Annotated in this window: 54 protein-coding genes, 1 pseudogene and 1 riboswitch (2 of these 56 only partly in view); of the genes and pseudogenes, 44 read left to right on the top strand and 11 right to left on the bottom strand. The window is 39.2% G+C overall.

Annotation, left to right across the window (positions count from 1 at the left end; genetic code table 11):
* Positions 1-419, bottom strand: the 5' end (the start) of a protein-coding gene (locus KHA88_RS18300) for a homoserine dehydrogenase (RefSeq protein ID WP_213099615.1). Its footprint begins 883 nt before the window's first position; only the first 419 of its 1302 coding nucleotides appear in the window; the start codon lies at positions 417-419; its stop codon lies off the left edge, out of view.
* A gap of 178 nt (positions 420-597) precedes the next feature.
* On the opposite strand from KHA88_RS18300, the gene KHA88_RS18295 reads away from it, so the two are divergent.
* From KHA88_RS18295 to hisIE, 21 genes are all read left to right on the top strand, one after another.
* Entirely contained in the window at positions 598-1194 is a 597-nt protein-coding gene (locus tag KHA88_RS18295) for a DNA-3-methyladenine glycosylase (protein ID WP_213099616.1), read from the top strand.
* Positions 1195-1678: 484 nt separating this feature from the next.
* A complete protein-coding gene (locus KHA88_RS18290; protein ID WP_213099617.1) occupies positions 1679-4216 on the top strand; it encodes an Ig-like domain-containing protein in 2538 nt (845 codons plus the stop codon).
* Between the two features lie 202 nt (positions 4217-4418).
* Positions 4419-5726: an N-acetylmuramoyl-L-alanine amidase family protein gene (locus KHA88_RS18285; RefSeq protein ID WP_213099618.1), complete on the top strand. Its 1308-nt coding sequence runs from the start codon at positions 4419-4421 to the stop codon at positions 5724-5726.
* 112 nt (positions 5727-5838) lie between these two features.
* Positions 5839-6600, top strand: coding sequence for a hypothetical protein (locus KHA88_RS18280; protein ID WP_213099619.1), 762 nt, complete (start codon positions 5839-5841; stop codon positions 6598-6600).
* A 5-nt stretch (positions 6601-6605) separates the two neighbouring features.
* Positions 6606-6995: a GntR family transcriptional regulator gene (locus KHA88_RS18275; protein WP_213099620.1), complete on the top strand. Its 390-nt coding sequence runs from the start codon at positions 6606-6608 to the stop codon at positions 6993-6995.
* The gene (locus tag KHA88_RS18270) at positions 6976-7689 is read left to right on the top strand and encodes an ABC transporter ATP-binding protein (RefSeq protein WP_213099621.1); all 714 of its coding nucleotides are present in this window, start codon (positions 6976-6978) and stop codon (positions 7687-7689) included. Before KHA88_RS18275 ends, KHA88_RS18270 begins: the two co-directional genes overlap by 20 nt.
* Entirely contained in the window at positions 7686-8603 is a 918-nt protein-coding gene (locus KHA88_RS18265) for an ABC transporter ATP-binding protein (RefSeq protein ID WP_213099622.1), read from the top strand. Before KHA88_RS18270 ends, KHA88_RS18265 begins: the two co-directional genes overlap by 4 nt.
* Positions 8596-9552 (top strand): ABC transporter permease, encoded by a 957-nt coding sequence (locus tag KHA88_RS18260; protein ID WP_213099623.1) that lies wholly within the window; start codon positions 8596-8598, stop codon positions 9550-9552. Before KHA88_RS18265 ends, KHA88_RS18260 begins: the two co-directional genes overlap by 8 nt.
* Before the next feature lie 210 nt (positions 9553-9762).
* Positions 9763-11454 carry a peptide ABC transporter substrate-binding protein gene (locus KHA88_RS18255; RefSeq protein WP_213099624.1) on the top strand — a complete coding sequence of 564 codons (1692 nt, stop codon included), beginning with the start codon at positions 9763-9765 and terminating at the stop codon, positions 11452-11454.
* A gap of 78 nt (positions 11455-11532) precedes the next feature.
* Entirely contained in the window at positions 11533-12462 is a 930-nt protein-coding gene (locus KHA88_RS18250; RefSeq protein ID WP_213099625.1) for an ABC transporter permease, read from the top strand.
* On the top strand, positions 12462-13391 hold the full coding sequence (locus tag KHA88_RS18245) for an ABC transporter permease (RefSeq protein ID WP_213099626.1): 930 nt from the start codon (positions 12462-12464) through the stop codon (positions 13389-13391). Before KHA88_RS18250 ends, KHA88_RS18245 begins: the two co-directional genes overlap by 1 nt.
* A 15-nt stretch (positions 13392-13406) precedes the next feature.
* Entirely contained in the window at positions 13407-14402 is a 996-nt protein-coding gene (locus KHA88_RS18240; RefSeq protein WP_213099627.1) for an ABC transporter ATP-binding protein, read from the top strand.
* Between the two features lie 15 nt (positions 14403-14417).
* Positions 14418-15413, top strand: coding sequence for an ABC transporter ATP-binding protein (locus tag KHA88_RS18235; protein ID WP_213099628.1), 996 nt, complete (start codon positions 14418-14420; stop codon positions 15411-15413).
* 183 nt (positions 15414-15596) lie between these two features.
* Positions 15597-16721 carry an ATP phosphoribosyltransferase regulatory subunit gene (locus KHA88_RS18230; protein WP_213099629.1) on the top strand — a complete coding sequence of 375 codons (1125 nt, stop codon included), beginning with the start codon at positions 15597-15599 and terminating at the stop codon, positions 16719-16721.
* On the top strand, positions 16718-17338 hold the full coding sequence (gene hisG, locus KHA88_RS18225; RefSeq protein WP_213099630.1) for an ATP phosphoribosyltransferase: 621 nt from the start codon (positions 16718-16720) through the stop codon (positions 17336-17338). Before KHA88_RS18230 ends, hisG begins: the two co-directional genes overlap by 4 nt.
* Positions 17335-18618, top strand: coding sequence for a histidinol dehydrogenase (gene hisD, locus KHA88_RS18220; protein ID WP_213099631.1), 1284 nt, complete (start codon positions 17335-17337; stop codon positions 18616-18618). The genes hisG and hisD overlap by 4 nt, the downstream gene beginning before the upstream one ends.
* Positions 18615-19685, top strand: a complete 1071-nt coding sequence (locus KHA88_RS18215; protein WP_213099632.1) for a pyridoxal phosphate-dependent aminotransferase — start codon at positions 18615-18617, stop codon at positions 19683-19685. Before hisD ends, KHA88_RS18215 begins: the two co-directional genes overlap by 4 nt.
* Positions 19669-20256, top strand: a complete 588-nt coding sequence (gene hisB / locus KHA88_RS18210) for an imidazoleglycerol-phosphate dehydratase HisB (protein WP_213099633.1) — start codon at positions 19669-19671, stop codon at positions 20254-20256. Before KHA88_RS18215 ends, hisB begins: the two co-directional genes overlap by 17 nt.
* Positions 20257-20445: 189 nt before the next feature.
* Complete coding sequence (hisA, locus tag KHA88_RS18205; RefSeq protein ID WP_213099634.1) at positions 20446-21150, top strand: 1-(5-phosphoribosyl)-5-[(5-phosphoribosylamino)methylideneamino]imidazole-4-carboxamide isomerase; 705 nt, start codon at positions 20446-20448, stop codon at positions 21148-21150.
* Entirely contained in the window at positions 21147-21908 is a 762-nt protein-coding gene (hisF, locus tag KHA88_RS18200; RefSeq protein WP_213099635.1) for an imidazole glycerol phosphate synthase subunit HisF, read from the top strand. The genes hisA and hisF overlap by 4 nt, the downstream gene beginning before the upstream one ends.
* Positions 21898-22548 carry a bifunctional phosphoribosyl-AMP cyclohydrolase/phosphoribosyl-ATP diphosphatase HisIE gene (hisIE, locus tag KHA88_RS18195; RefSeq protein ID WP_213099636.1) on the top strand — a complete coding sequence of 217 codons (651 nt, stop codon included), beginning with the start codon at positions 21898-21900 and terminating at the stop codon, positions 22546-22548. The genes hisF and hisIE overlap by 11 nt, the downstream gene beginning before the upstream one ends.
* Positions 22549-22606: 58 nt before the next feature.
* Here hisIE and KHA88_RS21065 read toward each other — a convergent pair.
* The 3 genes and pseudogenes from KHA88_RS21065 to KHA88_RS18185 all read right to left on the bottom strand — a co-directional run.
* Positions 22607-22782 (bottom strand): annotated as a pseudogene (locus KHA88_RS21065) (peptide ABC transporter ATP-binding protein); the annotation flags it as partial.
* 60 nt (positions 22783-22842) lie between these two features.
* Positions 22843-23418 carry a GNAT family N-acetyltransferase gene (locus KHA88_RS18190; protein WP_213099637.1) on the bottom strand — a complete coding sequence of 192 codons (576 nt, stop codon included), beginning with the start codon at positions 23416-23418 and terminating at the stop codon, positions 22843-22845.
* Positions 23419-23654: 236 nt separating this feature from the next.
* On the bottom strand, positions 23655-24788 hold the full coding sequence (locus KHA88_RS18185; protein WP_213099638.1) for a zinc-dependent alcohol dehydrogenase: 1134 nt from the start codon (positions 24786-24788) through the stop codon (positions 23655-23657).
* Positions 24789-24955: 167 nt separating this feature from the next.
* Between KHA88_RS18185 and KHA88_RS18180 the strand changes: the two genes are divergently transcribed.
* The 6 genes from KHA88_RS18180 to KHA88_RS18155 all read left to right on the top strand — a co-directional run bounded on the left by KHA88_RS18180 (position 24956) and on the right by KHA88_RS18155 (position 31399).
* Positions 24956-26098: a trans-sulfuration enzyme family protein gene (locus tag KHA88_RS18180; protein ID WP_213099639.1), complete on the top strand. Its 1143-nt coding sequence runs from the start codon at positions 24956-24958 to the stop codon at positions 26096-26098.
* A gap of 113 nt (positions 26099-26211) precedes the next feature.
* Positions 26212-26321, top strand: a riboswitch (SAM riboswitch).
* 133 nt (positions 26322-26454) lie between these two features.
* Positions 26455-27423 carry an aliphatic sulfonate ABC transporter substrate-binding protein gene (locus tag KHA88_RS18175; protein ID WP_213099640.1) on the top strand — a complete coding sequence of 323 codons (969 nt, stop codon included), beginning with the start codon at positions 26455-26457 and terminating at the stop codon, positions 27421-27423.
* A 19-nt stretch (positions 27424-27442) separates the two neighbouring features.
* Positions 27443-28285: an ABC transporter permease gene (locus KHA88_RS18170; protein ID WP_213099641.1), complete on the top strand. Its 843-nt coding sequence runs from the start codon at positions 27443-27445 to the stop codon at positions 28283-28285.
* Positions 28286-28299: 14 nt separating this feature from the next.
* Positions 28300-29031 carry an ABC transporter ATP-binding protein gene (locus tag KHA88_RS18165; protein WP_213099642.1) on the top strand — a complete coding sequence of 244 codons (732 nt, stop codon included), beginning with the start codon at positions 28300-28302 and terminating at the stop codon, positions 29029-29031.
* Positions 29028-30740 (top strand): acetate--CoA ligase, encoded by a 1713-nt coding sequence (gene acsA, locus KHA88_RS18160; protein ID WP_213122624.1) that lies wholly within the window; start codon positions 29028-29030, stop codon positions 30738-30740. Before KHA88_RS18165 ends, acsA begins: the two co-directional genes overlap by 4 nt.
* Before the next feature lie 89 nt (positions 30741-30829).
* The gene (locus tag KHA88_RS18155) at positions 30830-31399 is read left to right on the top strand and encodes a DUF421 domain-containing protein (RefSeq protein ID WP_213099644.1); all 570 of its coding nucleotides are present in this window, start codon (positions 30830-30832) and stop codon (positions 31397-31399) included.
* Between the two features lie 42 nt (positions 31400-31441).
* Here KHA88_RS18155 and KHA88_RS18150 read toward each other — a convergent pair whose 3' ends face one another.
* The 4 genes from KHA88_RS18150 to KHA88_RS18135 form a co-directional block, all read right to left on the bottom strand.
* Positions 31442-32728: an FtsW/RodA/SpoVE family cell cycle protein gene (locus tag KHA88_RS18150; protein ID WP_213099645.1), complete on the bottom strand. Its 1287-nt coding sequence runs from the start codon at positions 32726-32728 to the stop codon at positions 31442-31444.
* Positions 32721-33134, bottom strand: coding sequence for a PadR family transcriptional regulator (locus KHA88_RS18145; protein ID WP_213099646.1), 414 nt, complete (start codon positions 33132-33134; stop codon positions 32721-32723). The genes KHA88_RS18150 and KHA88_RS18145 overlap by 8 nt, the downstream gene beginning before the upstream one ends.
* A 5-nt stretch (positions 33135-33139) precedes the next feature.
* Positions 33140-33673 (bottom strand): sigma-70 family RNA polymerase sigma factor, encoded by a 534-nt coding sequence (locus KHA88_RS18140; RefSeq protein ID WP_213099647.1) that lies wholly within the window; start codon positions 33671-33673, stop codon positions 33140-33142.
* Positions 33674-33905: 232 nt separating this feature from the next.
* The gene (locus KHA88_RS18135; RefSeq protein ID WP_249308739.1) at positions 33906-34802 is read right to left on the bottom strand and encodes an MBL fold metallo-hydrolase; all 897 of its coding nucleotides are present in this window, start codon (positions 34800-34802) and stop codon (positions 33906-33908) included.
* 250 nt (positions 34803-35052) lie between these two features.
* Between KHA88_RS18135 and KHA88_RS18130 the strand changes: the two genes are divergently transcribed.
* The 5 genes from KHA88_RS18130 (at position 35053) to KHA88_RS18110 (ending at position 40584) form a co-directional block, all read left to right on the top strand.
* The gene (locus tag KHA88_RS18130; protein WP_213099649.1) at positions 35053-36516 is read left to right on the top strand and encodes an amidase family protein; all 1464 of its coding nucleotides are present in this window, start codon (positions 35053-35055) and stop codon (positions 36514-36516) included.
* Positions 36517-37045: 529 nt separating this feature from the next.
* A complete protein-coding gene (locus KHA88_RS18125; protein WP_213099650.1) occupies positions 37046-38194 on the top strand; it encodes a DEAD/DEAH box helicase in 1149 nt (382 codons plus the stop codon).
* Between the two features lie 108 nt (positions 38195-38302).
* Positions 38303-39331: an STAS domain-containing protein gene (locus KHA88_RS18120; protein WP_213122623.1), complete on the top strand. Its 1029-nt coding sequence runs from the start codon at positions 38303-38305 to the stop codon at positions 39329-39331.
* A 144-nt stretch (positions 39332-39475) separates the two neighbouring features.
* Positions 39476-39928 (top strand): VOC family protein, encoded by a 453-nt coding sequence (locus tag KHA88_RS18115; RefSeq protein ID WP_213099652.1) that lies wholly within the window; start codon positions 39476-39478, stop codon positions 39926-39928.
* Between the two features lie 14 nt (positions 39929-39942).
* Positions 39943-40584, top strand: coding sequence for a ThuA domain-containing protein (locus tag KHA88_RS18110; protein ID WP_213099653.1), 642 nt, complete (start codon positions 39943-39945; stop codon positions 40582-40584).
* A gap of 16 nt (positions 40585-40600) precedes the next feature.
* On the opposite strand, the gene KHA88_RS18105 is transcribed toward KHA88_RS18110, so the two are convergent.
* The 3 genes from KHA88_RS18105 to KHA88_RS18095 are packed head-to-tail and all read right to left on the bottom strand — an operon-like array spanning position 40601 to position 43298.
* Positions 40601-41461, bottom strand: a complete 861-nt coding sequence (locus KHA88_RS18105) for an endonuclease I family protein (protein ID WP_213099654.1) — start codon at positions 41459-41461, stop codon at positions 40601-40603.
* Between the two features lie 12 nt (positions 41462-41473).
* Complete coding sequence (locus KHA88_RS18100; RefSeq protein ID WP_213099655.1) at positions 41474-43030, bottom strand: ABC-F family ATP-binding cassette domain-containing protein; 1557 nt, start codon at positions 43028-43030, stop codon at positions 41474-41476.
* Between the two features lie 16 nt (positions 43031-43046).
* Positions 43047-43298, bottom strand: coding sequence for a hypothetical protein (locus KHA88_RS18095; RefSeq protein ID WP_213099656.1), 252 nt, complete (start codon positions 43296-43298; stop codon positions 43047-43049).
* Between the two features lie 129 nt (positions 43299-43427).
* Here KHA88_RS18095 and KHA88_RS18090 point away from each other — a divergent pair, with 129 nt between their 5' ends.
* The 12 genes from KHA88_RS18090 to KHA88_RS18040 all read left to right on the top strand — a co-directional run.
* Complete coding sequence (locus KHA88_RS18090) at positions 43428-44675, top strand: GTPase family protein (RefSeq protein WP_213099657.1); 1248 nt, start codon at positions 43428-43430, stop codon at positions 44673-44675.
* Between the two features lie 123 nt (positions 44676-44798).
* Positions 44799-45752 (top strand): Gfo/Idh/MocA family protein, encoded by a 954-nt coding sequence (locus KHA88_RS18085; protein WP_213099658.1) that lies wholly within the window; start codon positions 44799-44801, stop codon positions 45750-45752.
* Positions 45753-46043: 291 nt separating this feature from the next.
* Complete coding sequence (locus tag KHA88_RS21495; protein WP_430413681.1) at positions 46044-46127, top strand: putative holin-like toxin; 84 nt, start codon at positions 46044-46046, stop codon at positions 46125-46127.
* Positions 46128-46478: 351 nt separating this feature from the next.
* On the top strand, positions 46479-47891 hold the full coding sequence (gene pabB / locus KHA88_RS18080; protein ID WP_213099659.1) for an aminodeoxychorismate synthase component I: 1413 nt from the start codon (positions 46479-46481) through the stop codon (positions 47889-47891).
* Complete coding sequence (gene pabA / locus KHA88_RS18075; RefSeq protein WP_213099660.1) at positions 47875-48456, top strand: aminodeoxychorismate/anthranilate synthase component II; 582 nt, start codon at positions 47875-47877, stop codon at positions 48454-48456. The genes pabB and pabA overlap by 17 nt, the downstream gene beginning before the upstream one ends.
* A gap of 2 nt (positions 48457-48458) precedes the next feature.
* Positions 48459-49304 (top strand): aminodeoxychorismate lyase, encoded by an 846-nt coding sequence (pabC, locus tag KHA88_RS18070; RefSeq protein WP_213099661.1) that lies wholly within the window; start codon positions 48459-48461, stop codon positions 49302-49304.
* A gap of 107 nt (positions 49305-49411) precedes the next feature.
* A complete protein-coding gene (gene glcT / locus KHA88_RS18065; RefSeq protein ID WP_213099662.1) occupies positions 49412-50254 on the top strand; it encodes a glucose PTS transporter transcription antiterminator GlcT in 843 nt (280 codons plus the stop codon).
* Between the two features lie 165 nt (positions 50255-50419).
* Positions 50420-52459 (top strand): glucose-specific PTS transporter subunit IIBC, encoded by a 2040-nt coding sequence (ptsG, locus tag KHA88_RS18060; RefSeq protein ID WP_213099663.1) that lies wholly within the window; start codon positions 50420-50422, stop codon positions 52457-52459.
* A 134-nt stretch (positions 52460-52593) separates the two neighbouring features.
* Complete coding sequence (locus KHA88_RS18055; protein ID WP_249308741.1) at positions 52594-54126, top strand: response regulator transcription factor; 1533 nt, start codon at positions 52594-52596, stop codon at positions 54124-54126.
* A 15-nt stretch (positions 54127-54141) separates the two neighbouring features.
* Positions 54142-55905, top strand: a complete 1764-nt coding sequence (locus tag KHA88_RS18050; protein WP_213099664.1) for a sensor histidine kinase — start codon at positions 54142-54144, stop codon at positions 55903-55905.
* A gap of 147 nt (positions 55906-56052) precedes the next feature.
* Complete coding sequence (locus KHA88_RS18045) at positions 56053-57333, top strand: ABC transporter substrate-binding protein (RefSeq protein ID WP_213099665.1); 1281 nt, start codon at positions 56053-56055, stop codon at positions 57331-57333.
* 119 nt (positions 57334-57452) lie between these two features.
* Positions 57453-57671, top strand: the start of a protein-coding gene (locus KHA88_RS18040; RefSeq protein ID WP_346729074.1) for a carbohydrate ABC transporter permease. It continues 657 nt past the right edge of the window; only the first 219 of its 876 coding nucleotides appear in the window; the start codon lies at positions 57453-57455; the stop codon falls past the right edge of the window.

Below are 57671 nucleotides of genomic sequence, written 5' to 3'. Positions count from 1 at the left end.
AAAATAGGAATACCACCGGCAACACTTGCTTCATAAAATAAATCACATTGATTTTCAGTAGCTTTCTTTTGCAGTTCAGGACCATAAAGGGCAATTAAATCTTTATTTGCTGTTACAACATGCTTTTTTGCTTCCAATGCTTGAATGATATGTTCACGGGCTTCTTCAACGCCCCCCATTACTTCAATCACAATATCAATCTCAGGATCTTGCAAAACTTCGTCCGAATTAGTGGTGAGGAAAGTATGCCCAATTTGAATGTCGCGCTCTTTTTCTGCATCTCGTACAAGAACACTTTTCACTCGTACTTCACAACCTACTTGATGGACAAGCTCCTCTTGATGATTATTGATTAGCTGAACAACTCCAGATCCAACCGTTCCCAGCCCCAATAGGCCGATAGATACATAGTTTTTCATTTTGTCCTCACCTCTTATGTCTTTCTGTTAAATACATTTGTTTTTATATAGTAGACATTAAAAGGAAAAAAGTCAAGGATTTTTCTGAAAAAAGATTATTAAGCATAATAGCTGATAATAAGAAGTTCCTTAGGTAAGCTTGAAAAAAGGAAAAAGGTTTAAAGGAGAGAGATTCGACATGTCCGACAACATTCGTATGGAACCTCTTGATGAGGAATTTTTCCAAAAGCCAACACTCGAATTAGCTCATGCCTTGCTAGGATGCCTTCTTATTAAGGAAACCGAAGAAGGAACCACTTCAGGGTTTATTGTTGAAACCGAAGCATATATGGGACCTCATGACCGCGCTGCTCATAGCTTTGGCAACAGAAGAACAAAGCGAACAGAAATCATGTTCGGAAAAGCCGGACTTGTATACACATACGTTATGCATACCCATTGTCTCGTCAATGTGGTAAGTGCAGGCATAGATGAACCAGAAGCAGTGTTGATCAGAGCCATCGAACCTTATACCGGCCTAGACCTCATGCAGCACAGAAGACCCGTCGATCAATTAAAAAACTTAACGAACGGACCAGGCAAATTGACGAAAGCAATGGGGATTACAATGAAAGACTATGGCCGAGCTTTTTTTGAATCTCCTCTTTACATAGCATCTGGGTTTAAACCAGAGGAAATTGCTCAAGGACCCAGAATTGGGATTGCTGGCTCCGGAGAAGCACGTGATTATCCATGGAGATTCTGGGTGAAGGGAAATAAGTTTGTATCAAGATAAATGTTAAATTAAAAACGCCCCTAACTGTGCAGTGGAAGGGTGTTTTTTAAAATAACTAATCAATAAAATTTAAATGGCTCGCATTATCTCCTGAGAGGCCCGCATTTTCCCTGAATGGCTCGCATTTTCCCTTGAGTGGCTCGCATTTTCACGTGAGTGGCTCGCATTTTCTCCTGAGAGGCCCGCATTTTCCCTGAGTGGCTCGTATTTTCACGTGAGTGGCTCGCATTTTCCCTGAGTGGCTCGCATTTTCTCTGAGTGGCTCGCATTTTCACGTGAGTGGCTTGCATTTTCCCTTGAGAGGCTCGTATTTTCCCCTTAAGGCATTAACTGTCACTATCCGAGTGATTTCGTGATAATAGACATTTTTCATGGTGGCTAAAGTCCTGATTTGCAAGAAAATAGGTTTCGAAACAAAGAGAGTTATCAGAATCAACCCTTTATAATTATTTTATAGATAGGATAAAAGTAAAGGGGAGATAAGATGGGGCATTTTAGGAAAGTAATAAGTATTGTTCTTGCCATGCTTTTGATTTTACCTGCACTTGTACATGCCGAAACAAACGCGAAGATGGATGGGATTTCCTCGAGTTTGAAAAAAGATTCAGTGCCGAAGAAGCAAGTTAAGGGAGAAAAAGAGGATTACAAAAATCCTGCTGATTATCCTTTAAAAAAGGATGGTGAGTTTGTTGCACGGTTAACAGATACATATGGGGCGCCTCATGATATCACTTTTGATAGAGTTACAAAATATACAAATGATAAAATGCAACTAAGAATCGTATATGGATCCGACTCTGTAAAGAAGGAGCCCATAGTTACAATAGAATTTTTTAAGGAAAATCGTGGCTCTACGGAATTTGCGGGATATGTTGATTATAATACCAAAGGATACAGTAGTGCTTGGCTTGATTCGTTTATTCCAAAGGCCACATTTAATGATCAGCCTTATCTTTACTTAAGGATAGGTATTTCCAAAACCATAGATGATGATGTCTATTCAGACGTGACCCTATTCAAAGTAAAAAACCCTTTTTACTCTCCTCCCGCCGGAAATAAGTATGCTTTAATTAGCAACGAGTCAGTGATCGCAGGCAAGACTCAGAATACCGGCGCCTTTAAGATTAATAATGATCACTATTCCCTTAATAAGAAGTTGGATGTAGGTGCTTATAAGCTTGATGTCAATAAACCGTTTGATGTAAAGAAAAATGCGGCAAAGAAAATACAAAAAAAGAACTTGTCAAAAAAGACCTCATACAAGGTAGGCGATAATAAATTATTTTGGGTCACTGATTTTACGACTGATCGTGATTATCAAATTAACCCAACGTTGCTCTATACAGGTTCAAAAACAAATGTGTGGGTACACAACAATCAAATTACAAAAGCCGATGCACAAAAATTTGGGAAAGAGTTTGACCAAAAAGTTTATCCAGTAGTAACGGGAAATTTTGCGAATGAATCAGATGTTGATGGTGATGGGAAAATTAATATTCTTTGCTTTGACATTCGGGATGGATTTTCAGGCACCGGCGGATATATCGCTGGTTATTTCTGGGCACGAGATCTCTTTGATACCCCGTATTCAAATATGTCCGAGATTTTTTATATCGATACTTATCCATCAATGGGGTTGGATTCACCGAAAGATGTAAGTGAAGCATATGAAACTCTAGCACATGAGTTTCAGCATATGGTGAATTTTAACCAGAATTATTTTGTGGAGGAAGGCGAGCTAATGGACACTTGGCTCGATGAAGGATTGTCGATGGCAGCAGAACAAATATACTCGGGAAAGATTTTGGCCGATCGAATTGATTATTATAACGAGGCTCGTTCTATTGCGAACGGACATTCCTTATTGTATTGGGATGACTATGGTGACGTTCTATCAAACTATTCCTTAAGCTATCTATTTGGTCAATATGTAAGAGTTCAAGCGGGTCAAGGTAACAAGATTTTCAAGGAAATATTAACAGATAAGGATAATGATTATCGAGCGGTTGAAAATGCCGCTAAGAAATATATTGATCCTAAGATGACATTTGGGAAACTCATGACCAATTTCCGGGGGGCATTGCTTTTAAATCAGAGCAAAGGTTTATATGGTTTTAAAGGTGAGGCCGGCTTTAATGCACTACAGCCAAGGCTCTTCAATGGTTCTTCCGCAAACCTAAAAGGCGGGGGAGCAGTTGTGAAGAGAACCAACGTAGCCGCTATTCCTGCTTCGAAAGGTAATGATATTACTTATACGTTTTTCGATATAGTCTTACCAAAAAAACCGGTCGTAAATGCTGTGAGTGACAAGGATACGGCCGTTAAAGGTACAGCCGAATCAGGTGTAACTGTTTTTGTGAAAGCGGGCTCTGCAAATCTTGGTTCAGCTCCTGTAGCAAGCAAAAAAACATTTTCTGTTCCAATCAAAAAACAAAAGGCAGGGACAAAATTAACAGTTTACGCTGTTGACAAGGCGGGAAATCAGAGCCCGACAGTCACTTTATCAGTTAAGGATAAAACGCCTCCTAGTATGCCGACTGTATCAGTGGTAAGTGATAAAGATAAAAAAGTGACGGGAAAAGCAGAAGCTGGCTCAAAAATAACAGTTAAAGCAGGCAACAAAGTATTGAACACAGCAACTACAGATAAAGCGGGTAAGTACACGGTTACTTTAACATCTATTCAAAAAGCAGGGACAGATCTTTACGTTACGGCAACTGACAAGGCCGGAAATGTAAGTGCGGCAAGAAAAGTAACAGTTATTGATAAAACACCTCCAGGCCTTCCGAAGGTAAAAAAGGTGACAAGCAAATCAACCTCTGTTACAGGAATAGCTGAATCATATTCTACCGTGTATGTGAAAGCTGGAAAAAAAGTTATTGGATCTGGAAAGGCTAGTAAGAATGGAAGTTTTTCAGTAAAAATACAAAGGCAAAAAGCAGGAACGATTCTGCAAGTCTATGCAAAAGATAAAGCCGGAAATATAGGTAAGGCATCGAAAGTAACAGTTAAAAATAAATAACACGAAAAGGCGGGAGCACTCAAGCTTCCGCCTTTTTCATTTTTCCTGGAGATATTGGCAAATGTTTCTAAAGCTTTTACATTGTGGTCCGATATAAATAAAAAGTGTAAAAGTTGATAAGGTTTATCCTTCTAAATCTCTTTCATCGTAATTAAAGAAATGATTAGACTCAACAATTCATATCAAAAAGGGTGGAAACTGAGTGAAAGCTTCATCATTACTGAAAAAACTTCTTTGTCTTGTAATATTATTCTCACTTCTGGCTCCATACGAAAGCCAGACTGTAGACGCTGCGTATACATTTGAAGGAAAAGTAAATGCTACAGTCCTAAACGTCCGTTCTAAAGCAAGCACATCTTCCTCTATTATGGGAAAATTAAAGAAAAATCACATCGTAACCGTTGTGTCACAAACGAAAGACTGGTCAAAAATATCTTATGGGAAAAAGTATGGTTGGGTTTCATCAATTTATTTAACTTCTGTAACATGGACAGGCTATGTGAATGCAACAAGTTTGAACTTGCGGAAATCTCCCAATAACAAGGCAGTGGTGATGGACTCCCTTAAACAAGGCAGTGCTGTAACGGTCAAAGGAAAACATGGTGACTGGCTACAAGTCTATGTCTCTAGTAAAAACAAGACGGGTTGGGTAAGCTCCGCCTATGTCTCTAAGAAAAAAGTGACTGTTACACCTCCGCCGGCTCCGACTAAAAAAGTTACCACAGAACCTGCTAAAACTATAGGTACCTATTATGTAAATGCGTCTGCACTGAATATCCGCCAGAAAGCTTCTACATCAGCTAAGATTATTGGCAAGTTGTCAAATGGATCAAAAGTTGAAATGATTGCAAAAGAGGGCGATTGGGCAAAGATTGGATTAGCTTCTGGAGGAACAGGCTGGGTTTCGTTTGCCTATTTAACTACTAAAAATCCTAAAGCAAATACGTCCGAAACTCCAAAATCTGACTCAGTTCTAAAAGGAAAAGTGATCGTCCTTGATCCAGGCCACGGTGGAAATGACCCAGGTGCATCTGGATCCCTATACCGGGAAAAGAATTTGACCTTATCAACCGTAATAGAGGTAGGTAATCTTCTAGCAAATGCAGGTGCAAAGGTAATCTATACTAGATCAAATGACACCTACATATCTCTAGCACAACGGGTGTTAGTCAGTCAACAAAATAAAGCGGATGCTTTTATTAGTATTCATTTCAATTCTTCAACTAGCTCAAATGTCAGCGGAATCGAAACCTATTATTATTCTAGTAAAGATACCCTACTTGCAAAATCTATTCAGTCCAATTTAATCGTCCAGACGAAGATGAAAGATTTGAGCGCGAAATTTGGTAATTACCATGTGCTGAGAGAAAATAAACAGCCTGCAGTACTAGTCGAATTAGGATTCATATCAAATCCAGTCGAGGAAAAACTGATTGGTACACCTGGATATCAGAAAAATGCTGCACTCGGGATTTATGAAGGAATCAATCAATATTTCCGCGAACGTTAATAAAACGTCATCATGAGATGACGTTTTTTTGATTGGAAATTTCTTCTTGACGGTCAAGTTTGTATTAGTGTATTATTTAAATAGTACACTGATACAAACGGAGGTTATCTTAGTGAAATCATTTATCGGACTTTTGAAAAAGGAGATGCTTATTTCAAGATTTTGGTACATTACTTATTTAATTATTATCTTAGTCGGTTTGACCGGAGGGGCATTTTTTGCAAATCGGGTTGATGAACCAAGCATGATTGGCCCTATGATTATTATGTTCATGCCACTACAATTGTTTTTTTTACCGCTCATGGTTCACTCTTTATTGAAAACTGAAGGAAGAACTCAACTTTGGCTGTATAATCCGCAAAGCAGTGTGAAATTATTGCTAGCCAAAGTTACTACAGCATTGATGTTTCAAATTATCTCCCAAATACTATGGATCTCTTGCGGAAGCATTATGATGAAGTTACTTAACAATCAAAATATAAGTTGGAAAGCAATAATACTTACAAACGTGGGATTACTGTCTGTTGGACTTTATTTAACAATCTGGGTCATTTTCCTTTGGACTATCTATCAATCCTTGGGGAAATTCCCTTCCTTGAGAAAGTTCAGGTGGTTAGCCGTTCTTCTTGTGATTATTGTGTATAACACATTGGAAACGCTGTTCATCAAAATCGGATTTATCCATGATCGAGTGTTTAAATTGACTACGTCAGTTAATACAACCTTGGGGTTCACTTATAAAAATGATACAGGTTGGACGATCATCTATGAGCCAATTCCTGTACCGATTCTACCTATCATATTTTATACAATCCTATCCTTCATTTTATTCATCATCGCAAGTAAACTACTCGACAAAAAAGTGGAGGTGTAACGTGGGTGGCAAAGGAATTCGAAGCATCTAAACCAATATACATGCAAATCGCCGACCAAGTATTTCAACAAATAGTTCGTGGACATTTTAAGCCAGGTGATAAATTACCCTCTGTAAGAGAAATGGCCATTCAAGCTGGGGTCAATCCAAATACCATTCAACGCTCATACACAGAAATGGAAAGGATGGGAGTAGTGGAGACGAAACGCGGGCAGGGAACCTTTGTCATTGAAAGAGAAAGCATCGTGATTGAATTGAAACAGACACTGCAAAAAGAGATTATCGGTCAGTTTGTAAAAAGCATGGAAGAGTTGGGATTATCACAAAAACAAATGATTTCAGGACTAGAAGAATACTTGCGGGAAGGTGATGACCATGGCGATTCGCTTAAATAATGTGACGAAAAAATATGGTTCGGAATTTGCATTGAACAATGTGACGATTGATTTCCAGCCAGGAAAAATCTATGGATTGCTCGGTCCAAATGGAAGTGGGAAATCAACGACGCTGAAGATGATTACTGGACTCGTGTATCCGAATAGCGGCAGTGTGATTGTATTGGGTGAAGAAGTTACTAGACGAATTAGCAGAAAGGTTGCCTATTTAACAGAACTGGATATGTTTTATGATTCTTTTTCTGTAGGAAGAATGATCGCATTTTATGAGTCTCAATTTCCAGACTTCAATCTGGAAAAAGCCAATCAACTTTTAAAAGAAATGAATCTTTCCGAGAACAAAAAAATCAAACAGCTTTCCAAAGGAAATCGGGGCAGATTAAAACTTGTGCTTACTTTGGCTCGTGAAGCTTCCGTTATTTTACTTGATGAGCCATTTTCAGGACTCGATCCCATGGTAAGAGACTCGATTGTGAGAAGCTTACTTACGTATATCGATTTCGAAAAGCAAACAGTCATTATCGCCACCCATGAAATTGATGAGATTGAACCAATCATGGATGAGGTGATTGCTATTTACAAAGGTCATATCATTGGGAAAGAAAATGTGGAACAGCTTCGTGAAGAGGAAGGATGTTCTGTGCTGGAATGGTTTAAATCTACAATGGAAAAAGAGGAGCGTGGAGTATCTTGAAAACAGTTGTGGAATTGAAGAATGTAACGAAAACAATTCGCGGCAAGAAAATTATCGATGATTTAAGTTTTGAAGTAGTTGAAGGTGAGGTATTTGGATTTTTAGGTCCAAATGGTGCAGGGAAAACGACTACGATTAGGATGATCGTTGGACTGATTGGCATTACATCAGGGGAAATTACCATTTGCGGGAAAAATGTTGTGAAGGATTATGAGAACGCAATTAAGCACGTAGGTGCAATCGTGGAAAATCCTGAGTTATATAAATTCTTAACTGGTTATCAAAATCTGGAGCAAGTTGCACGATTAATAAAAGGTGTCACGAAAGAAAAAATCGATGAGATTGTTGAACTCGTTGGATTAAAGGATCGCATTCATGACAAGGTAAAGACGTATTCCCTAGGAATGAGACAGAGATTAGGAATAGCGCAAAGTCTCCTGCATGACCCGAAAATACTTATTTTAGATGAGCCAACAAATGGATTGGACCCAGCTGGTATTAGAGAAATACGCGATTATTTACGCAGTTTGGCAAGGGAAAAGGGCCTTGCAATTATCGTTTCAAGTCACCTGCTTGCTGAAATGGAAATGATGTGTGATCGAATTGCCATTATCCAAAAAGGTAAATTGATCAATGTCCAAAATGTCCGTGATGAAGATGAAACAGATAAGAAAACCTATTTTTGTCATGTGAATAACCGTAAAAAAGCCAAAGAAATTCTTGTAGAGAATGGATTCCAAGCAACGGTTCATGCGGAAGGGATAGAGCTAAACCTAGAAAAGGAAGAAGCACCAGCTGTAATTAAAATTCTCGTTGAAAACCATATTCTGATATACGAAATGAAAGTAATTACGAAATCATTAGAGGATAGATTTTTAGAAATCACGAAAAATGAGGTGGCGGTTAATGCTTAATCTTATACAAAATGAGTGGATAAAAATTTTCAAACAGATGGGTACGTATATTATGATCGGCTTGCTTGTCCTCCTAGTGATTGGGGCAGGTGGGATTACGAAATATGTAGAATCTACCGCTAAGCCAGTGAATGAAAATTGGAAAGAAAAGTTGGCGGCACAAAATCAACAGCTTCAAAAGGACATAGAAGAAATCCCTATGATGGCACCTTCAATGAAAGAGTATACCAGTAAACAAATTGCCATCAATGACTATCGGATTAAGCATGACCTTCCCCCAGATGCTTCCAACACTGTATGGACATTTATTAATGATTCCGCGGAATTAATCAGTTTTGCAGGGCTGTTTGTCATCATTATTGCAGCTGGAATTGTAGCGAATGAATTTAGTTGGGGAACGATTAAAGTTCTTTTAATCAAGCCATTTCATCGCTGGAAAATCTTATTATCAAAATATTTAACAGTGGTTTTATTTATGTTGCTCATGCTTTTCATATTATTTATCAGTGCATCAGCCGTGGGTGCAATTTTGTTTGGAGCCGGGAAAGTATCAAGTAACATTCACCTCGCATACGTAAACGGCATAGTTGAGGAACAAAATCTCTTATTCTATTTAATGAAAACCTATTTATTGAACTCTTTAAGTATCTTTTTACTAGCAACAATGGCATTCATGATTTCGGCGGCTTTTAGAGTGAGCGGATTGGCCATTGGGATTTCTATTTTCCTATTACTAATGGGCTCCACAGTAACAAATCTACTCGCAAGCAAATTTTCATGGGCTAAATATAGTTTATTTGCCAATACGAACTTAATGCAATATATGGACGGAATGCCAATGGTTGAGGGGATGACACTTTCGTTTTCAATTACCGTCATCATTGTGTATTTTCTTATCTTTCACATACTTGCCTTTGTCTTTTTTACAAAGCGTGATATTGCGGCTTAACTAGGCTAATCAAAGACTTTAATACTAGGCAAATAGTGTGGATTATAAAAAATATTTCGAATTTAGGAGAATTATTGAATTTTCCCATAAACTTTTGGTATATTTAATACGTAGCGAAAAACAAATTAATTGTTCGAAGGTATCATAGGATGATAGAGGGCAATTAATTTGTTTGTCGTTGCCAAAAATATAAATAAAGGGGGATTTTGCTTGAAGAAGTCGCAATTTTCTTTATTAGCATTGTTTTTTTCTTTAATGTTGTTGCTTTCAGGCTGCTTTAGCGGTCAAAAAGAGACGACAACAACTCCAGAAAAGAAAGACGACAACAATGCCGGCCAAACAGAGGAAAAAGAAGAAACGCCACCAGCAAAGAAAGTATTGCATCTCAATAACAATGAAGAACCAGGGGCGCTTCACCCGGGACTTGCTCAAGGAACTCATGATTCATGGATTTTGGAGCATGCCTTTGAAGGTTTGACAAAGAAAACTCCTGAGGGAGAAATCGTTGAAGGAATGGCAGAAATGCCCGAAATTAGTGATGACGGACTTACTTGGACATTCCATATAAAAGACGGAATGAAATGGTCGAACGGTGATCCGGTAACAGCTGAAGATTTCGAATACTCATGGAAATATGTTCTTAATCCTGAAAGCGCTTCCGAGTATGCTTATCAACTCTATTATTTAGCGGGAGCAGAGGATTATAACAGTTCAGAAAAAAAGGCCGACTATCCTAAATTGGAAGAAAAAGTGGGCGTAAAAGCAATAGATGAAAAAACGCTTGAAGTAACATTAGTTGAGCCAACACCTTATTTTCTTGATTTGACTTCTTTCTACACATACTATCCAATCAATAAGAAAGTTCAGGAAGCAAACCCAGATTGGGCATTGGAAGCTGACAGCTATGTGTCTAACGGAGCATTCAAGCTGACTGAATGGAAGCACAAAGAAAGCATGAAGCTTGAGAAGAACGAAAACTATTACGATCAAGATAAAATTAAACTAGATGAAGTTCAATTTGTCATTATCGACAATGAAGACACAGCGTGGCAAATGTATCAGGCAGATGAACTAGATTTAGTTTATCCGTTGCCACAAGATGTACAGGGCCAGCTCGTTGATTCAGGAAATGCAGAATTTAACAATGGTCCAGACTTAGCTGTTTATTATTACAATTTAAATAATGATGTTAAACCTTTTAACAATAAGAAAGTCAGAAAAGCTCTTTCTATGGCTGTTGATAGAAAAACAATTACTGAGCACGTAGCTCAAGGTGGGCAGCAGCCTGCTTATTCAATCGTTCCTCCTGGTATCAATGATGTAAGCGGTGACTTCCAAGAAAATACTGGAGAATTGTTTAAAGAAGATTTAGATGAAGCGAAAAAGCTGCTTAAAGAAGGTCTCGCTGAAGAAGGCATGGATAAATTGCCAGAATTCTCAATCCTTTACAATACTTCCGAGGGGCATAAGAAAATTGCGGAAGCTGTCCAAGAAATGTTACGTAAAAATCTTGACGTAAAAGTTGGTCTTGAAAACGTTGAATTCCAAGTAAAGCTTGACCGTGAAAAAGCGGGAGATTACCAAATTTCTCGTGCGGGTTGGTCAGGAGACTATGTTGACCCGATGACATTTATGGATCTATGGGTGACAGATGGTCCATTCAATGATGCTAATTGGAGTAATTCCGATTATGACAAAAATATCAAAATAGCAAAAACATCCATGGATCCAAAAGAGCGAATGGATGCGATGCATAAGGCAGAAGAAATTTTAATGGATGAAATGCCGATTATTCCTATTTATTTCTATACAAAACCATTCATGGTTAAGCCACATGTAAAAGGAATCTTTACACCGATTAACCGTTATCCACAATTTATTTATGCAGATATTGAACAATAATCAAATAGTAGATGATCGAGGTATGCCTAGTTGGCATACCCCGATTTTTCTAAAACGTGGATAGGGGTGAAGAATACGATGTGGAAATATACGTTAAAGCGATTAATGTGGGCTGTGTTAACATTATGGGTCATTATTACAATTACTTTTATTATTATGAAAGTCATTCCTGGCAATCCTTTCGCTAAAGAAGGACCGATGCCGCCGGCAGTTTATAACAACTTGCAGCGACATTATAACTTGGACAAGCCGAATATCGTCCAGTATGGCATGTATTTAAAATCATTGGCACAATTAGACTTTGGTCACTCTATGAAATCTCAATCTCTAACAGTCAATGATTATATTAAAAATGGATTTCCCGTCTCCCTCCATCTCGGACTGCAGGCACTAGTCATTGCCATTACGTTTGGCTTAGTTTTAGGTGTTATCGCAGCATTGAACCGTAATCGATGGCCGGATTATTTTTCAATGGTAGTGGCTATTTTAGGGATTTCTGTTCCTAGTTTTATTCTTGGTACATTTCTCATCCAATATTTTGGCGTTTATTTAAAGGTACTTCCGGTTGCGACATGGAAATCGTGGTCACATACGATTCTCCCTTCCATCTCACTTGCCATGATGCCGCTTGCTTTTATCGCACGCCTCATGAGGTCAAGCATGCTGGAAGTAATGAATCAAGATTATATTTTAACTGCGAAAGCAAAAGGTTTGGCGAGAAATACAATCATCATCAAACATGCAATTCGAAATGCGATCTTGCCGGTGGTAACCGTTCTCGGGATTTTGACAGCGAATCTTGTGACTGGAAGCTTTATTATTGAGCATATTTTTGGCATCCCAGGAATGGGAGAAATGTTTGTAAAGAGCATCTTCAACCGGGATTATACAGTGATTTTGGGATCGACTGTTTTCTATAGCGCAATACTGATCTTTTTGATCTTTATCGTGGATATTGCATATACGTGGATTGATCCTAGAATTAAGGTCACGGGGGAGAGTAGCTAATGGAAAAGCAGATGAAATTAACAGAAGAGATGTTTTTACCCGCTGTTGATAATTTTAAGGAAGCTGAAAAAATTTCTAGGCCGTCTATATCGTATTGGTCGGATGCCTGGCGCCGCTTAAAAACAAATAAGCTTGCGATGTTCGGTCTCATTATGATTATTATTTTAATCGTAATGGCAATTATTGGACCGTATCTAAACGGATACACCTATTATGAGCAGGATTTTGCAAAGAAGAATCTTAAGCCCAATGGTGAACATTGGTTTGGAACTGATACAGCAGGAAGAGATTTGTTTACGCGAGCGTGGTATGGAGCGAGGATTTCTTTATTCATCGGCTTTATGGCAGCGCTCGTTGATTTCTTGGCGGGAGTTTTATACGGTGGCATCTCTGCTATTCGCGGTGGCCGAACGGATAATGTAATGATGAGGATAGCTGAAGTTCTGTATGCCATCCCATATTTGTTAGTAGTCATTTTGGTTTTAATTGCGATGAAAAGAGGAATCATGCCGCTTATCATTGCAATGACGATAACGGGATGGATACCTATGGCTCGGCTCGTGCGAGGGCAAGTGTTGCAGCTGAAGGAACTGGAATATGTTCATGCGGCAACAGCGATGGGTGCTAAAATGGGCTGGGTATTGAGAAAGCATATGGTTCCGAATACGCTTGGACCAATTTTAGTTAATCTAACGCTTACAGTACCGTCAGCGATTTTTGCTGAGGCGACATTAAGTTTCCTTGGCTTAGGTGTACAAGCACCACAGGCGAGTTGGGGAACGCTTGTCAATGACGCTCTTGGAAGTATTCATGTTGGGAATTTCTATCAGTTATTAATACCTTCCATTTTAATTTCAATAACGATGTTGGCATTCAATGTATTCGGAGACGGCTTACGGGATGCCCTCGATCCGAGATTACGGAATTAAGAGAGGGGAATCGATATGGAAAATTTATTAGAAGTGAAAGATTTACACGTATCCTTCCATACGTATGCCGGAGAAGTGAAAGCAGTTCGAGGTGTGGATTTTGTAGTTAAGGAAGGCGAAACAGTTGCCATAGTGGGAGAATCCGGCTGTGGTAAAAGCGTAACAGCTAAATCAATCATGAAGCTTTTGCCATCCCCGCCTGTAAAGTATAAACAAGGTTCAATCAATTTTAGAGGGAAAAATTTACTTGCGACATCTGAGAAAGAAATGCAGCGAATTCGCGGAAATCAAATTAGTATGATTTTCCAAGATCCGATGACATCGCTCAATCCAACAAGTAAAATTGGCAACCAAATTATGGAAGCGCTTTTGCGCCATAATAAGATTGGTAGAAAAGAAGCTTATAAGAAAGCTTTAAATATGCTTGAACTTGTCGGGATTCCGCAGCCGTCTAAACGGATTAATCAATATCCGCATGAATATTCTGGTGGAATGCGGCAAAGGGCGATGATTGCCATGGCCTTGGCTTGCAATCCACGACTATTAATCGCGGATGAACCGACAACAGCACTCGATGTAACGATTCAAGCTCAAATACTAGAATTGATGAAGGATATTCAGCAAAAAACAGGAACTTCCATTATTTTGATTACTCACGACCTCGGGGTCGTTGCAGATATGTGCGACAGAGTAGTGGTTATGTATGCGGGACAAGTCGTTGAGACAGGAACGGTTCAGGAGTTATTTGCTAAACCACAACATCCATATACAAAGGGATTGTTGAAATCTGTTCCGAGGTTGGATATGGATAAAAAACAACCGCTTGCTCCAATCATCGGTACTCCACCTGACTTGTTGGACCCACCGCAAGGTTGTCCATTTTATGCACGATGCGAATATGCCATGCAAGTTTGTAAAAATAATAATCCGGCATTTGAAGAAGTAAGTAATGGTCAATATGCTGCCTGCTGGCTTCATCATCCGATGGCTAAAAAAAGAGTGAGTGTATAGAGGAGGAGGAGACCAATGAAACTAGACCTAGAAGAAAGAAACTCGAATAAAAATAACAGCTCCTTACCTCCCTTGGTACAAGTGAAAAATTTGAAAAAATACTTCTCTGTTGATGATAAAAAATTGAAAGCGGTCGACGGATTAAATTTGGACATATTTCCTGGGGAAACTGTAGGACTTGTTGGGGAAAGTGGTTGCGGAAAGTCAACGGCAGGTAGAACGATTATTCGTTTATACGAACCTACTGAAGGAGAAGTATTATATAACGGAAAGAATATTTATTCCAACAATCAAAAAGAGATGGCAAAACTGCGACGAGATATTCAAATGATCTTTCAGGACCCATACGCTTCCTTGAATCCCCGAATGACAGTGGAGGAGATTATCGGGGAACCTTTCGCTATTCATAGGACACTAAGCGGCAAAAAGAAAAAGGAACGGATTAAAGAATTATTGAAACTCGTAGGTTTGGACCCAGAGCACATAAGCCGTTTCCCGCATGAGTTCAGTGGAGGGCAACGTCAGCGAATCGGGATTGCACGAGCTCTTGCTTTAGATCCGAAATTCATCGTTTGCGATGAACCGATTTCAGCATTAGATGTATCCATTCAAGCGCAGGTTGTAAACTTGCTGAAAGAACTGCAGCAAAGGATGGGTTTGACTTATTTATTCATCGCTCACGACTTATCCATGGTTAAATATATATCTGACCGGATTCTTGTTATGTATCTCGGAAACATGGTAGAACTTACGACCAGCGATAGCTTGTATAATGATCCACTGCATCCTTATACAAAAGCATTGCTTTCGGCGGTTCCGATCCCCGATCCAGAGATTAAACGAGATCGCATAGTTTTAACAGGTGATGTGCCAAGTCCGATTGACCCGCCTAGCGGCTGTGTATTCCGAACACGCTGTCCCGCCGCGATGGAAATTTGTTCCAAAGTAAAACCCGAATGGCAAGAAGTCAAACCTGGCCATTTTACCGCCTGTCATCTCTATACATTGTAAGGGGAGCCCCTGTTGCTCCTCTTTTTTATATTCGACAAAATTCGGGTCGTGCCTGTCACCTGTCGATTTTTCTTTACTTTATATATTGACGGATAATTTACACTTATGGTAAGGTAGTACCAACAAAAAAACACTTTAGTTCGATAGAGTGCTAATGAATTAAAGAATCAGGAAGTGACTATTATGTTTTTGCCAGCTGGAAGCAGAGATGAAAAGGGAATGGCCGTCAGCAGTAGATCTCATGTGATGGAAGAGTTCAGAAAAGTGGCAACGCTCCGTGGATATAAGGAAATTTCGACTCCTGTAGTGGAATATGCTACGACTTTTACAAATAAACATGTCGGAATGAAATTGCAAGAGATGATGAAGTGGTTTAATGCAGAAGGTGAAATTGAAGTTTTGCGTCCTGATTGGACAACTGCAATTGCCCGTGCCCTTTCTACAGAGGAAAAACGTCCGCAAAAATGGGTATACCAAGGATCTGTATTTAAACGAAATATGCCAGGTGTCGAGTATCACCAGGCAGGAGTAGAAATTATTCATCTGCCAGAGTTGATGGGAGAAAGTGAAAGTCTCCTTATGGCACAATCCGTTCTCAAGGAACTGGGAGTGAATAATAGTCTTATAGAACTTGGTCATACAGGAATTTATGAAAGTCTTGCAAATGAGCTTCAATTAACATGTACTGATGCCGAACGATTAAGGCATGCCATGCATGATAAGAAAAAAGATGAAGTTTATCAAATTGCGAAAGATAATGGCAGCAAAGAGACAGCTAGCGAAATGGCTGCACTCGTCGATGCTTTTGGAACAATGGACATTATTACAGAATATGAAGAACGCTGGAAAGATCGAGATAGCATCCTGTCAATATTGCAGCATATAAAAAAATTGGCTCAAATTTTACAGCAATCTGGAAGCGGAGAAATTCTCATAGACCTTGGAAGGGTGAAAAATCTTCCATATTATTCAGGTATCATGTTTAGAGGTTTTTTACCCGAATCAGGTGGTGTTTGTTTTTCAGGCGGGCGTTATGATCGCCTATATGAACAATTTGGAAAAAGTATTTCAGCAGTAGGACTCGCATTTGATATTGAGGTGTTAGCAAACCAGATTAAAGAAAGTGATGAAAGGCAAAGAATATGTATTATCGCTGGAGAAGAATCGCTAGCATATGCTGAACAGCTAAGAGCATCTTTTGAAAATTGTATCGTGGATGTTCAGCCAGAACAAATGGATAAAGGAAACTATACTAAAATTTTGGAAATTAAAACTAGCAACGGAGAGTTTGAGGTGATTGAAAAATGAAACCTGTAATTGCGCTGACAAAAGGAAGATTGGAAAAACAGTTTATGGAATTCTTGCAAGAGCGTGGCTATGATGTCCGTCCATTACTTAACAAGGGAAGGAAATTACAAGTTGAAACGGATGACTTTTTCGCGGTTTTTGCTAAAGGAATCGACGTGGCTACATATGTAGAACATGGAATTGCAGATATCGGTATTGTTGGCGAGGATATTTTATTAGAGTGCCAGCCTGACGTTTTTGATTTATTGCCGCTTCCGTTCGGAAAGTGCCGCTTTGCCATTGCTGGTGATCCAACAGCGGTGAACCCAATGCGTAAACAAAGAATTGCGACAAAGTATCCGAATATCACAACGAAGTATTTCCGTGAACGAGGAAAATCGGTTGATATTCTTAAATTGGAAGGGTCCGTAGAATTAGCGCCGTTATTAGGACTCGCTGATGACATCGTTGATATCGTTGAAACCGGGAGCACATTGAAAGAAAATGGGCTCGTTGTCAAAGAAGAAATGTTTACTCTTTCAGCTCGCTGTATTGCCAACCGTAATTCTTTAAAATTAAAAAAAGCAATTCTTTCTCCGCTGCTTGATTCATTTCGCATTGAGGAGGCGGTAATATGATTCCAACGTTTACGACTGACGAATTTACGGCCACTTATATCTCAAAAAAGTCGAAGAAAAAGCCTTTTGATGACAATGTAATGGAAACTGTTAAAGAAGTGATCGAAAATGTTCGGACGCGAGGCGAAGTTGCATTAAAGGAGTATACAGAGAAATTTGATGGTGGTATTCCGCACAGCTGGCAAGTAACGGAAGAAGAACGTGCAAAAGCGTGGCAAGAAGTTCCAGAGGAAGTCATTGAGGCACTGGAAAGAGCCGCCAAAAATATTAGAAATTTTCATTCGAAGCAATTACAGCAATCTCGAATGATGGAGATGACGGACGACATTATCACTGGTCAACTTTTTCGCCCTTTAGAGCGGGTAGGAATCTATGTCCCGGGTGGAAAAGCCTGTTATCCATCCACAGTTTTAATGAACGCGATTCCGGCAGTTTTGGCAGGAGTAAGTGAAATCGTGATGGCTACACCTTCACGTGGTGGAGGTGCTATCACCCCGATTCTTTCTGTAGCAGCTGATATTGCAGGAGTCCATACTATTTATAAAATGGGCGGTAGCCAAGCGATTGCTGCTTTGGCCTACGGAACGGAGCAAATAGAATCTGTTGATAAAATTGTCGGCCCCGGAAACGCTTATGTTGCTGCGGCAAAATCACTTGTTTTCGGAGATGTCGGCATCGATATGATTGCGGGACCATCTGAAGTGGCAATCATTGCAGATGAAACAGCAGATCCAGTTTTTATCGCAGCTGATTTAATTGCCCAAGCGGAACATGACGAAAAAGCACGTGCGTTTATTTTTTCAACCTCAGAAAAAGTATTAGAAGCTACGCTGGCAGAGGTTAAAAAACAATGCGCTGAGCTCCCTCGAAAAGGAATTGCCGAGGTCTCTCTCATCAATGAAAGTGCTGCAGTAAAGGTAGGTTCGATTGAAGAAGCATTCCGGCTATCAAATGCCTTAGCTCCGGAGCATTTGGAAATTCAATTGGAAAATGCCTTGACGCATTTAAGTAAGGTGAAAAATGCTGGTTCAGTTTTTATCGGAAACTATACACCAGAGGCGGTGGGTGATTATTTCGCAGGACCGAATCACACACTTCCAACATCGGGCACGGCAAGATTTTCATCAGGACTGTCTGTCGACGATTTTATTAAAAAAACAACCTATGTTTATTATTCTGAACAAGCATTACGCAATGCAGCTCCATATATCGAAACCCTTGCTAAAGAAGAGGAATTGGATGGGCATGCACGTGCTGTGAAAGTGAGGCTAATACAATGAGGAAATCCCTTCAAGGCTTATCACCATATAAAGTAAAACCTGAGTTCGATATGATTCGGCTTGATAATAATGAGGCTTTTATGAGTTTACTCTCGTCTGTTGATTTTTCTAAGCTTCAGGACACATTGATTAATCGTTATCCCGCTGAAAGCTCGGAAGCACTTGTCGAAGCGTTTGGGCGTTTTGCTGGTTTTCCACCGGAAAATATTTTACCTGGAAATGGTTCTGATGAATGGATATCGCTTATTTGCCAATATGCACTAGAACCAGGCGATCAAGTACTTGTATTAGATCCGGACTTTTCAATGTATGAAAAAGGCGCTTTGATCATGGGGGCCGAAGTAACGAAGATCTCATTGAATGATGACTTTTCTCTTCCACTTGAGATGGTGAAGGCTGAGATTAGCAACAAGAATCCAAAGTTAATGTTTTTATCCAATCCGAACAATCCGACAGGACAGCTTTATGGAGAGGAAGAGATTGAAGAAGTCATTAGGGCCTTGGAGGAACAAGGCGGGATTCTGGTTCTTGATGAAGCTTATATGGACTTTGCTGGTGAATCACCATTTGCGGGAAAAATATTAGATTACGAGAATTTGATTATTTTGAGAACAGCTTCGAAAGCACTTGGCATGGCAGCTTTGCGGCTCGGTTTTTTAATAGCGAATGACCGGATTATTGAAGGGATCAGCTGTATTAAACCGCCTTACAACGTAAATACGGTGTCTGCCCAAATTGGGGCGGAGCTAATGGGAAAATCGAATTTACTAGATCAGTTTTTATTGCTTCAGTTGGAGCAAATTGCCGAGCTAGAAGAGATTGTGGAGGAATTTGTTGGCAGAGTTGACGGAGCTGTTTTATATCCAAGCAGTACGAACTTTTATTTAATCAAACTTGAAGGTGCTAAGGATCTTACGGATTTCTTGTATGAAAGAAAAATTAAAATCCGGTTATTTACAGATGAAACATTACAGGCAGTCAGAATTTCTGCAGGGACAAAGGAAGAACACGAAAAGCTGCGGGAAGCATTACTTGAATGGAGTGAACAGTATGCGAAGTGCATCTAATCAGAGAGAAACAACAGAAACGAAAATAGAACTGGAAGTCCGGTTGGAAGACCCTTCGGTTGTAGAAATTGCAACAGGTGTTGGCTTTTTTGATCATATGCTAGAAGCTTTTGCTAGACATGGGCGAATCGGTCTAACATTGAAAGTGGACGGCGATCTACATATTGACAGCCACCATACCGTAGAGGATGCGGGGATCGTTCTTGGTAAGGCGGTTCGTGAAGCGTTGGGAGATAAGAAGGGGATTGTCCGTTATGGTTCCTCATATGTACCAATGGATGAAACGCTGGGATTTGCTGCTCTAGATATTAGCGGTAGGCCGTTCCTGCATTTTGAAGGCGAGTTTCAAACGCAATCTCTTGGCAACTTCGACACTGAACTTGTAAAAGAATTCTTTCGTGCCTTTGCGTTTAACGCCGGAATTACGTTGCATGCGCGGATATTGTATGGTGAAAACACCCACCACAAAATCGAAGCACTATTTAAGGCGTTGGGCCGTGCGTTGGCTGAGGCTATTCGTATTGATCCCAATATTGAGGGTGTGAATTCTACCAAAGGTCTGATTGAATAAGACATTGGTTGTGAAGTTGTAAATAACTGTAGTAATAATCGAAGCGTTCATGAGTGCAGTTATCATTGAAATTAGGATAAAACGGGAATCAAGAAGCGTTCATGAGACAGTACCAAGGAATCTAAATCTAAACCGATAACCATAATCGGTAGTAATACAGTAGAGAAATTCTGATCAGGGGGCTGCATAATGAAGATTTTACCAGCGATGGATTTAATAGATGGAAAATGTGTCAGACTTTATCAAGGTGATTTTAATCAAACGACGCAAGTGGGAAGTGATCCTGAGTCACAGCTGAAAAATTTTATAGAAGATGGTGCAGAAATTATCCATATTGTTGATTTGGACGGAGCACGTTCAGGGAATCCTGAGCAACTTGAACTTATTTCCAAACTTTCTCGGTCTTCCACAGCACCTATTCAAGTTGGCGGCGGGATTCGTTCGATTGAAACCGTAAAAGCTTACATTGAAGCGGGTGTAGAAAGAGTGGTTCTTGGTACGGCTGCATTGCAAGATGAAACCTTTTTAAAGCAGGCTTTAGAAAACTATCCAGAAAATATTGTCATTGGCATCGATGCGCGCGATGAAAAGGTTGCTGTCAGTGGATGGGAAACTGAGACAGATGTAGATTATATTGAATTCGCGAAAAAAATGGAACAGCTCGGCGTAAGGAGGATCGTGTTTACCGATATTTCCAAGGACGGTACAATGCAAGGTCCGAATCTTCTGCAACTACAGAAAATCAATGAAGCGGTAAATTGTGAAATTGTAGCATCAGGAGGGATTAGGAATCAAGCTGATCTAGATGCAATCTCTGAAATTGGCATCACTGAAGCTATTGTCGGTAAAGCCATGTACGAAGGCACGATCAAACTGAGAGGTGGCGCTTTATGACAACCAAAAAAATCATTCCTTGCCTAGATGTGAAAGATGGAAAAGTCGTAAAAGGTGTAAATTTCGAAGGGATGCGCGAAATGGGAGATCCTGTTGACATGGCAAAAGCTTACTCCGAAAATGGTGCGGATGAATTGGTTTTTTTAGATATTTCCGCCACAACTGAAGGCCGAGATACTATGGTTGATGTCGTTAAAAAAGTAGCCGAGAAAGTATCTGTCCCTTTTACTGTTGGAGGCGGAATCAAAACGCTGGAAGATATCTCGAGGGTCCTTGAGGCAGGAGCAGATAAAGTTGGAATTAATTCAGCGGCGGTTGTTCGTCCCGAACTAATTGCTGAAGCTGCCGAGAAATTTGGGTCCGAACGTATCGTCGCAGCTGTCGATGCGAAGTTATTTCCTGATGGAACGTGGCGTGTAATGACACGCGGAGGTTTGCACGATTCCGGCCTTGATGCAATCGAATGGTCTAAAAAGCTTGAGGAGCTGGGAGCAGGGGCAATTTTACCGACAAGTGTCGATCGTGATGGTGTGAAGGATGGGTATGATTTAAAACTGACAAAAGCGATTGTCGATGCTGTCAGCATACCTGTTATTGCATCTGGAGGCTGTGGAAACGCGGAGCATATTGTTGAAGTATTCAAAGAAACAAATGCGGCCGCAGCACTCGCGGCATCTATTTTCCACGAAGACATCGTGAGTGTTGGCGAGGTGAAAGCACTTTGCCGAGAGCGGGGAGTTGAAGTCAGTGAAGATTGATTTTTCAAAGGGACTGATTCCAGCGATTATTGTGGATGATCATAATGGGGAAGTTCTTATGCTTGCTTATATGGATGAGACGGCATTCAACAAAACAGTGGAAACGAAGGAAACATGGTTCTATTCCCGTTCCAGAGAAGAATATTGGAATAAAGGGGCGACATCGGGGAATAAACAAATTGTCAAATCGATTCAGCTTGATTGTGATGGCGATTCCCTGTTAATAAGGGTAGATCCACTGGGACCAGCTTGTCATACAGGGGAAAATTCATGTTTCTTTAACTGGATTGAAGGCGAGAAACAAGAGTTGATGACATCAACAATCTACAAAGAACTAATGTCCGAAATTCAAGAGCGGAAAGTAAATCCTGTAGAAGGTTCATACACAAATTATTTATTTGAAAAAGGTACTGATAAAATTGCCAAAAAGTTAATTGAAGAGGCCGGGGAAGTCATTATTGCCGCAAAAAATAGCGATAAAGATGAAATGATTAACGAGTGCAGCGATCTTCTGTATCACTGTCTCGTCCTGTTGACAGATCAAGGCGTGTCGCTTAATCAGGTTGAAGAAGAGCTCCAAAAGCGGTCTAGCAAAAAAGGAAATGCGAAACAAGAAAGACCGGAAATAGAAGACTGGTAAAAACTCAGGTGTTAAGACAAAAAAATAAGCCAAAGCGGCTTATTTTTTTGATCAAAGCTTATAAAACTTTACTCAAAAATTCTTTTGTCCGTTCGTTCTGCGGGTTGGCGAATAATATGTGTGGTTCGTTTTCTTCAACAATTAGCCACATCGATGAAGATGACCCGGTCTCCAAACTCATTCGCGTGTTACAACGACCATTGTAATTCCTTCTTGGGCGAGTTGCTTCATGAGAATAATGCATAGCTGAAAAAAACAGGAGCCAACATTGCTCCTGTTTTTTGATTATAAAACTTATAAATGATCTAATAAATCCTTATTTTCGGTCGGTTCGGTAAAGGTTAAAACCTCTTCAACAGGCTGGTATGATTGGCCATAGAAGTGTTGATCCTTATAGGTGTGGATCATTTTATATGTTTTTTTCATGGCTTCAAAAATCATTTCTTCAGACTCATCATTGGGTGCCCAAAAAAGGATTTCCAGCTCATTAATCTCTTTTGTCGCGAGAGACCTTCTTTGATACCCAATGGAACTCGCATGCTCAAATCCTTCACGTTTATAAAAACGCAGCCTTTTTTCTGAATCACTGTCATCATACTGAATTGGTTCTACTTCAAGTATGATTGGCTTTTCTCTTCTTTTTAATTTTTCTAACAATTTATGACCTAGTCCCTGGCCACGCGCATCTTTGGAAACAAAAAGATAATCAATGAAAACAAAGTTGTCCAGTTCAACATACATTAAAACATGATTAGAACCCTCGTCTTTATGATATATATTTGAACGTTCCTTAAGTAAGCTTTCAAAATGATCTCTCGATTTCATTTCTTCAATCGGGAAATATTGATTTAACTTTTCATACCAATGCATTGACCTACTCCTATACAATTTTTTCGAAATTCTATGATGAGAGTATTTGTTGATTTTTATGCTTTTATACGCTTGTTTTGTTTTCCAGTAATGGCTCATACATCATGATTGCATGGTTTTCAGTTATATATTCATCAGCCTATCTTCTGAATTTTCTATCTCCTAATTATACAATGCGATTAAGAAGATGAATATACGGAAAATAACCTCCCAGAAATCTCTAGGGAGGTCAGTTATCAAGGCTTTAAAACCACTTTAATACAATCATCTTCATGATTATTAAAAATTTTGTAGCCATGGTCCGCTTCATCAAGGGGAATTTTATGTGTAATGATTTCTGTTGGATCGAATTCTTTATTGATGATTTTCTCATAAAGTTCCGGCATGTAATGGACAACTGGCGCCTGTCCCATTTTTAAAGTGATATTACGTGAAAAAAATTCGCCCAGTGGAAAAAGATTATAGTTCGATCCATAGACACCGGTCAATTGGACGGTTCCGTATTTCCTTACTGCTTTCATTGCCATTTCTATGGCACTTAAAGTCCCGCCTTGAAGCTTTAACTTTTGCCCCACTTTTTCAAGAGGCGTTTTTTTCCCATCCATGCCGACGCAGTCAATAATTACATCTGCCCCGCCATTTGTAATTTCTTTCAAATAAAAGCCCATCTCTTCCTGTTTGGAAAAGTCATATATCTCTACTTTATTGGTTTTCTTTGCGTGGTTTAGTCGATACTCCAAATAATCAACGGCAATCACCCTTTTTGCACCCTTCATCCAAGCAAATTTCTGGGTCATGAGACCAACAGGACCGCAACCAAAAACGATGACTGTATCCCCTTTTTTAACCCCCGCATTTTCTACACTCCAGTAAGCGGTTGGGAGGACATCCGACAGGAAAAGCAGTGATTCATCTTCAAGTTCAGTTGATTCAGGTACTACAAATGGGAGAAAGTTTCCGAAAGGTACTTTTAAAAACTCTGCTTGTCCTCCGGGATGATCTCCATACATTTCTGTATAACCAAAATAACCTCCTGTATCTTCAAAAGGATTGGCATGATCACACTGACTTTCCATTTGGTTTTGACAGTAAAAACACATCCCACAAGCAACGGTAAAGGGGATAACAACTCTGTCCCCTTTTTTCACTTTTGTTACATTAGGACCTGTTTCTTCAACAATTCCCATTGGTTCATGACCAATAATATAATCTTCCCGTATCTTCATATTACCTTGATAAAGATGTAAATCCGATCCGCAAATGGCGGTAGAGGTGATTCGGACAATAATGTCATCTTTCTTTTCAAGGGTCGGATCAGCAACATTTTTCACTTCGACTTTTTTCGGGCCTTGATATGTGACTGCTTTCATGCTCACACTCCCTTTATAAATATCCACTAAATAGGATGCCCTTTTTAACGAAGAAAACTCGGTGATATAATGACTCGATTTTGACAACTCCTTGAATTGTGAGTATAATCACAATTATTATAAATTTTCTCTTTTTTTGAATTCATACATAGGAGTGACATGACATAATGAGAGACGTTTCTTTTGAGACAAAAGTAGTCCATCAATCACAAAAAAATAAAAATAATTTCACATCTAAAGCATCGCCAATTCATCAAACATCCTCGTTTTCATTTAAAGATTTGGACGAACTGGAAGGTTATTTCGAAGGAGAAACGCCTTATTTATATTCAAGGTATGGAAATCCAAATACAGACGAACTCGGAGCAGCCGTAGCGGCACTTGAAGGTACGGAATCAGGGGCTGCCTCTTCTTCAGGCATGTCTGCTATTTTAGCTGGAATTCTTGCAGTTGTGAAAAACGGCGATCATATTGTTGCATGCGATGATTTATACGGAGGTACTTACCATCTTCTTGACGAAGAACTTAAAAATTTCGGAATCAATGTTTCTTTTGTTTCTTTCGCAAATGAAGAAGAGGTAAGAGAAGCCATTCAGCCTAATACGAAACTTCTATATACGGAAAGTATTACCAATCCATTTTTAAGAGTGGAGGATATTTCAGGACTGGTCCAACTTGGTCAAGAATTTAATCTCTTCACGATGGTTGATAATACGTTTGCTACTCCTTATCTGATGCAGCCATGCAGAGAGGGGATAGATCTCGTTGTTCATAGTGCAACGAAATATCTCGGCGGGCATAGCGATGTTTCAGCAGGTGTTATCGTTGGAAAGGAAAATCTGATTCAAGCAGCTAAGCAAAAAATCGTTAGCTTGGGCGGAAATTTAAGTCCATTTGAGGCGTGGCTGACTTGCAGAGGAGTAAAAACCCTAGCGTTGCGTATGGAAAAACAATCAAGAAACGCACAAGCTGTAGCAGTAATGCTCAAACAGAATGAGAATATTTCGAAGGTGTATTATCCAGAAGGGGTTTCAGAACGAGGCAATGGCGCGATTGTGACCATCGAACTCTCACAGCAATGTAATATTCGGACGTTTTTTGCTTCCCTTGGTTGGATTAAAATTGTTCCCTCATTAGGTGGAGTCGAGACCACCGTATCATATCCGTATGGTACTTCGCATCGAAATTTACCAGCAGAAGCACAAGAAAAGCTTGGAATAAACGAAAGGGTAGTTCGCCTTTCTATCGGGATTGAAAACGAACAAGATATCGTTGAACAATTTTTCCAAGCAATAGAAAAATCATGTTAAGTTAGCAAAGCGCAGACCCAATTTTATAAATTTTCTAAAAAGCATTTGACATGTTGGAGAAATTATCCTATACTGCTTTACATAGGCAACGCAATAAACAACTAAATGAATATCTCTTATCGAGAGCGGCGGAGGGAATAGGCCCTGTGAAGCCCGGCAACCTGCAAACATTTTGTTTGAAAAGGTGCTAAATCCTACAGATCATGGATCTGGAAGATAAGAGGAGGAATCGTACATACGCCCTCTTCTTAGGAAGGGGGCTTTTTGTTGTTCAATAAGGAAATGTATATAGGGAAATATCCATTATTAAACCAAGTAAACCTATAAAAATAATAAATATATTGGAGGAAGAAAAAATGAAAACATGGATTATCAAAACATTATTATTAGTCATAGCTGTAGTTGCATTAGCGGGATGTTCCAGCAATGCAAGCGGGGAAGAAGGAAAACCAAAAAAAATCACTTTAGACTACGCACATTATTCACCGACAAGCCTTGTGTTAAAAGAAAAAGGTTTTGCAGAGGAATTATTTAAAAAAGAAGGCATTGAAATTGAGTTTGTCCTAAGCCAAGGAAGCAACAAAGCCCTCGAGTTTTTGAACTCTAAAAGTGTGGATTTTGGTTCTGCTGCAGGTGGTGCAGCACTGATGGCGAAAGCAAAAGGGTCACCAATCGAAACAGTTTATATTTTTTCAAAGCCTGAATGGACAGCACTTGTATCGACGGATTCAGCGATTAAAACGGTAAACGATTTAAAAGGGAAAAAGGTGGCAGCGACACTTGGAACTGATCCATATATATTTTTGCTACGAGCTTTAGAAGAGAATGGGCTATCCGGAAAAGATGTTGAAATAATCAACTTGCAGCACGGAGATGGAGCAGCAGCACTTCTTTCAGGAGAAGTAGATGCTTGGGCGGGACTTGATCCCCATATGGCAAAGGTCGAAAATAATTCAGGCGCAAACCTTTTCTTCCGAAATGCTGACTTCAACACATATGGAACATTGAATGTACGATCTGAATTTGCTGAAAAATACCCTGAATACGTTACAAAAGTCATTGAAGTATATGAAAAAGCTCGCCAATGGGCGATTGACAATCCGGAAGAAACTGCAGAAATTTTGGCTAAAGAAGCCCAAATCGATTTGAATGTGGCAAAAATTCAGCTTGAACGTAATGATTTTTCCACATCAAAACCTGGTGATGAGCAAAGAACAGCCATTAAAGCAGCTGGTGATGTTTTAAAGTCAGAAGGAATTTTGGAGACAAAGACTGATATTGAAAAAGTAGTAAACGAATTGATTAATCCCGATTTTTTTAAATAAGTAAAGGACGGTGGCAACGATGAGTGGCAGAAGTGAAACGATTAATGTTCGAATGGAGAAGCCGAAAAGACAGCGTATTTCCAAATTCACATATAAGAAAAATGAAAAGTGGATATTAGGCAGCATCATTCCTCTCTTTCTATTACTCGTATGGGAGATTGCAGGCAGGGCGGGGGTAATCGAAGCACATCTTCTGCCGGCACCGACGAAAATTGTTCAGGAAATTTTTGAGATGGGTGCAGCAGGTACACTTCTTGGTCATGTTGGCACAACCTTGTACAGGGTCGCCGTAGGCTTTTTGCTTGGCACACTTGCAGCAGTTCTACTTGGATCGGCAGTCGGTTACTTTTCCGTCATGGAAAAATTAATGGATCCACTCGTTCAAGCATTTCGTTCAATCCCATCCCTTGCCTGGGTTCCGCTGTTTATCCTTTGGATGGGGATCGGCGAATCCTCGAAGGTGACATTAATCGCTGTCGGTGTATTCTTTCCGGTTTACTTAAATATTGTTTCCGGAATCCAAGGGGTAGATAGAAAGCTCATAGAGGTGGGGAAAATTTATGGATTCACATCCGCTGAGACATTAAGAAAAATTATTCTTCCAGCATCCTTGCCCTCATTTTTAGTCGGTCTAAGAAGTGGACTGGGGCTTGGTTGGATGTTCGTCGTAGCAGCGGAAATTATGGGAGCGAGTAAAGGTCTGGGATATTTGCTGGTTGTCGGACAAAATACTTACTCACCGGAACTCGTAATTGCCAGTATCTTTTTGTTTGCAATTATTGGAAAAATAACCGATTCATTACTCAAAGGTTTAGAGAAAAAATCACTTAGTTGGCAAGATAGCTTGTCCAATCAGCGGTAAAGGGGGAATTGAGAGTGCTCGCAGTTCAAAATGTAACTCGAACATTTAATAAAGGTAAAGCAGGTTTTAGGAATGTGACTTTTTCAATGAAAGAAGGAGAAATAATTGGCATCCTTGGTACGAGCGGCTGTGGAAAAAGTACTTTGCTGCGAGTACTCTCGGGGCTCGATGACCAATACAGTGGAAAATTCACGCTTTCGAAAACAGATTCCGATCATAAAGTCGGTATGATGTTTCAAGAACCACGTCTTATGCCGTGGCTTTCTGTTAACGATAATATTGGCTTTGGCGTAAAAACGGCGAAGCAAAAAGAACTTGCGAAGGAACTTCTTGACCTTGTTGGTCTGAATGGTTTTGAAAACCATTATCCAAAAGATTTATCTGGCGGTATGGCACAGAGAACTGCGATTGCAAGGTCCCTCATTACAGAACCGGACGTACTGCTTTTAGATGAACCATTCAGTGCTCTCGATGCTTTTACAAAAATGCAGCTTCAGGATTTGCTGCTTTCAATCTGGAAAAAGCGACAGACAACGATGGTGCTCGTTACGCATGATATTGATGAAGCTTTATATTTATGCGACCGGGTTTTTATTTTGCGAGGGCAGCCAGGTGAAATTTATGCGGAAATCAAAATTGAACAGAAAAAGCCACGTTCACGAGGCGATGTCACACTTGCTGAAAAAAAGGCAGAGATATTGAATTTACTAGATTTAAATAATGATATAAAGGAGAAAGTACAATGACGAGACAACAAGTGATACCTCCAATCAAAGGTTCTTATAATGTGCAATCAGATCTTGCAGAGAAGCAGTCAATTGCTTGGGAAGAAATAGAAAAAAACTTTAGTTGGCATGAAACAGGTAAAGTAAATATGGCGTATGAATGTGTTGATCGTCATGTTGCTGAAGGATTTGGAGAAAAGATTGCCCTTCATTATGTAGAGGGGGAAAGTGAATGGAAACTTACTTATGAAGAGTTAAAGAGTGAAACGGACAGATGGGCGCGTGTTTTGAAAAAACATGGTGTGAATAAAGGGGATTTTCTCTTCGTGTTTTTGCCGAAACACCCGGAATGTCATATTGCGATTTTAGCCGCGATTAAGATTGGAGCAGTTGTCGGGCCATTGTTTGAGGCATTTATGGAAGAAGCAGTTCGTGACCGAATTTCGGATTGCAGCGGGAAATTCCTCATTACAAATGAAGAGTATTTGCAAAGAGTGCCTCTAGAAGATTTGCCAAGTCTTGAAACAATCTTTCTCACTGATAAAAAGCCAGTTTCGCCTGACGTTATTTCTATACCAAAAGAACTTAACTCGATTGCAAATGAAGAAGAGATCATCGAATGGGTAGAGCTTGATGACGGCTTGAACATTCATTACACAAGCGGATCTACAGGGAAACCAAAGGGGATTATTCACGCCCACCGCGCAATGATTCAGCAATATATTACTGGTCGTTGGGTCCTCGATATAAAAGAAGATGATGTTTATTGGTGCACGGCACATCCAGGCTGGGTCACAGGCTGTGTATACGGAATATTCGCACCACTCTTAAACAGAGCAACAATAGTTCTTCATGGTGGCCGTTTTAATGCCGACAGCTGGTATGAAACGATTGAAAAAACAGGTGTAACTGTTTGGTATAGTGCACCGACAGCTTTCCGCATGCTAATGGCGGAAGGGCAAGAGGCGCTTGAGCGCTATGACTTAAGTAAGCTCCGCCATATTTTAAGTGTCGGTGAACCACTTAACCCCGAAGTTATTTACTGGAGCGTAGAAAATTTAAACCTGCGGATTCATGATACATGGTGGATGACAGAAACAGGGGCGCAGTTAATTGTAAACTTGCCAACAGAACCAATTAAACCGGGTTCGATGGGAAAACCACTTCCTAATATTGAAACTGCGGTATTGGACGATGAAGGCAATATTTTACCGGTGGGGGAAGTTGGTCATTTGGCGATCAAAGGGCCTTGGCCAGCGATTATGAAAGAAGTATGGAATAATGAAGAAAAATACGCAACCTATTTCCCATTTGGCCCAGAGTGGTATCTTGCGGGGGATTTGGCCTTGAAGGATGAGGATGGCTACATCTTCTTCCAAGGAAGAAGCGACGATATGATTAATTCTTCTGGGGAGCGCATCGGACCTTTCGAGGTAGAAAGCAAGCTAATTGAGCATCCTGCTGTCGCCGAGGCTGGCGTGATTGGAAAGCCGGATTTCATCCGCGGGGAAATTGTGAAGGCATTTATCGTTTTGAATAAAGGATACGAATCCACGCCTGAAGTGCTTGCGGAAATTCGTTCCTTTGTCAGAAACAGGCTCGCAGCACACGCGGCACCAAGGGAAATTGAAGTTGTTGATGAATTGCCGAAAACAAAAATCAGTGGGAAGATTTTGCGCCGTGAATTGAAGGCGAAGGAAGTTGAAAAACTGAATTTGGTACATGCTTAACCATATTTTGCACGAATAAATGCTTATGCATTTATTCGTGCATTTTTTCTTATTATCGGTGAAAAATATTGATGAATGGAGATGAATTTATGAGTTTGTTTTGGAAGGTCATACTCATCGCTTTAATGGGTATCGTTATATTAAAGTTTTCAGGTCGAAAATCTATTTCACAAATGACTATTCCGGAAGTTGTCGTAATGCTTTCAATCGGGACTGTTCTTGTTCAGCCAATCGGTCAGAAAAGTGTAGGGAAAACGGGGATGGTCGTCGCTTTATTTGTCGCCGTACTTTTCTTACTTGAATATTTACAACTAAAAATAAACTGGTTAGAAAAATTGGTAACCGGAAAATCAAAAATTGTAATTCAAAATGGTGTATTAAATGTACCTGAGTTAAAAAAATTGCGTCTTACCGTTGATCAATTGGAAATGAGGCTACGAATGGCTGGCATCACTAAAATCGAAGACGTTAAAACCGCGACCATCGAATCAAATGGTGATCTTGGATATGAATTGATGGAAGACGCAAAGCCGTTAACTATCGGCGATTTTAAAAGACTAATGGGCGGATATCTAGAAACCCAATCCGTTGAACAACAAGATAACATTTTTGCTGAATTGGACAACCAACAGAAAGATCATCCTAAATATCTACAATAAGAGAGATATAAAAGAACCCTCAAAATGTGGGTTCTAATTTTATTAGGCTGGAGCTACTAAATCCTTCCGCCGATATACACTTAGAACAAGTCCAATCAAAACAGAATTAATTAAAACATGAATTGTTCCATAGCTAATGAATGGTAGCCAAAATCCTGCAAGTGGCAGCCAACCGAGCACCATCGTAATATTGTAAATGAAGGGCACAGTATAAAGAGTCGCTGCTCCGATAATGATTAGTTGGCCAAATGTATCTACGATTTTACGAGACATCCAACACAACCTGATAGTGACGGCAATAAGAAAGAGAACAAGACCGATAGAGAAAATCCAGCCAAGCGAGTACGTTAATGTGACAAACACGTAATCCGTGTGTGATTCTGGGAGAGAGAAATTTTCTAGTTTATTTATTTGTCCAAACCAGCTTGCTTCAGATAAGTACTTTTTAATTTGCACATTCAAAAACCCTGAGCCATCTGCGTATTTCTCTGGATTTAAAAAACCTAATAGACGATGTTTCATATAGAAAGGATTATATTTCCAGACTAGAAGAGAAGAACCTCCGATTATAAAAGCGATGAATGAGCCAAGTACTCGTTTTCTCCGTTTACGAATGGTCCATACGTACATGGTGAAAACCATCAAAACATATATAATGATATTGGGTAAAATGCTGACAGGGATATAAAGCAGTAATGTAAAGGAAAATAATCCGATCATAAGCAAATAACGATTAGCATATCTATTAAAAATTCCTGCCCATCCAATAAACAGAAAAGGGAGAACGGCTATGGAATTTGAACTAAAAAATCCGAACCGGATATAGGGATAACCATTCCTATAGGTGCCAAGGTAAAAATCATTTATATAGGTGCCAAAATAGAAAAATAGCAATAAAATAATACCTGCTATACCAATAACTAACCATGCTTTTTCTTTCAACTTCCTATAATCAAATAGCATCACGCTGAATACACAAATAGTACCTAAGATAATACTAATGCTTTGTTGATAAATTGATGGCTGATACTCAAAATTCGTGATTAAAAGCGGCAATAATCCAAGCAAATGCAAGAAAATGAAGAGACTTAATAAGCTCCAATCAATTTTTGGACGATGCAAGCGACCCATTTTTAAGCCGAGTTTTACCGGATCGCCCATTTGTTGGACAGCCTGTGCCTCAGCATCTTCCCTAGAAAACCCAGCGTTCATCAATCGTTGCGCTGTATCTTCAATATGACTATCGAGCTCCAGCGTTACAAACTTCTTCGCTTCATTAGATTTAATCTGATTCTTCACAAGCTGCAGAAAAGATGTTTTCTCACTCATATAACAAGTCACCTCGCAACAGCTCATTCAGAGTCTTAGTTTCTAGTCCATGTTTCGCTTCAGCTTTTTTCAAAAATCTTCTTCCTTTTTGATTTAAGCTATAATGCTTCTGTTTATCATCGCTCCATTCAGATAATATATATTCCTTTTGTTCAAGCTCGTGCAGTAAAAGATAAAGAGAGCCTTCATTTTCTACGAATTTTTTAATACCCCGTCCAATTAATGTCTGCAGAAGTTCAAATCCAGTTTTTTTATTAGAAAGTAGCTGTAAAATGGCCAGAAAAACATCTTCGTTTTTGTCTTCTTCTCTTTGAATAGCTTTATAAATGTTTTCACGATGGCGATTTGTAAATTGTAGCTCGTTTGATATTTTATTCTTTTTCAACTTCCTTAAACGTTCTTCCATGATCCTCACCCTTCCAAACTTTCTTTTAGAAGTGTCATCGCCCGGCGCAGCCGAGTTTTTATTGTATTTTGCTTAACACCTATAAGCAATTCGATCTCCTTAATAGTCATCTCTTGAAAATAATATAAATAAACCGGTTCTCGATATTTAATAGGCAATTGTAAAACAGCTTTAATCAATTCCATTTCTTCTTCCAAGCGTAGGACTGCATGTTCCACGTTATCATGTGAAGATACAGGTTCAACTTCATTTTCATATGTCAGTATAATATTGCGATGGTGCCAGCTACGAAGATAATCTTTGCAATGATTGATTGCAATCCGCCATAACCAAGTTCTAAGGTTAGAACGATGCTCGAAATTAGGCAAAGCTTTATAGCATTTAACAAAAATCTCTTGCGTCAAATCCTCCGCAACAGCATTATTTTTCACATATGAATAGGTAAGTTGCAACATATCCTGTCCGTAGTCAGTCATTATTTGGTCAAACAGCAAATCAATATCTGCTGCCTGAAGCGCTTCAGCAACAAAATCTTCCAAATCTAAATACCTCCTTGACTTACTAATCATTAGACGGAGCAGAATGATGATGGGTTTTAATTTTGGGGAATATCTTTATTATAGAGGATCGGGAAAGAAAAAACGTGCCTTCCAATATTTGTGGGAAGCACGTCTACACTTTTAAATATTTGTCATTTAGCACAGGGCTTACGAATTAGTAACATATTCGTTCCAGTTCATATTCCACATGGAAAAATCAATGATTTAAATCTTATAGTTTTTGAGTCTGTCCAATCTTCATTATTTTTAAATGCTCCATACTCAATTCTTGCTTTTTCCATTCTGCCAGCAAACGGTCCAGTGCCTCTTTCGGGGTATCATCAGCCAATCTATAAGCACCGTAATGCATCGGAATCATTTTTCTTGCACGTGTATCAAGAAAAGCTTTTACCGCTTCCTCAGGATTCACATGCTGGTCAGCCATAAACCACTCCGGCTCATAGGCACCGATTGGCATGAGGCAGTAATCAATCGCAAATCGGTTTCCAATTTCGCGAAAACCTCGAAAATACCCACTGTCCCCGGCAAAGTAAATGGTGTTTTTATCCGACGATTCCAATATCCATCCACCCCAATGTGAGCGATTCGTATCAGTCAGCGTCCGCTTTGTCCAATGCTGTGCAGGAACAAAGGCAATATTCAAACCGTTCAATTGATGTTCTTCCCACCAATTACATTCAACCACCTTGCTAAAGCCCTTTTTCTTAAACCAATTGCCAAGCCCAATAGGTACAAAAAAACTTGGATTGCCCTTCAATTTTTTAATAGATGAATAATGCAAATGATCGTAATGACTATGTGAAATCAGGACAAGATCGATTGGGGGCAATGCATGGATTGCAAGACCAGGCGATGTGAGTCGTATGTCCGTACCAAGCCTGTTTGCCCAAACGGGATCGGTCAAAATGTTCATCCCATTCAATTGAATGAGAAAAGTAGAATGACCAATCCATGTGATCGTAGCGATAGACCTATTTGATTGTAAAAATTTTTCTTCCGTTTCTTCCACGCGAGGAACCTGAAAAGATAAATCTTTTGTTTTGCCTCTCCTTTCCTTGCGCCATTCCATTAAATCTTTGAAACCCTTCAAGGTTTGAATTTTATCCATGTTTTCATAGCGGTTCTTTTTCATAGTCCCTTCTTGCCCCTCACCATTTGTTTCTTTTATTTTAATTCATAAATAACTAATGACCCAAGAAGCCTGCCTGATGGATAAATGTGAAATGTGGTAACCTGACCTTCTAAATAACAGAATGGGACTTTACTATGATTTTAATTAAACTTTTTAAAAAATAAAACTCTTAAATCGCATACTTATCAGAAATATTCTAAAATAAAAGAAAAGGGGGCTATAAGAATTGGAGAATCCTAAGTTAAGACAATTACACGATGAATGGTTGCAAGAAGCAACAATTGAAGATATAAAGGAAAAGCTAGATTCGGGAGAAGTAACTTCCGTTGATCTCGTACATATGTACATGAATCGGATTGCCAATTACGATAATAATCTCAGGTCAGTTCTAGAAATAAATCCCGATGCATTACATATTGCGTCATCACATGACATTGAGCGGAAGGTGCATGGGCCAAGAAGCGTACTACACGGAATACCAATATTATTAAAAGATAATATCGATACTGGGGACAAAACGCATACAAGTGCGGGATCGCTCGCTTTGGCAGATCACTATGCTGCTAAAGATTCATTCGTTGCTTCTCAACTGCGAGGAGCGGGGGCTATTTTATTGGGGAAAACGAATATGACGGAATGGGCTAATTTTATGGCGTTCGATATGCCGAGTGGGTATAGTTCAAGAGGTGGTCAAACACTAAATCCATATGGTGAATTTGATGTGGGAGGTTCAAGTTCCGGCTCAGGCGCGGCCATCGCTGCCAATTTTGCTCTTGCTGCAATTGGAACGGAAACATCGGGCTCAATATTAAATCCTTCATTGAAAAATTCATTGGTCGGCATAAAACCGACTGTTGGACTTGTAAGCAGAACCGGGGTCATTCCGATTGCCCACACACAAGATACACCTGGGCCAATGGCAAGAACAGTAAAGGATGCGGCCTATCTTTTAAGCGCCATTGCAGGTGTGGATGAAAAAGATCCGGTAACTGGAACGAATCCCGATCGGAAAGGAATTGATTATGCATCCAATCTATCCGAAACAACCTTAGAAGGAATGCGGATTGGTATTGCCGGTTCTCCTTTTACAGAACGTTTGAGTAAACATAAACTGGCACTTGCAGATCAAGCCTTACAAGTACTGAAAGAGCTAGGAGCCGAAATCATAGAAGATATCAACATTCCATCAGCTGAGGAAAAATTGGGATTCGATGTTTTGGTTTATGAATTTAAACCAGATTTAAATGCATATCTTAAGGCTACTTCGCGTTCAAATAAGATTCGATCACTTTCAGATGTGATTTCATTTAATAATGAAAATCCAGGTAGGATGTTAAAGTATGATCAAAAACTACTGGAAGCGTCGGAAAAAACGAGTGGAAGCTTAATGGAAATGGAATATGTCCAAGCGCTAGAAAAAGATCAATACTTATCGAGGGCAAAGGGAATTGATCATGCATTAGAAGAATATAATCTGGATGCTATATTGTTTCCGGGGGACAGAGGATCTGAAATTGCAGCGAAAGCAGGTTACCCTTCTGTTATTGTGCCAGCAGGGTATGTGCCTAATGGAGAACCATTTGGAATTATGTTCACTGGTACAGCTTTCAGCGAGCAGACATTATTAAAAGTTGCTTATGCCTATGAGCAAGCGACTAATCATAGAAAAGCTCCAAAGCTCGAAAAATAAACGAAAAGGCCGGCTCAAATTTAGGGCACAGCCTGGTTGTACTTAATTTGTTTTGTAACACGTAGTTGTCGGTATTGTTATGATATAATACAGGTATACAGCTATATAGGTAGGATGGGCAGCGACCACTTCCTCATAGAGGAGGTGACGCTGAGGAACGTGTACGAATCTCTAATGGTTGCAATATCATTTTCAGCCTTAATCGTATCAGTGTTCATAGCAGTTATTTCTTTGACAAAAAAGAAATAACCCTCCCTAAATACCTTTGACCAAGGTGGAGGATTATTTCTTCATCAGGGTCGCTGCACTTCTTGCAGTGTAGCTAGTATATTAAGGAGTACCAGTTCCAGCTGGTGCTCCTTTTTTATTCTTTGCTGTCTATCTATATTATATTCATTTCCCTTGTGATTGTAAAGCGAACATATCATGTCGGCTTCATCCTACTTAGGTAATCGTTTTTATTAATGGGATTGGTTGTGTATGATAGAAGTATGAACAATCCCGAAATAAGGGAAGTAAGGAGTAAGGTATGAAAAAGGACAATCAATTTTTATCAAATATAAACCCTCAACTTCAAAATCTATGGGAAAAATCGGGGTTTGAAAGCCCTACAGCTATTCAATCTGAAGCTATCCCATTCATATTACAACGTAAAGATCTCGTTGCAGAGTCACCTACTGGAACGGGAAAGACAGTAGCTTATTTAATTCCGATCCTTAATCAAATTCAAGAAGAAAGTAAAAGCTTACAAGCTGTTATTTTAGCTCCTTCTCGTGAACTTGTTATGCAAATTTATCAAGAGGTGCAAAAGTGGACAGAAGGAACGGCAATCGTAGGGGCTTCCTTAGTGGGAGGAGCTAATATTAAGCGTCAACTAGATAAATTGAAAGAGCGCCCACAAATTGTTGTCGGTACGCCCGGACGTATTTTGGAATTGATTAAATTGAGAAAACTCAAAATGCATGAAGTTCAGACAATTGTCCTTGACGAAGGCGATCAATTGTTAGTGAAGGAGCATCTTGAAACAGTTCGGACAATTGTAAAATCGACGATGAATGACCGTCAACTTCTATTGTTTTCCGCTACGGCTGTGAAAGATATTGACCAAGTGAAAGCAATGATTGGAAGAATGCCCGAAAAGATTAAAATTAGCCGAAACAAGGACACGGTTTCTGCTACTGTTGATCATTGTTATTTACTATGTGAACCACGCGATAAAGCAAAGCTTTTACAAAAAATTGCTGCTATGGATAGGGTAAAGGTCCTTGTTTTCGTGAGGTCTGTTGGCAGTATGACTGTACTTGCAGAAAAGCTTAAGTACGAAGGTGTATCTTTGGAAATGCTTCACAGCGAGATGAGAAAAAGCGAACGGGAAAAATCGTTAAGAGCCCTACGCGATAGTAATGTGAAGGTTTTACTGGCGACTGATGTGGCCGCTAGGGGTCTCGATATAGAAGGTCTGACACATGTCATTCATTATGATTTCCCAGAGGATACTGAACAGTATATTCATCGCTCGGGGAGGACCGGCAGAATGGGGGCAACAGGGACCGTTGTTTCTTTAATATCTGAAAGAGAAGAGCGCGAATTGAAAAAAATTGGCAGAGAGCTGAAATTGAATATTCTCCCAAGAAGAATATTCAAGGGGCAGCTAGTAGAAGTGAATCGGAAAAAATAATACGAGTGCCTAAAGGTTATGTAAGACTACATAACCCGTCTGAACATTTTCTATACACTTATATTATAGGTAAGGTAAAATAAGGAAAAGGATATTTGTGGAGGGTAGATGCGTGTGAAGTCAAATGAGTATTCGAAGGCAATAAATAGCGCTGAATTTTATTGGGATATGGATCGGGGTTTATTAAAATTCCAAGGGGAAGATGTTCTGCTTTTCTGGATAGATTCAGCTTTTAAAACCTTAATGGATACAATTGAAGAAATTGTCGGTGAAGAAAGCGCCCGTGTAGTAATGGAAGCCACTGGCTATCGTACAGGCACTATTGTCGGCGAATTTTTTGTCCAGCACACCGAGACTATGGACGAGCTTCTTGCGCTGTTACCTGACATTTATATGAGCGCCGGGTGGGGAGTTTATACAATTTTAGAATTTTCTACTGAGAAGAAGGCAGCAGTAATTGAACTTCGCGAGGATTGGGAAATGAAAATCAATCGCCAGCAAAATAAAAAAGAACCCGGTAGCTTTCTTGCTGGCCATTGGGCTGGTATTCTTTCAGTGCTGTTTAAAGAAAAGATATGGTATGAAACGGTAAAGCATCCATTATTTGGTGATGAAGTTTCGGAAATTAGATTTTTTTCAGCAAATACTTCACCTGCAGAGAATATTAAAGAATTACTTGACGGAAAAGAAGAATTTGAAATTACAAAACTCGAGGCGATTGTGGAGGATAGGACTAGAGAACTCAACAAACTAGTCAAGGATTTATCCTCTCCTATTATCCCTGTGTTGGAAAACATAGTGGTAGTACCGATGATGGGGCGTTTCGATGAATGTAGATCAAGCGAATTAATTGAAAAAACTTTGCATGAGGTCACTGAAAATCAATCTCACATTATCATATTCGATGTAACTGGAATGAAGGAAATGGATAATTATGTAATTTCCTTACTGGAAAATGTTACACAGGCCGTGTCCTTGGTTGGAGCAGTTCCAATAATTGTTGGCATTACCCCTAATTTAAGTATGCAATTGGTTTCAAAAGGTATATATTTGAATGAATTTAAATGCTTCGCAACGTTAAAACATGCCGTTCACTACGCACTAGCTCTAGAAGGAATGCAGATTATATCTAAGTAATATAAGGAAACACGCACTTCTTTTAAGAATTGCGTGTTTTCTTATATTGACCGGTGAAATGACGAATGGTAGAATCGATTTACCGAATTTTCTAAAAAAGCCAATATTTTTTTGAAATCGCTTTAAAAAAAGGAGAGTTTAATCATGAGCAAAAATTTATTAGGCAATAATTTCATCACACAGATTGGGATTCTAGTACATGATATTGAAAAAACTTCACAAGTGTATGCTGACTTCTTTGGGGTAGATAAGCCTGAAGCGATTATTACAGATACTGTTGATAAAGCACAAACGGAATATAGGGGAGAATCAACCGTAGCGAGAGCAAAACTAGCATTCTTTAATATGGGATCACTTCAACTAGAATTAATAGAGCCGGACGAACATCCAAGTACTTGGAGAGAATATCTTGACGAGCATGGGGAAGGTGTGCATCATATTGCCTTTGAAATTGAAGGTATGAAAGAAAAGGTTCAATTATTAGAGGGAGCGCAAATGCCACTAGTTCAAAAAGGTGAATATGAAGGCGGACGATATGCTTATATTGACTCAGTTAAAGATTTGAAAGTTATGCTTGAGCTACTGGAAAACGATTAAAATGAGGTGAAAAAATGTCGAAGCGAGTAATTGCATTTGTCGGAGATTTTTATCATAAGAAGGAGTGGGCGGTCGCATCACTAAACAAAGCACTGGAATCAGTTCCAGAGGTAAGCGTGGAATATCTCTCTGCAGAAAATATGATAGAACATTTGCGGAGTAATCCTGATTCGGTTATTTTATTTAAAGAGAATCGTCTAAATCCACAGGACGATGAAATTAAGACTTGGATGGACGATGAAGTTGCATCAGCAATAAGTGAATATGTAAAAGAAGGCGGCTGCTGGATTGCCTGGCACTCAGGTCTAGCATCCTATGAAAATATTACTGAATATACGTCATTGTTAAAAGGCTACTTTGAACATCATCCGGATAAACATCAAGTTGTTACATATATTTCAGAGCCAGGGACAGACATAATTGATCACCATGTACAGTTCGAAATATTGGATGAGCATTATTTCGTTTACTGTGATGAAGATAATACAAATGTATTTCTAAAATCCAAATCTGTAGACGGTTCATCTATCGCAGGATGGACACATGAGTATGGTCATGGACGTGTCGTCTGCCTGACTCCTGCCCACCTAGAAGAGGGGTTGCTTCACCCCATATTCATAGAACTTCTCACCAACTCAATAAAAATAGGCAATTAAAAAAACCGCCAGACTTTTACCGTCTGAGCGGGAAATATAAGGTGTCCACCAAATCAGGGAAATCAATGAATGGATTACGATTTCCCTGGATCTTAAAAATCGCTTGGTTGCGATGTTTTTCATAGATAGCTGGAGGGAATTCCTCATTCCACTTCCTTAAAAGTTTAAAATTAATTTTTCTGTTATAAGGTTTCTGGATTGTATCCGGATAGCGCAGTATGAAATAAAGCATAGCACGTGCAACTGTCCCTTTTCCATATTCCGGCTCAAATAAATCATCAGAAGCGACTCCGCAATGATTCTGAATCCTTTCATTTGGCGATTCCGGCTCGTAATAGGGAAAATCATAATAGGCATAATTGGAGCGGGTGGCATTGCAGTGTGGTTCGCAGGCAAACATATGATGAAGATCACCTTTCATCGGCTCACGCCCTGCAAACCATGACTGTGGAACGATATGCTCCGCATTGAATTTAAATTCTTCTGGTATGGTTTGGGCAATTTGCTCATTTGTCCCAAACTCCCGTCGCCGATTTTGAATTTCGTAATCTTGCTTCAATAAATTCTCAGGATTGTTTTCTTCCCCCGAATAAATATTGTTTATGGTTCCGTCAGGCTGAAGCTCTACCCATGTATATAACTCGTCCTTGCTAATAAAATAAGGCAGCCGGTTTTTATGCGAATCCTCGACTAGAGATTGAAGCTCCCGAAATCTCTCATGCGAGTCTTCGATAGTGAAATCAAAGGATTGATAATATTCCCGAATTTGCTTAACGTCCAGCTCTTCATCATAATAAATCCTACTATTTTCTCTTATTTTTATTCGATTTTCTTCTAAGTCTTTAAGCATTGATTCAAGACGCTCAACCTTCATCATTTTTCAACTCCGTTAAAAAACCTTAGTTGTCCACGATTCACAATTCCATATTTCAGTGGCGATATCTTGGTAAAATTCCGGCTCATGACTTATGAGAAGGATGGAACCTTTATAAGCTTGAAGTGCCCGTTTTAATTCAGCTTTTGCATCTACATCTAAATGGTTCGTCGGCTCGTCAAGGACGAGTATATTTGTTTCGGTATTGACAAGCTTGCAAAGCCTAACCTTAGCCTTTTCACCACCGCTTAACACATCTACTTTACTTTCAATATGCTTTGTTGTCAGACCGCATTTAGCGAGAGCAGCTCGTACTTCATACTGGGTAAATGAAGGGAACTCATTCCATACTTCTTCAATGCATGTGTTGGAATTTCCACTTTTGATTTCCTGTTCAAAATAGCCGATATGCAAGTAATCCCCTAAGTCGACACTACCAGATACAGGGTTAATTTCTCCAAGTATACTCCTAAGTAATGTCGTTTTTCCAATTCCATTTGCTCCAGTTAACGCGATTTTCTGGCCGCGTTCCATTCGAAGTTTCAGTGGTTTTGAGAGCGGTTCTTCATAGCCGATAACAAGATGATTAGTTTCAAAAATAACTTTTCCTGATGTTCTTGCTTCTCGGAACTTGAATTCTGGTTTCGGTTTTTCTCCAGACAGTTCAATGACTTCCATTTTATCGAGCTTTTTCTGCCGCGACATAGCCATATTACGGGTCGCAACCCTTGCCTTGTTGCGGGCAACAAAATCCTTCAGTTCGGAAATTTCTTGTTGTTGTTTTTTGAATGCCGCTTCTAGCTGCTGTTTCTTCATTTCATATACTTTCATAAAATCATGATAGTCACCTGCATAGCGGTTCAATTCCTGGTTTTCCATGTGATAAATCAAATTGATGACGCTGTTCAAAAAGGAAATATCATGAGAAATAAGAATAAAAGCATTTTCATATTCTTGAAGATAGCGCTTCAGCCATTCTATATGAACTTCATCCAAATAGTTTGTAGGCTCGTCCAAAAGAAGAATATCCGGCTTTTCAAGCAACAGCTTGGCTAGTAAGACTTTTGTTCTTTGGCCGCCGGATAATTCTTGTACATCCCGGTCCAGGCCGATGTCATCAAGTCCGAGCCCGCGAGCGATTTCTTCCACCTTGGAATCAATAAGATAAAAGTCATTATTAGTGAGCATGTCTTGCAAAACACCAGTTTCCTCTAACAATTGCTCCAATTCTGCAGGAGACGCTTCGCCCATTTTCTCGTATATTCCATTCATTTCTGCTTCAAGATCAAATAAATATTGGAAAGCCATTTTTAGCACATCTCGAATCGTTAAACCTTTTTCAAGAATGGCATGCTGATCTAGGTAGCCGACGCGCACTTTTTTTGCCCATTCTACTTTTCCTTCATCAGGCTGAAGCTTGCCTGTAATAATATTCATAAATGTTGATTTGCCTTCGCCATTGGCGCCAATGAGCCCAATATGTTCGCCTTTCAATAAACGAAATGATACATTATTGAAAATTGCCCTATCGCCAAAACCGTGGCTTAAATTATTTACGGTTAAAATACTCATATGTTTGCACCTAGTTTCATTGAAGATTAAGCTTTTGTAGAGCTGTTCGTTTTAAATAGCAGTCTAAAGTTCCAAGTTCACGGTTAAGAAGAACCTCCATTTCTTCCAAATGGGGCCGCTCAACAGCAGGATCTTCCTTTGACCAAAAGACTGTATAAATAAAATAATAATCCTTAATTTGTCTAAAAACTACCTCTGAATGGGGAAATTGATCAAAACGAGCTTTAATATTATAGCGCTTCGTATAAGACCATTTAAGAATTTTCATTTTCAAAGACCTTTCCTTTCATAGTCATATTATAAGCTGAAAGTGTAAAGATGAAAACAAAAACAGGGGTTCAACTGTTCTTTAATGGGGAAAGTATCTGTAAGAGATTGAGATTGCGAGGGATCAAACATGAGTAACGAGAAAGAGTCTAATTTTGAATCTATTTTTTCAAATATAAAAGCACAGGTTGATAAATTGCCGCTATCTGGAAAATCCAAAAGTAAAATGATGGATAAGTTGAGTGATTTGAAAGAATTGACAGTGGACGCGCGCGAACCCAGAATCGCACTCGTGGGAAGAAGGGGAGCGGGGAAGTCTTCTCTCGTTAATGCTTTGTTTAGTGAGGAAAAGCAACTTGTAAGCTCTGTCCAGGCGGGAACTGGGAAAGGCAAATGGCTTTGGTATCCTTCAGAGGAGAATAAAAAGATTAGACTTCTTGACTCACGAGGACTTGGTGAGAGTGAGAAGCCACTCGAACAAATTGAGAATAAAACTGCACTAGAACAATTGCAGAAAGAAGTGGAAGCTGAGCAGCCAGATGTTTTTTTATTTTTGATTAAAGCAAAAGAAACAGATGCAAGAATTGAAGAAGATTTACAGGAGTTAAATAAATTGCGTGAATTTATCTGGAATAAGCATCAATATGATGTTCCGGTGATTTGCATTGTTACGCAAGTGGATGAACTGGATCCTCCCTATTATAAGCAAATTCCGTTTGACGCAAATCCGGAAAAAGCTAAAAATATTGCAACAGCCATGGAGTTAATGGAAAAACGTTTTAAGGAGAGCGAAATACCGCTATTGAAGATCATTCCCGTATGTACATACGTCGATTTTGATGAGACCGGAAAAATTTTATATGACATGCGTTGGAATGTTGATGAGGTTGCTTCCTACTTAATTGATTCATTACCAAATGAAGCAAAGATCAAAACAGCCAAAGCATCGCAGGCCATTTCAGCTAAAAAAAAAGTAGCACAAAAAGTTATCATGACAATGGCCGGCATCGCAGGAATCATCGGGCTTGAACCGATACCATTTGCCGATATGCCACTTTTGACAGCAGTTCAAGCGTTGATGATTATGGCGATTGCTTATATTGCCGGGCGTGAAATCAGCCGGACAACAGCTGTTGAATTTATTGGCGCAATGGGTGCGAATCTTGGACTTGCATTCGCCGTTAGGGAAGGGGTTCGTTCAGCCGTTAAATTAATTCCTGCTGCTGGGAGTGTAATATCAGGCGCAGTTGCTGGTGGGGTCACATACGGAATTGGCCAGGCTGGAGTTGCCTATTTTATTGATGGAAATGATTTGTCTAAGGCAAAGAAAGTTTTTGAAGACGGGAAAAAACAGTATAAGAAAAGGGCCAAATATTAATGGAAATTAAGATTTTGATTTAAGGGGTTCCATTTTCTTTTAATTTATTTCTACATTAGTTGAAACTTCGATGCCCGAAGGATATGATTTTATAGAAGAGAATAGAGATGGCGGGTGTTGAGTATGGGGAAAATAAATATTGGAATTATAGGGCTTGGTGCGGTTGGAGAAAGACTGTTAAAGCAGTTTACAGCACATCCTGAAACAAATGTTACAGCTGTTAGTGATGTTAATGTAGCGCGACTTGAGGAAATGAAAAGGGATTTACCTGAAGCATCTACTTATACTGATTACCGTGAATTGCTTCAAGATAAATTAGTTGATCTCGTGTATGTGGCTGTTCCACCGAAATTTCACCATCCAATTGTAGTGGATGTGCTTAAAGCAGGAAAGCATGTATTGTGTGAGAAACCACTAGCAAATTCATTGGAAGAAGCGAAAGAAATGTTAGAGCTAGCGGAAACTGCTGGCGTTGTCCATGCAATTAATTTTCCTCTTCCTTATAGTAATCCAGTTGAAGTGTTGGAGGAGAAAATTCGCGGTGGCTATATCGGCAACCTTAAGCGAGTTGAGCTAACGATGCAGTTTCCTACATGGCCTCGTGAGTGGCAGCAAAATCCATGGATTGCCGGTCGAGAACAAGGTGGATTTGTTCGTGAAATCACGCCTCATTATATCCAGTTGATGCATCAACTATTTGGTGCAGTTAAAAACATTCATACATATATTGAGTATCCGGAAAATGAGGCACAATGCGAAACTGGAATTATTGCACGGATGGAGCTCGAAAACGGTGTTCCCATTTTGGTAGATGGGCTAAGCGGAATTGGCAAAAAAGAAGAAATTAACTTTCGTATGTATGGGGATAAGGGAGTATTGTCTCTCCTAAATTGGAGCGTTCTTACAGGCAGTAATCTATTAGAACAAGAGAATGTAGAAATAGAAAGAGAAAATGCCAGGACCGGATTAATTGATGAGCTTGTAAAAGCGATTTCCGGTGAACGAGCGAAACTCGTCACATTTAAAGAAGGGTTTGCTGTTCAGGAAGTGCTGGAAAAATTACTGGAACTTAAATAAATCATATAATAAAAAGACTAAAACCGCCCTTGAGTACTCCCAGCTCTGGCGGTTTTAGCACACACTATGTGCCGATCCCCAAAACGGGAACCTGCTATTGCATGGCCGTTTCGATGTTACCAGCATCGGAACGGTTATTTATATTATATCCCAATGTCATATAAATAAGTTTCCTATTGCAATATTCTGTAAAATTCATGCACGCTATATGTTATACTTGAGAAGCAATAGAATAGGTTTCTCATGGGCGGTCGGCACACGTTTCCTCCATAAGGAGGGAGGTGATGCCGTATGACAGTATATGAAGCACTATCTGCGATGTTCACATTCGCAATATTGATCATAGCCATACTGTCATTTAATAAAAAAGACTAAAACCGCCCTTGAGTTTTCCCCACTCCGGCGGTTTTAGCACGTTGTATGTGCCGATCCCCTAACGGGAACCTGCTATTGTATGGCCGTTTCGATGTGTCTTGCATCGGAACGGTTTTTTTACTTTAAAGTCTTCTTACTTGCATTATACCTTAATCTATATTAATTTAAAACGTTTTGTTTTCCTTATTCGGATAAAATATTGGTAAAGAAACGTCGTATGAATGTAAATTAGAAGGATGTGCTTATTATGCTATGCAAAGTTTATTAAAAGATTACCGTTATGGGGAGATTAAATGGTAAAATCTTATCAGATAAAATATCATCGGTATTTAGAATGGAAGTGGCGTTCAATTGGTAGTAGAACCAGTTTTATATAAAAAAATTCCCTTTACGAAAGAAAGGTTTTTTCAATCATATTTGTCCTTAACAGCGAATGAGGATCGACACGTCTTGCTAGAAAGCGGGCGGACCGGCCGGTATAGTATCGCTGGAATAAAGCCGTTTGCCGCGATTCAAGCAAACCAAAAGCAAGTTGAAATTGATCAAGGGGGCGAGCGGACTGTTGTTTCCGGTAAACCACTCGCGGTGATGGAAAAGTGGATGAGCCAGTTTTCATTTCCACCCCAACATGGGCTACCTGATTTTCAAGGAGGGGCCATTGGTTATATTAGTTATGATTATGGGCAATGTATTGAAAAACTCCCGGATATTGCAGATGATGATTTGAAGTTACCTTTGTTACATTTTCTTGTTTTTGACGAGTGGGCTGTTTTTGACCATGAAGAGGAATGTTTATGGGTAATGGTTTTGAACCGTGGGCCAGCACAAGAAAGGCTAGAAACAGCAAAAAATGCATGGCTTTCTGATCCGGTTGAGCTTGACTCAACAACTGTTTCTGATGAAAAAAATAACGAACTCCAAGTTTCGTTTACAGAAGACGAATTCATTATTGCAGTTCAAAAAGTACAAGCATATATCGCTGATGGAGACGTTTTTCAAGTTAATTTGACTGTTAGACAGTCACGGGAGCTAGCTATCCCTCCAATTGAAATATATAAAGAGCTTCGTGATCTTAATCCGTCTCCATATATGGGCTATATACACACACCGGAATTCCAGATTGTTTCAGGGTCTCCGGAACTTTTAATAAAAAAAGAGGACAATATTGTAAGTACAAGACCAATTGCTGGTACGAGACCTCGCGGCAAAGATCATGAGGAAGATATGCGGCTTGCAAACGAGCTGATTGAAAATGAAAAAGAGCAAGCAGAGCATATCATGCTTGTTGATTTAGAAAGAAATGACCTTGGAAGAGTATGCGAATATGGGTCCGTAAAGGTAGACGAATTAATGACGGTTGAAAAATATTCGCATGTGATGCACATCGTTTCTCATGTAAGCGGTAAGCTAGCGGAAGAAAAAAGTTCATATGACTTAATTGAAGCTGTATTTCCAGGTGGAACGATTACAGGGGCACCGAAAGTTCGAACAATGGAAATTATAGAAGAATTAGAGCCGGTAAAACGTGGAGTATATACAGGCTCTATTGGCTGGATCGGCTTTAATGAGGATGTCCATTTGAATATTGTTATTCGGACGATGCTTGTAAAAGCGGGAATATGTCACGTTCAGGCCGGTGCGGGTATTGTGATTGATTCCGACCCAAAAGCGGAGTATGAGGAATCGCTGAAAAAAGCAGCCGCACTTTGGAAAGCGAAGGAAGTGGCTGAGAATAGGGGGACGAATGATGATTCTCATGATTGATAATTATGATTCATTTACATACAATCTTGTACAATATTTCGGTGAGCTTGGCGAAGACATAATAGTAAAGAGAAATGATGAAATTTCTATAGAAGAAATTGAAAAACTTGCTCCCGATCACTTAGTGATTTCACCTGGTCCTTGTACACCAGACGAAGCGGGTATTTCGCTCGATACCATTCGTTATTTTGCCGGAAAGATTCCAATTCTCGGTGTATGCCTCGGCCATCAGGCCATTGGGCAAGTATTCGGGGGAGTGGTTGTAAAGGCGGAACGTTTACTGCACGGGAAAACATCGCCGATCTTCCACGATGGAAAAACAGTTTTCACTGGAGTGGATCAGCCATTCAGGGCAACACGCTATCATTCTTTAATCGTGAAAAAAGAGGGACTTCCCGATTGTTTGGAAGTATCTGCATGGACTTCTGAGGGCGAAATAATGGGAATCAGACATAAGGAATTACCAGTTGAGGGCGTCCAGTTTCACCCTGAATCAATTATGACAGAATCAGGGAAGCAACTGTTGCAAAATTTTCTCGATTCCTTTCGACTGGAAGTAAGTTGAATATGTATATGTATTTGAACGGCGAATTTATTGAAACAAGTAAAGCAGTGATCTCTCCATTGGACCACGGATACATTTATGGTCTTGGCGTGTTTGAAACATTTCGAACATACGGCGGGCATCCATTTTTACTTGACGATCATTTGGAGAGATTGAATAAGGGGCTTGAAGAACTTCAAATCAATCGGCAATTTGCTCGTTCTGAAGTATCTTCCATTATTGAAGAGCTCTCAAGCTTGAATAATTTGCAGGATTCTTATATTAGGTTTAACGTCTCGGCAGGTATTGGGGAAATCGGACTGCAAACTGAACCATATGATTCACCAACTGTCATTATGTATCAAAAACCGCTTCCGCAGATGGAACAGCTACGAGAAAAAGAAGCTGTTATTTTAAAGATTACTCGAAATACTCCGGAAACTGCAAACCGATTAAAATCGCATCACTTTTTCAATAATGTAGCTGCAAAGCGAGAGCTCGGACCTGATCCGAGCAAGGAAGGGATTTTTCTTACAGAAGCGGGATTTTTAGCAGAAGGTGTCACTTCGAATTTGTTTTGGGTTAAAAACGGAATGCTCTTTACTCCTGGGCTTGAAACTGGCATATTAAATGGCATTACTCGGAAATTTGTTTTAAAAATGGCGGACCGATTAGGCATGCCCGTTGAAGAAGGTTTATATTATACTTCAGAATTAAAGAATGCTGAGGAAATATTCTTTACGAATTCTATCCAGGAAATTATCCCCGTTAAAAGTTTTGGCCAGGAGCGTTTTCCGGGAAAAGCCGGACATTATGTACAGAAATTAAACGGTATGTATCAAAAATATGTTCAATCCCCGGGTCAATGATATTATATTGAAACATTCTAATATAAATTGATTCCGCTTAAAACATAGCCAATAACTGAATGTTTAATGGTAAAATAGTATGAAGGATAAATATTGGAGATATGTTTATGGAAAAGTTTTTAATCAAAAAGTCTTTAAATAATAATGTTCTGATTGCTACAGATGTAAGCGGTAATGAAGTAATTCTAATCGGACGTGGAATCGGTTTTAGCAGACAATCAGGAGATCACATCGTTCAAGAGAAAGTGGAAAAAATGTTTGTATTAAAAGACCCGGATGAACAGACACAATACAAACAATTACTTTCCAATCTCGATGATGAAAAACTGAAGGTGATTATTTCCGCAGTTGAAATTATTCATAAACGGGCAGGTATGCCGTTGAATGAGCATATCCATGTTGCGTTGACAGATCACTTAGTTTTTGCAGTTAATCGGATGAAAAAGGGGATGGGGATTCGTAACCCTTTTTTGCTTGAGACAAAGGGTCTTTATCCCAAGGAGTTCGAAATTGCGGCTGAAGTAACGGAAATGATCAACAAACATCTTACTGTTGAACTTCCAGAAGGGGAAATTGGATTTATCGCTCTTCATATTCATAGTGCACTTGTGAATAAAAATGTTCGTGATCTCGCGCTACACTCTGATCTTATTGTTCGGCTTGTGAAAATGATTGAGGAACAATTTGACATAGAAATTGATAAGAGCAGTATCGATTATATGCGTCTCATCCGGCATCTCCACTTTACAATTGAGCGGGTGGTAAGAGGGGAAGAAGTAGCAGAGCCTGAGAAAATTACTTCTCTGTTGAAAACGGAATATCCGATATGCTATAATCTTGCATGGAAGCTGATTAAAGTGATGCAGCAAACATTAAAGAAACACGTATATGATGCAGAAGCCGTTTATTTAACACTGCATTTGCAGCGAATTCAAACGAAAATGAAATAATTGAATATACTTTTAACGTGTTACTGATTCGATCAGGCATGAGTTAAGAAGGATGAGTGAAAATAGGAGAATAAAACTCTTATTTCCTATCATCTTTTTTACTCATGCCTTTTTTGTTTGCTCTTACTTTTAAGAAGAAAAAAATTTTTTTAGGAGGATTATCGAATGTTTAAAAAAGCATTTGGTGTATTGCAAAAAGTTGGTCAAGCTTTAATGTTACCAGTAGCCCTTCTTCCAGCAGCAGGTTTACTGCTTGGTATTGGTAATGCTGCTCAGCAAGAAACAATGCTAAATTTCATGCCTTTCTTGTCTGCAGATTGGATACAGTTAACAGCTAGCGTTATGGAGGATGCTGGTGGTATTATTTTTGGTAATTTGCCACTTATATTTGCAATAGGAGTTGCGATTGGATTAGCGCGGGATGGAGCGGCGGCTCTTGCTGCACTTGTTGGGTATTTAGTAATGAACCAAGTAATGAGTTCATGGCTGGGAATTACTCCAGAAATGATGGCTGATAACCCGGGTTATGGCCTTGTTTTCGGGATTCCTACATTACAAACGGGTGTTTTTGGAGGAATTATCGTAGGGCTGATTGCTGCTTTTTGTTATAACAAATACCATAATATTGAAATGCCCTCTTTCCTTGGATTCTTTGCCGGAAAACGATTTGTTCCGATTGCTGCAGCAGCAGCATCTTTTGTCGCAGGTTTATTATTACTATTAATTTGGCCTCCGATTCAAGCTGGAATGAATAATGCGTCTCTTTGGCTCATTGAGGAAGGAACATATATAGCGGTCTTCTTCTTTGGATTTATTAAACGACTGCTCATTCCATTTGGGTTGCACCATATTTTCCATGCTCCGTTTTGGTATGAGTTCGGTTCTTATACAACGACTAGTGGTGCAGTAGTTCGCGGTGATATGACGATCTTCTTTGCTCAACTACGAGATGGTGTAGAAATAACAGCTGGTAACTTCATGGCTGGAGAATTTCCAATTATGATGTTTGGTTTGCCAGCAGCAGCACTTGCGATGTATCATGCAGCACGACCTGAAAAGAAAAAGCTTGTTGCAGGACTCTTAGCATCTGGTGCTTTAACTTCTTTCTTAACAGGGATTACTGAACCAATCGAGTTTTCATTTTTATTCTTGTCACCAGTACTTTTCCTAATCCATGCGATTTTGGATGGTTTATCATTCGTTTTAATGACATATCTTGGCGTAAATATTGGCTACACGTTCTCGGGTGGTGGAATCGACTTTTTCCTATTTGGAATATTGCCTGGTAGAGAGCCATGGTGGATCGCGATTTTACTCGGTTTAGTTTTTGCGGTCATTTATTATTTCTTGTTCCGTTTCATGATTAGCAAGTTTAACCTCATGACACCTGGACGAGAAAAAGATGAAATTGAAGAAGAGGAAACGGCTTCAAAAGGCAATGCGGATCTTGCTTACAATATTCTTGAAGCAATGGGCGGAAGAGAAAATATCTCTAACTTAGATGCTTGTATTACTCGACTCCGTGTTTCCGTTAATGATATTAAAGATGTGAATAAAAAAGAGTTGAAAAAATTAGGTGCTGCAGGTGTACTTGAAGTTGGAAATAATATTCAAGCAATCTTTGGTCCGCGCTCAGAAATAATTAAAGGACAAATGCAAGATATTATGAGTGGTAAAAATCCTCGTCCAGCGGAAGTAGCCAAGCCAACAAATGTAGAGCGCACTGCAAGCCTAAGCAACAATCATCAAACGGCTGATAAAATTGTTTCCCCGATTACGGGTGAACTTAAACCAATATCAGAGGTTCCAGATGCAGTATTTTCTCAGAAAATGATGGGAGACGGGTTTGCTGTTATACCTACTGACGGAAAAATCGTTTCTCCTGTAGATGGAAAAATCATCAATGTGTTCCCGACTAAACATGCAATCGGTATTCTATCTGAAAGTGGCCGGGAAATACTCATCCATGTGGGTATAGATACAGTTAAATTAAATGGTGAAGGATTCGAAGTATTTGTATCGGAAGGAGACACCGTGAAAGCTGGTCAGCCTCTTTTACAAGTCGATCTTACCTTTATTGCAGCAAATGCACCTTCAACCATGACGCCAATCGTCTTCACAAATTTGGCTGAAGGAGAAACAATTTCCCTTGAAACAAGCGGCCAAGTAAAAGCCGGAGACCAAAACATAATCTCAATAAAGTAAATCGGGTGGTGCCTGTCACGCCCCGAACTTTGTCGGAAAATCAGGGGCATGGCTGCTCCTGGTTTTTTTGTTTGAAATGTCTCATGATATAATGGAGTTTCTGATGAAAAATCGTTATTTAACTGGTGAGGAGGATGACAGTACCAGTGAACGAATGGTGCAAGGTATTGATTGTTGATGATGAAGTTTTGATTAGACAGGGAATAAAACATTATATCAATTGGGAGCAAGAGGGCTTTCAGATTGTCGGAGAGGCCGCGAATGGAAGAGAAGCATTGGACATGATAGAAAAGTTGGATCCTCACATTGTGATTACCGATATCGTTATGCCGATGATGGATGGAGAAGAATTGACAAGGGCTATAAAAAAAGATTATCCCAATATTGAAGTTATTGTGCTAAGCAGTTTTGGAGATTTTGACTATGTACGCTCTACTTTTCAAAGTGGAGTTGCTGACTATATATTGAAGCCTAAATTAGACGGACCAGAACTTAAGAAGGCGCTACAGCAAGCGGCTAAGAAATTCCCGTTTTTTACTACCGGAAAGAATTCAAAAGATACTATTCCAACTATTGAACAAATGATCGAAAAATTGATATCTGGCTATGAGATTGATCATCCCCTTGAGACGATAACTGAAGTTTTTCCTTACAGCCATTTTTGTTTGTTAGGAATAAACGGTACGAAATCTAGACAGTTGGAGGAGGATGCTGAGAAAAACTTAAAGCTTCATCTAAAGGATATTTCCATTCATCCAGTTGCCACGACGGACCTGGACATCACATATCTTTTAAATTTCAATATAGATAAACTGCCATCAATTCACGAAAGTATAAAAGTAATGTCTACATCTGATCGAGAGATTGGCTGGATAGTGAGCGAGCCCTTCACTTTAATTACAGATTTGAAAATCTATTATGACCAACTTTTAAAAATGATTCAGTATCATTTTTATCTTCAAAATAATTCGGTATTAATATATGATGAGCTGCCTAGCCAACTAGCTAATGGGAACAACCCCTTCAATTTAAACCGTTTTACTGAAGATTTTAAGCGTGAACAGTTCGACTCTGCTTTTGATTACCTGGAAAAGCATGTTGATGATCTGTCTCGCCAATATACTATGGATGTATTTGAATTTAAATCGTTTCTAGGTAATATCATATTCAATATTACAGTTCTATTAGGCAATATGGATTATGATAATGAAGCATTGGAAAAAGAAAAATATAGCTATTTTGCATCCATAAACGATGCAACACATGTAAAAGAAGCGACTGCGCTTTTACATTCGTTTCTAGCAGAGGCGAATACTATTATTACATCTAAATCTAATGATATTAGTCACCCAAATATGCGAAAATTGTTAGATTATATCGAAAGACATTACGCCGAGTCGATTAGCCTATCGGAAATGGCGAAACATTTTCACTTCAATCCTTCCTATTTGTCCACTTTTTTTAATACGCACAATAAAGAAGGCTTTAGTGAGTATTTAAACAGAATTAGAATTGAAAAATCAGTTGAACTACTTGAAAAAGGGACGGTTTCAATATCTGAAATTAGCGGTATGGTTGGCTATTCTGACCATAGCTATTTCACTAAAGTATTTAAAAAGATGATGGGGATATCTCCAAGCAGTTATCGAAAAAGATTTTTTACATAAGAAAAGAGCATAATAATGAAGCGACTTTTAGAACGATTTAACCAACATGGCCTGTTTATTAAAATGTTCCTTGTGATGGTTATTAGTATTGTTACCGTTTCGGTAATAATTACTTTCAGCACAATCCGCATGTCTGAGCGTCTTTTCATGGAAACCTTTAGCATTACAAACTCCAAAGTAATTAATCACATCAAAACAAGTTTTGAGTCTTTTAGTTATTCGATTGTGAAAGCATCTAATAACATACAGCAAAGCGGCAAAATTAAAAGCTTCCTAACAGACAAGGATACTAATTCAATGTCGATGATGAAGGCGTATTACAGCATGGATCAGCAAATGTCTTATATCCATTCAAATGTTGATGCTTATGAACTTAATATCGTTGTTGCTGGTATAAATGGACGAATGTATTCATCTAATTATGCGTACTGGCCCGTTTCAGCTGTGGATCTAAGAAAATACCCTATTACAGATCAGAAAAAATTAACGTACCACTATTTAGGATCAAGTGAAAATAACCAAGCTCCGATGATTGTTGCATCGAAGGCTTTGGTCGAGAGATCCACTGGTAACATATATGGCTCGTTTTATATTGGTATTCGAGAAAAAGACTTTAAACAGTTTTACTCTAATTATACAAGCTATGGAAATGACGTTGTTGTATTGGATCGATCGGGTGTCGTTGTATCTAGCAACAAACAAGATCTATTGGGCCAAGAGGCGATTGAGCTTCTTCACTACGCTAAAGAAATTGAAGAAAGTGACATGGCTTATATAGATGCAGATGTGATGGGGAAAAATCATATTGTCTTGGCAGAATATTTACCATCATTGGATATGTACCTCGTTAATCTGATCAATAAAGAAATAGTCATGCACCAGTTAATCAATAAAAAAGCAATCGTGCTCATAAGTACAGTAATCGTAGTAGCTGCCTTGTTGATTGTATTTTTAATTTCAAGGAGATTGACGAGATCATTAAGGAAACTTGTAAACCAAATATCAAATATGGCTAAATATGACTTCGACAAATACGTATCAGTAAACGGCAGCTATGAAACTAGGCAATTGGCTCAAGCATTTAACTTTATGCTGGATGAGTTGCATAATTATGTTGATGAGTTAATTCAAACGCAAAAAAAGCAACGCAATGCCGAGTTGGAGGCACTTCAGCAGCAAATAAATCCGCATTTTTTATATAATACACTCACTTCCGTGAAAATTATGGTGAAGCAGGGCAATCAAGAAAAAGCCGCTGAAACAATCAATGCGCTCATTTCTTTGCTCCAAAATGCCATTGGAAATATTAGTGAAACAATTACTGTGGAACAGGAACTGTCTAATTTAAAAAATTATGTGTTTATAAATCATGTACGTTATGGGGAACGGATAAAAGTTAATTACTTTATTTCACCTGATTGTTTATCCTATCAGCTACCTAAACTTATCATCCAGCCTTTTATCGAGAATGCCTTTTTCCATGCATTTAATCATAAAGCGGGTGGGTATATCCATATCCTTGTGGCAATCGAAGGTGATCGGCTAATTTGCGAGGTCGTAGATAATGGCGATGGGATGGAAATGAAAGCAAATAAATTACCTAACTTCAAAAATAAGCGAAAACTCTTTAGTGGAATAGGAGTCCGCAACGTTCATGAACGTATTAAGCTATTATACGGCGAACAATACGGGGTAAAAATTTCCAGTGAAATTGGGGTAGGTACAAAAGTAAAAATTCAGCTGCCACTACTAAAAGAAGAAAATATTACAAGTATCTAATAAAAGTACAAATGGATGAAAAGTAAGTGTTTACAATAAGGAATAAAATTGCTATTTAATCTAAAGATCGTTCTAACGGTCTTTTTTTTCTGCATGATATTCTAAATATAAGGAAGCAAACGTTTTCACAACAAGGAGGCAACTTAATTGAGAAAATTTCTGTTTTTAATGTTAGCTACAATGTTAGTGCTGGCTGCCTGTTCTTCTAATAAAGGCGAAGGTGGCAAAGAAGGAGCAGCAAATGACAATGAAATTACTGCTTGGGCATGGGATCCAAAATTTAATATTGCAGCACTTAAGCTTGCTGAACAATCATATACAGGTGATGAAGATTTCAAGCTCAAAATTATTGAAAATGGACAACCTGATATCGTTCAAAAGTTAAATACAGGATTAAGTTCTGGGACAACAAAAGGTATGCCGAATATTGTTCTTATTGAAGATTACCGAGCACAAAGCTTTTTACAAGCATATCCAGATGCCTTTTTCGAACTGACGGACTATATTAATCCGAAAGATTTTGCAGACTATAAGATTGCACCAACCAGTTTTGAAGGAAAGCAGTACGGATTGCCATTTGATACAGGTGTAACAGGTATGTATGTGCGAACTGACTATTTAGAAGAAGCTGGATATACATTAGACGATATACAAGGAATCACATGGGACAAGTACTTGGAAATTGGTAAAGCTATCAAAGAAAAAACAGGAAAAGATATGATTACGCTTGATCCAAATGATCTTGGTATTCTTCGATTAATGATCCAAACTGCGGGTTCATGGTATTTAAAAGAAGATGGGGTAACTCCTAATCTCGCAGGAAATGAAGCTCTTAAAGAAGCTTTCCAAGTGTATAAAAATTTATTGGATGCAAATATTGTGAAACCTACTTCTGATTGGAACCAATTGGTTGGAGCTTTTAATAGCGGTGATGTTGCTTCAGTTGTCCAAGGAAATTGGATTACACCAAGTATTAAAGCTGAAGAATCTCAATCAGGAAAATGGGCAGTCGTACCGACTCCAAAATTAAATGTTTCTGGTTCAGTAAATGCATCAAACTTAGGCGGAAGTTCATTTTATGTATTAAATGTTCCAGGTAAAGAAAAAGCTGCAGAGTTCCTCGGAAAGACATTTGGATCGAATGTGGATTTCTACCAAAAGCTTGTTACAGATGTCGGGGCTCTTGGCACTTATAAACCCGCTGCCGAGGGAGAAGCGTATAAAAGTAATGATGAATTCTTTAGTGGACAATCTATCGTTTCTGACTTTTCGAAATGGATGGATGAAATTATCGGTGTAAACTACGGAATGCATACGTATGCGATTGAAGATATTATCGTTGCTGAAATGCAAAATTACTTGAATGGTAAAGACCTTGATGCTGTTCTAAAGGATGCTCAAAAACAAGCTGAAACACAGCTTAAATAATTCGCTAAAATGACTTTAACCCTTGGGCAATTCCCGCTATCTCGGTCCTAAGCACTCGTGCTAAACCGCTTGAGTGGATTGTCCAAGGCTTTTTAAGAATCAGTTAGGAGTGAAATACCGTGAGCCACAGGCTGAGAAATACTACTATTGGATGGTCTTTTATCGCAGTAGCGGTCATCCTCATTAGCTTGTTTTACTTTTATCCAATGGGTCAGGCATTAATTTTATCATTTAAATCAGGGACAGGAACAAACCTGAATTTTGTAGGTCTAGATAACTATAAGCGCCTATTTGGTGACCCAACCTTTATTGCTGCAGTAAAAAACACATTTATTTAT

Origin of the sequence: Lederbergia citrea (assembly GCF_018343525.1) — a bacterium.
Classification (GTDB): domain Bacteria; phylum Bacillota; class Bacilli; order Bacillales; family Bacillaceae_C; genus Lederbergia; species Lederbergia citrea.
Note: the sequence above shows the minus strand (reverse complement) of the source record. Positions and strands in the feature narration are given on the sequence as shown.

What these genes read in the sequence shown, in the direction of transcription:
- KHA88_RS18295 (WP_213099616.1), top strand. Translation starts at nt 598, where the DNA reads ATGTCCGACAACATTCGTATGGAACCTCTTGATGAGGAATTTTTCCAA.
- KHA88_RS18290 (WP_213099617.1), top strand. Translation starts at nt 1,679, where the DNA reads ATGGGGCATTTTAGGAAAGTAATAAGTATTGTTCTTGCCATGCTTTTG.
- KHA88_RS18270 (WP_213099621.1), top strand. Translation starts at nt 6,976, where the DNA reads ATGGCGATTCGCTTAAATAATGTGACGAAAAAATATGGTTCGGAATTT.
- KHA88_RS18260 (WP_213099623.1), top strand. Translation starts at nt 8,596, where the DNA reads ATGCTTAATCTTATACAAAATGAGTGGATAAAAATTTTCAAACAGATG.
- KHA88_RS18250 (WP_213099625.1), top strand. Translation starts at nt 11,533, where the DNA reads ATGTGGAAATATACGTTAAAGCGATTAATGTGGGCTGTGTTAACATTA.
- KHA88_RS18245 (WP_213099626.1), top strand. Translation starts at nt 12,462, where the DNA reads ATGGAAAAGCAGATGAAATTAACAGAAGAGATGTTTTTACCCGCTGTT.
- KHA88_RS18240 (WP_213099627.1), top strand. Translation starts at nt 13,407, where the DNA reads ATGGAAAATTTATTAGAAGTGAAAGATTTACACGTATCCTTCCATACG.
- KHA88_RS18235 (WP_213099628.1), top strand. Translation starts at nt 14,418, where the DNA reads ATGAAACTAGACCTAGAAGAAAGAAACTCGAATAAAAATAACAGCTCC.
- KHA88_RS18230 (WP_213099629.1), top strand. Translation starts at nt 15,597, where the DNA reads ATGTTTTTGCCAGCTGGAAGCAGAGATGAAAAGGGAATGGCCGTCAGC.
- hisG (WP_213099630.1), top strand. Translation starts at nt 16,718, where the DNA reads ATGAAACCTGTAATTGCGCTGACAAAAGGAAGATTGGAAAAACAGTTT.
- hisD (WP_213099631.1), top strand. Translation starts at nt 17,335, where the DNA reads ATGATTCCAACGTTTACGACTGACGAATTTACGGCCACTTATATCTCA.
- KHA88_RS18215 (WP_213099632.1), top strand. Translation starts at nt 18,615, where the DNA reads ATGAGGAAATCCCTTCAAGGCTTATCACCATATAAAGTAAAACCTGAG.
- hisB (WP_213099633.1), top strand. Translation starts at nt 19,669, where the DNA reads ATGCGAAGTGCATCTAATCAGAGAGAAACAACAGAAACGAAAATAGAA.
- hisA (WP_213099634.1), top strand. Translation starts at nt 20,446, where the DNA reads ATGAAGATTTTACCAGCGATGGATTTAATAGATGGAAAATGTGTCAGA.
- hisF (WP_213099635.1), top strand. Translation starts at nt 21,147, where the DNA reads ATGACAACCAAAAAAATCATTCCTTGCCTAGATGTGAAAGATGGAAAA.
- KHA88_RS18190 (WP_213099637.1), bottom strand. Translation starts at nt 23,418, where the DNA reads ATGCATTGGTATGAAAAGTTAAATCAATATTTCCCGATTGAAGAAATG.
- KHA88_RS18185 (WP_213099638.1), bottom strand. Translation starts at nt 24,788, where the DNA reads ATGAAAGCAGTCACATATCAAGGCCCGAAAAAAGTCGAAGTGAAAAAT.
- KHA88_RS18180 (WP_213099639.1), top strand. Translation starts at nt 24,956, where the DNA reads ATGAGAGACGTTTCTTTTGAGACAAAAGTAGTCCATCAATCACAAAAA.
- KHA88_RS18175 (WP_213099640.1), top strand. Translation starts at nt 26,455, where the DNA reads ATGAAAACATGGATTATCAAAACATTATTATTAGTCATAGCTGTAGTT.
- KHA88_RS18170 (WP_213099641.1), top strand. Translation starts at nt 27,443, where the DNA reads ATGAGTGGCAGAAGTGAAACGATTAATGTTCGAATGGAGAAGCCGAAA.
- acsA (WP_213122624.1), top strand. Translation starts at nt 29,028, where the DNA reads ATGACGAGACAACAAGTGATACCTCCAATCAAAGGTTCTTATAATGTG.
- KHA88_RS18155 (WP_213099644.1), top strand. Translation starts at nt 30,830, where the DNA reads ATGAGTTTGTTTTGGAAGGTCATACTCATCGCTTTAATGGGTATCGTT.
- KHA88_RS18150 (WP_213099645.1), bottom strand. Translation starts at nt 32,728, where the DNA reads ATGAGTGAGAAAACATCTTTTCTGCAGCTTGTGAAGAATCAGATTAAA.
- KHA88_RS18145 (WP_213099646.1), bottom strand. Translation starts at nt 33,134, where the DNA reads ATGGAAGAACGTTTAAGGAAGTTGAAAAAGAATAAAATATCAAACGAG.
- KHA88_RS18135 (WP_249308739.1), bottom strand. Translation starts at nt 34,802, where the DNA reads ATGGATAAAATTCAAACCTTGAAGGGTTTCAAAGATTTAATGGAATGG.
- KHA88_RS18125 (WP_213099650.1), top strand. Translation starts at nt 37,046, where the DNA reads ATGAAAAAGGACAATCAATTTTTATCAAATATAAACCCTCAACTTCAA.
- KHA88_RS18120 (WP_213122623.1), top strand. Translation starts at nt 38,303, where the DNA reads ATGCGTGTGAAGTCAAATGAGTATTCGAAGGCAATAAATAGCGCTGAA.
- KHA88_RS18115 (WP_213099652.1), top strand. Translation starts at nt 39,476, where the DNA reads ATGAGCAAAAATTTATTAGGCAATAATTTCATCACACAGATTGGGATT.
- KHA88_RS18110 (WP_213099653.1), top strand. Translation starts at nt 39,943, where the DNA reads ATGTCGAAGCGAGTAATTGCATTTGTCGGAGATTTTTATCATAAGAAG.
- KHA88_RS18105 (WP_213099654.1), bottom strand. Translation starts at nt 41,461, where the DNA reads ATGATGAAGGTTGAGCGTCTTGAATCAATGCTTAAAGACTTAGAAGAA.
- KHA88_RS18100 (WP_213099655.1), bottom strand. Translation starts at nt 43,030, where the DNA reads ATGAGTATTTTAACCGTAAATAATTTAAGCCACGGTTTTGGCGATAGG.
- KHA88_RS18095 (WP_213099656.1), bottom strand. Translation starts at nt 43,298, where the DNA reads ATGAAAATTCTTAAATGGTCTTATACGAAGCGCTATAATATTAAAGCT.
- KHA88_RS18090 (WP_213099657.1), top strand. Translation starts at nt 43,428, where the DNA reads ATGAGTAACGAGAAAGAGTCTAATTTTGAATCTATTTTTTCAAATATA.
- KHA88_RS18085 (WP_213099658.1), top strand. Translation starts at nt 44,799, where the DNA reads ATGGGGAAAATAAATATTGGAATTATAGGGCTTGGTGCGGTTGGAGAA.
- KHA88_RS21495 (WP_430413681.1), top strand. Translation starts at nt 46,044, where the DNA reads ATGACAGTATATGAAGCACTATCTGCGATGTTCACATTCGCAATATTG.
- pabA (WP_213099660.1), top strand. Translation starts at nt 47,875, where the DNA reads ATGATTCTCATGATTGATAATTATGATTCATTTACATACAATCTTGTA.
- pabC (WP_213099661.1), top strand. Translation starts at nt 48,459, where the DNA reads ATGTATATGTATTTGAACGGCGAATTTATTGAAACAAGTAAAGCAGTG.
- glcT (WP_213099662.1), top strand. Translation starts at nt 49,412, where the DNA reads ATGGAAAAGTTTTTAATCAAAAAGTCTTTAAATAATAATGTTCTGATT.
- ptsG (WP_213099663.1), top strand. Translation starts at nt 50,420, where the DNA reads ATGTTTAAAAAAGCATTTGGTGTATTGCAAAAAGTTGGTCAAGCTTTA.
- KHA88_RS18055 (WP_249308741.1), top strand. Translation starts at nt 52,594, where the DNA reads ATGACAGTACCAGTGAACGAATGGTGCAAGGTATTGATTGTTGATGAT.
- KHA88_RS18050 (WP_213099664.1), top strand. Translation starts at nt 54,142, where the DNA reads ATGAAGCGACTTTTAGAACGATTTAACCAACATGGCCTGTTTATTAAA.